Below are 57,463 nucleotides of genomic sequence, written 5' to 3' on the forward strand. Positions count from 1 at the left end.
TCTCTCCAGTAAAATAAAACCCGGGTCGCCGCAGCCCTGATATTGGCATCTCTTGCCTTTAATAAATTATTTAAAAGAATTTCGTTTGTTTGATGTAATCTCTGGTACATCCATAAAGCCTCCAACTGAAATTGCTCATAACTCTTATCCGACTTATTTAGTTCTAGAAGCCAATTTGGCAAGGCGGCTAAAACTTCCTTCTCAGGAAACTCTGTCAGTTGAATTCTGGCCCTGTATCTTGTTCTGTCTTCGTATTCTTTTAATTGATCCAGTAACTGATTGATCTTAAGACGGCTCATATCTACAGGTTTCAGTAATGCTTTGCCGGAATAAGTTATCCGCCAGATCCTGCCATGGGTTTTATCGCGATCAGGATCACGCAAAGCCCTTTCCCCATGATTGATTACCAGATTGAACCAATCTGCCAAATAAAGGGCTCCATCCGGCCCGAACTGCAGATCTACAGGTCTGAACTGAGAATCTTTGGATTGCAGGATCGGTTCCTGCTCCTTCCCTAACAGACCACTTCCTGATTCAGACAAAGAATGATTTGTGATTCCCTGAAACCCGAGAAATGTATTAAAAAGCACATTACCCTGATAATTATCCGGAAAATTTCTGCTTGAAACAATTTCCATCCCGCAAGTCTTGGGTTTAATCTTGAGTGTTAGCATATCCTTCATTTCGACATGCTTTATTGGATAATCAGTCGCTACCGTGAGTGGCGGAGCAAAATAATTCATTCCTGTAGAGGTATCTCCAATCAGATGAGTACCATTCCTGGTAAAGACATTCCCCCAGGGGTTAGCATAAGGGTAGGAAACATATGGCTCCAGTTTCATCGTGATCGGATCGTATCGCCAGGTTTCACCATAAGCAGATCGCTGCGGGCCATAAGGTGTTTCTACCTGAGTATGAAGAAAAGTGCCCATCTGCATATACAATGCACCATCCTGACCCCAGGTAAGAGCAGAAATTGAATGATGTACATCTTCTGTACCAAAACCATGAAGAATAATTTCTTTCACATCAGCTTTACCGTCGCCATTGGTATCCTTTAAGAACATCAGGTTTGGCGGCTGAGAAACATACACTCCACCATTACCCAATTCAAATCCAAGAGGCATATAGAGGCTATCTGCAAAAACGGTATGCTTATCCGCCTTCCCATCATTATTAGTATCTTCGAGAATAATAATTTTATCATTTGGCGGACTTCCGGGATAATACTGAAGATATGATGGAAGAGTTGATACCCATAAACGCCCTTTGGGATCGAAGGTGATCTTAACCGGTTTTTCAATTGGGAAATCCTTTTCAGAAGCAAAGAGTTCTACTTTAAAACCCTCCTGTACAACAAATTGCTCTTCCAATGGTGCATTCTGGGGCTTATTAACAACTATCTCCTGCTTATCGTTAATTAAATGTCTGACTTTCCTGGTATCAATCCCAGTACTGCTTTTAGTCCCGGTCCAGACGATGCTGTCAAGGCTTAAAACCAGCTGATCTAATTTCAATAATTCCGTTGGGAATGAAATAGGTCCACCTGCCGGTTGTACCCAGGGTTCTTTCCTGCTTCCATTGATATATTCTGCATTTACAGCTCTGAATTTGTAAAAGAACTGCTGATTTTTATGATCAATTGCCCATTTTAACTGCTTAAAATCAGGTTCATCTTTCCATTCTGCGAATTTGAAATTTAGCTTTTTGGCCATTAACTCACTAACTGCCCGATAACCTTTATCATTGAGATGGATCCCATTTATGGTGATTGAATCGGCAGCATTTGCCAGGGCATGGCTAGGCTTGTAAAGATCAATAAATGGAATTTCCATCTGTTTTGCAACTTCGGCCATACCCGCTGTATATAATTCCAGATTGGCATTATGCTCTTTCGGATCCGGTAGATTACCACCCAGATTTTCATGGGCAATTGGAGAAACAAGAATAATTTCAGGTGCTGAGATTGAATTGTATTTCTGTTCTTTGAGATGCAAAAGGAATCCTGAAAGGCGATGTTTAAAATTTGCAAGACTATCAGGTCCCTTAAAAGCCTCATTCAATCCGAAACATGCAAAAATAATATCTGCCTTTTGTAATGTCAGATGCTCATCCTGTGTACCGAAATTATATGGCCTTGGTTGAAGGCCAACTTCATCGGCACTCCAGCCCATATTCCGAACAGTAAGATTTAAATCAGGAAAGCTCTTATATAAAAGTGCTTCGAAATAGTTGAAATTTTGGAGGCGTTCGGCAAATGTATTTCCAATAATCACAATTCGCTGACCTTTTTTAGGTTTAAAATCTATACTCTTATAGCTGCAAGCCACAATCAGAGTGCTTGCTATAAGTGGTAAAAATATTAAAAGGAGGAATCTATAATGTTTCATCTTTACATGCTTATCAAAAATTTCTAATCTTGCCATTTAATGTCCTTAATCTTTGTTCCTTATTCCTTGATCCTTATTCCTTGTTCCTTGATCCTTGATCCTTGTTCCTTATTCAATTAAGTGCCTATCCCTCATCCAGTTAATAGCCCTCCCGAACCATTCCTCAAAAACTGGCTTCTTTAAGAAACCATGTTCCCCTTCAGAATAAACATGAAGTTCTGCATTGACCTTATACTTACGCAAAGCATAATAAAACCTCAAACTATTTTCAGGAGAAACTACAGTATCATCAGCCGTATGCACCAAAAAAGTTTGGGGAGTCGATTGGTTCACATGAAGTTCATTGGAAAAAAAGTTGATCTTTTCTGCAGAAGGTGTCTTTCCTAAAAGATTATTACGGCTGCCGGCATGACCAATTTCATCCGAAAAGCTGATAACAGGATTAACAAGTACCATAAAATTGGGTCTAAGGTCTGTCTTTTCAGGATTTTCAATGATTCTGGCATCATAATGAGTACCTGCGCTTGAAGCGAGGTGTCCACCCGCAGAGAATCCCATAATACCTATTTTTTTAAGATCAATATTCCATTTGCCTGCGTTCTGACGAACTGTTTTTAAAGCTTGCAGCGCATCCTGTAATGGCCCGATGGATTTATCTTCCATAATTACATCATCCGGAAGACGGTATTTAAGCACAAAAGCAGTGACTCCCAGTTTTGCAAAGGCCCTGGCCACATCACTCCCCTCACGTTTGGTGAGTAAACCGCCATATCCTCCTCCCGGACAAATTATGACCGCTGTTCCATTAGATTGATTTTTTGGAGGAAGAAAAATGCTTAAAGTTGGGACAGATACTTTTCTTGTTACTGTATCGACTAATGCATTTGCTGTTTTCTGCTCCTCATTGGCACTTAATTTGGAGTTGGGGATTTTTGCGGGATAAAGTGGGATGGTTTGTTGGGCGTTGGAAAGCTGAAATGTTGCAAGCAGAAACACTGTAAGTATTAGCGATTTCTTATAATTCATTATTGATCAATTAATTGTAGCTGTTTATCAATTTTAATCAAATACATTTTAGGAACAAAATATATTATCCAGAGCGAGCCGGTAAATTTCCATCCAACTCCCGACCCATCACCCATAATTTTCACCTCCTCCCACCCCATAAGCACCATCCCACTAAAATAAGCACAAGCACTATAATTAATACATTCACCAGATGCCAGCCCTTCTTTTCCAAAACTCTGGAGTTTGATACCTCCGACTTCTTGCTTTCATACTGTTCTTCATAATTCATGTCTCTTTGCTTTTCTGCCAGAAGCACTGCACTATCAATCCGGCTTATTACCCTTCTCAGCTTTCCGGAAAGTTCAATCCTTTCGGCACTGCCTTTGAACCCATGTTGGGCTGAAAAGCTGAAGGTGTCGGCAGGGAAAATAATGACTGAATATTGCTCATTGGTAGTGTCGGTCAGAAGGATCTTCCGTTTAGCTTCAAGCTTATCATTCATCAAATCCTGCATCCGAATTTCCGATTGTGCTGAGACCGAACTTTCAAATTTTTGCCTATTCAGCTTCCGGGTGCTGCATGAGCTGAAATTGATCAGGATCAGCAGCGCCAGAAGTTTAATTACAATTGCTTTCATGATCTTGTTTTTTAAGGCTGCCGGATATACCGCGCAACCTGGTAAATAGATTTGACGGGCCGCCGCTTGCGGTACACCCCGTCCCCCTCCCTGCCACCTGAAACATTCGTATTTCCCTCAACCGTAATCAACCAGGTTCCATCCCATTGATCAATAAAACCGACATGGGCAATGCGCTTTTTGTCAGAGAAGTAGATACCGAAAACGTCACCGATGGTGGGTTGCCAGTTATCTGTTGCCTGTTGCCTGCTATCAGTAGTCCGTTGCCTGTTACCTGTTGTCTGTCTGATCGGATAGGTGTATGCTATGCGTGAGTGTCTTGACCCGATAGCTATCGGGTCCTGGCTCCCTGCCTGACCGGCAGGCAGGTTGGCTCCTGGCTCATATGCCCTGCTTTCAACTTTCAGCTTTCTGCTTTCAGCTCTTGTCCATATTACTTTACTAGACTTAAACAGATCCGGGGACCAGCCCGTTCTGGGGTTATCGACATTGTCCTGCCCGTAAACCCAGCAGATAAAAGCCGCGCACCAGGGCTGACCCTTTTTCAGGTTCACATAGTGCAGATATTCTTCAACCTGCGGACCTGAATTAATCCCCTTCTCACGAATACCAATTTGGGAATCGTAGATTTTTTTGGTTGTTACCCGGCCATCGGATTGCCGGAATCTGAGGTCAGTTGTCTGAAAGACAGATTTCACTCCAGGTAAAACTCCTTCCTGATACTCTTTATGTATTGGGCCCTGAGTGATGGCCGTTGAGCCTTGAGTGGTTTGTTTCGAAAATTCCGCTTCACCCTTTCTGCTTTCATCTTTCAGCTTTATGCTTTCCCCTTGCCGGGAAACTAAATAATCCCTGCCAGCGTAGCCACAAATGAATAGAGCAGCAGCAGATAGAATCCCAAATAGATAATTACTTTTTGCCATGATTGTAAGGATTTAAAATTCCGTTCAAAATGTTCTTTGGAGTATTCAGCAAATACCGGCCAGATGATATTGATGAGCCACCAGGTCACTGCCTTAAAAGCAAGCAGTGACAGAATAGCCATGATCACCGCACTCAATGCGCCGGGATCGATTGGAGCCGACGTTATGTCGATCCACCTGGATAAGCCTGGAAAATACAGGAACAGAAAGAAGGCTGAAAAAATAAGCAGATGTTCCTTTTTTAAAATGTTTTGCGGTATACGCAAATTGATGAGCTGGTTCATAATTGTTCTTCTTTAGGTTTAACAAATTCCCTTGTACCCGGGTCTGTTTCTTGCTCCCTTTCAGGTATAAATGCTCCTGATGTATTAATCATCAGGCTTTTAAACAGTCTGATCAGCAGCTGGGTCACTTCCATGATTTGTTCCTGCCCAACTCCCCGGCTTTTAAGTTTCTTTAGTGAAAATGCGGTCCTGAGTCCCTGAAATAAATGGTTGAACTCAGCTACTGACAGAAAACGAAAAATCAAAGCTATATGCCAACCCCTCAGGCAGGTCTGTTTCTTTTGAAGGAATTGGTTAATCGCAGCCTTGCCGGCTCTGCTGTGTCCGGGAAGCTTTTCGATTAGGATCTGTGCGGCCTGGCGTTTAAACTCCGGCAGCATTTTACTATAATTTATGATTTGATTATCCATGATAATTGTTTTTAAAGTCCCGCATGTGCGGAATAAATTTGAATGAATGTTAGTTTAAAGAACCGCCGCGTATTCGCGACGGTTCTAATCAACGTGATACTTAGTCGATCACTTTCTCCAGCACAGTTTGGTTGCCGGGCAGGTCAGTGGCTGTAAAAATGATTTTACTGCCGTTAGCCGCTGCATTAACCGCTGTACAGGTGTAGATCCAGTCCAGGCCATTATCCGACTGTACCGCATCTCCCTCTTCCAGTAGACTTAAATCTGCGTTTATGATCTTAACTTTTACTCCGATAACCTGGAAGTCGTCAATCACACTTACGCTGATTTCATCGCCAATCGCCCCGGTATAGGTTGAAAGGTTTACGTCCTCATCAAACTCAGGAGCCAGTTGGTAATCCTTGAAAGCCCTGTTATAGGCACTTTGACCCAGGCGTGCTACAGCCTGATAGCCCGCCTTTAACAAGGGGTCAAGAATTGCCTTTTTGGCATACTGAGCTGCTTTTTTAAAGCGTCTTTGTATGCCCAGTTGTAAGTCTGTAGGCGGTGTACTGAATGGTTTTGGCCGGTCGGCCACAATGGTTTTATTCGCTCTCTGGCGAAAAACCAGCAGATCACCGATCAGGCCGCTCAGCCCATGGGTGATCACATTGTTTTTAGATTTTGCCATAATTGAAAAAATTTAAAATGATTAATAATAAAAATTAAGCCTCCTCATCTGTACCGGTACGCGGTGCTTGAGGTCAAACCTAAAGCGGTATTTGTTAAATTCCTAGTAATCAGGTGGTCATGATCTCATTTGAATCCATCTGGTCTCATTTGACACCATAAGACTTCTGTTAAAGGAGAAGAAATGGAGAGCTTCAGGCCCGATAGATCATGACAGATTTTACTGCATGCATTTCTATAGTTAAAATAGTATTAGAATAGTGTTAAGGTATAGTGAGAGTTTTCGGATAAAGAGAAGGAAGGAGTGAAGAGTCGAGAATGGAGAGTCCACTGTACCAGGGCAGGTTAAGAAAATATTCTAAGATGTCACCACTTTCATTTTGACAAGCAAGTAAATTAGACTGTATTACTATTAAAATTATTGTTATGAACAAAGAAATCCTAGACCATAAACGGAATTCACCATCAGTTAGCAGGCAAAAAAAGGAGAATTTAATTAAAACAAAGCTCATCCACACTATGGGTGAAATCATCAGGAAAAATGGTTATTCCGGGCTGAATATTAGCAGAATAGCTCGCATAGCACATATACCTATAAAGGTTGTCTACCGGCATTTTGGATCATTTGACAAGCTTATTGAAGCTTATGTATTACAAAAAGATTACTGCAAAGACTCTTCATCGGATACTCAAAACCATACCTCAGTTGACCTGGAAGCAGATATCTATAGCATCCTGGAAAATGAATTCGATTTATTTTTTAATAAACCTGAAATGCAACAACTCATTATAGGGGAATTATGCGGCTGTAAGGCAATGAAAAATATTTCCATTACCAGGGAGAGGGGAAACGAAAAACTCCTAAAACAAACGGATGATTATTCTGAGGGTAGTGATTTTAATCTCAGGGCGTTAAGTGCGCTATTGTCTGCCGGATTACATTACCTTATGTTACAAGGACCGGAAAAGTGTTTATATGGGGTCAATATCTGGGATCCAAATGATCGGGAAGAAGTTAAAAGAACTATTAGACTACTCATTAAAACTGCATTTCGTATGGTTAAATCAAAGAAATAAAAATGCAGTTATTTCCGAACCCCTTTAATTTCCGAATCTGCCAATGCCTTTATCATCATTGCTTTTTCCACATCTACCCTTTTGTACAGATCTTTCTTGCCCAGTTTTACAGGAATGAGGATTTCATCTTTTTTTAAGCGGTATAATGTTGATTTACTGATATGGAACATTTCCTTCATATCACAGGTGTCAAGCCATTTTTTGGGCCCGCCCCGTTCAAGCAGTGCATCCAGTGCTCGCTGTATGCGCTTTTGCCCCTTTTCAAGCTCCATTAGTTTCTGAAATATCTGCCCCTGGTCCATAATCACACCATTAACAGTTAATTCTATGAGCGTACACCACAAACTTGTGGAATAGGATGGCTTTTGCCAATATCGATTCTCCCGGAATGTCCCGTTTTAGAAGATCCGGAAAATAGTAATAGGAACGCCCTCCGAGCCCGGTGCAAGTGACCAATACCTTTTGTCGGTAATAGCATAAGCTACGAAGGCTAATTTTCAGGTTCTCTTCCGGTAGTCCCCAGTCCTGCAGGTTGAATCCAGCGACAGACTGTTCACAGGCTGACCTGTTTAGAGCCGATTGCTGGTTCCTGACAATTCGTTCAAGGAGTTCTATGATGCGTTCCAGTTCTGACATGGCATGCTATTCACTCCACAAAAATGTCTAATACCCCGCTAAAATCTTATTCACAGCATGAATAAGTTATTCAAACCGATGAATAAGTTATTCATGGGCAAAAATTGTCTCTTAAAAACAAGCGGAAATCCGTCCAGAAAAATAGAATAAATTTTTGCTTTCAGATCAGGCATTTTCATCGGTTTGTAATGGCAGATGTTGGATATGAATAATTTATTCATGCATGAATAAATTATTCACGCAGGACTAAAAAGTTGGTTTGGAGGCTACAAAAGGCATATTTAAGCCATTTGATCGTAAAGGCCTCTTTATGAGGGTATTGACAGAGAATATTTGAATGTTTAAATTCATATAAAACAAACGCTCTATGTAAAAGAAATCAATTCATTAATCATCTACCTAAATGTCCCCAACATGAAAAATTTCAACTTTGGAGAAAACCTCCGAATGCTGCGCATTTACAAAAATGTTTGTCAGGAAGGTATGGCCGCTGGGCTTAACATCTCACAAGCTTCCTATTCAAGAATCGAAACATGCCCTGATGTTCCGCAGGTTCAGGTAATAAACAAACTCGCCGATACCCTTGGTGTCGCGCCTAAAGATTTAGTATCAGCGAACTGGTACGCCAAAGCAGTGAACAGTGGTTACGGTAAAAATAAACGTTCAGTATTCTTAATCAGCAAAAATGGGCAGAAAGCCTATGGCTTCCTTCTGGCCGTCGCAGCCTGGGATTCAACTTTGGGTACAGCAGATGGTGCGAAAATAGAATCTATGGATTTCAGACTTTTTCTAGGATCTATCTTCTTTCTTGTAGCATTCTTTATTTATTATTTTACAGTGAAGCAAACAGATGTGAATCTTGAAGACGATACCCCGCTGTTGTGACTTGAAAGGACAACCATTTTGTTAGTGTGTATCGGAGAATTTATATAAACACTGTCCGACAGCGTTAGGGATAGTCCTTCGGATCCCGTACATATGAAATGATATTCATTCTTCTATCCCCCCATTGTAATCCTTACACAATGATTTTGCATCCACGCAAGTGAATTTAGCTGAATAAAAAATATTCATCAAGCATGAGGTTCTGTTCATCAAGCAAAACCCGGTGTTGGTGTAATAAATTTCCTGTACCCCAAAATAAGCATGAAATTTTTATAGGAAAGAGCAAAATTCTCTCAAAGATGAATTCCCGGAATAGTACAAACAGGTGCTCTTTACCCAATAAACTAAATAATATAGATGAGCTCTTACCGTACTCATAAACAAAACCTCCGCAGTATGCTGGAAATGCTTAAAAAAGGGAAACTGATCTCAAGAAGCCAGGTGGCTCAGCTTTTGGGCACATCAGAGCAAACTGTTACAGCCCGGATAAAAGAACTGAGGTATCTGGGTCACAAGATTCAGTATTCGCGATCATTACATAAATATATACTCATAAAAAAGAGAAGAAATTATTTAAAGAAAGGAGGCCTTACGTGGAATAAAAAAGAATAAGGCTGAGGAATCCAACCATTTCTTCGGTCCGCCCCGTTCAAGCAGCATATCCAGCGAGCGCTGCATACGTTTTTGTGCCCTTTCAAGCTCAATGAGCTTTTGAAATATCTGCTCCTGGTCCATAAAAACCCTGTTAACAGTTTCAATTCTATGGGGCTAAAATGTTGAGAACGCATTTATCCATTCAAAGAAAATAGTTCATGATGACAAAATGTGTCTGCATAACAAAAGAAATTTGCTAAAAGAAACCAGGCCGCGTATCATGGAGACCGTTTTATGGAAAGCTCCCTTCTATTTCAAACCCTTGCTTCGTACTGTTCTCCCAGCATGGAGGAAAAAGAATTGCTGAAGTCTTTTTTGAAGGAAGAAGAATTTCCGGCTGGTAAACTTTTACAGCGCCAGGGACACCCACCGAACAAGATTTGGTTCATTTCAGAAGGATTTGTCATTGGAAATTACCTGGAACAGGGCGAACAGCACACCTCTCTGTTTTGCCCCCCGGGTGAATTTGCTGTTTCCCTGCCTGCTTTCATTCAGCAGGGAATATCTCCTGAAAACCTGATTACCCGGCAGGACAGTCTCCTACTCTCACTCAGCTATGAAAATCTCAGGGAACTCCGGAATATACCCTCACTGTCCAGAGCGTACAAAGGGATCATTGCCCACTACCAGGAAGAAAGCCTGCAGCGTATGCGCTCTTTATTATATGACAGCCCCGCTGTTCGTCTGCAAAAACTGCTTGACCGATACCCCGGTCTATTAAAGTCTGCTTATCCGGAAGAAGTAGCCTCCTATCTCGGTATTAGCCGCCGTACGCTTTACAGGATGCTTTTATAAAAATCCATTTGTGCCATTTGGCACAGAATCAGGCCTGATTGCAGCCGAACTTAGATCTATGCAAACATCAGACAACATACAAACCTCATTTAAGCCATCCTCCAAACCTGGAAACATCGTTCAGGTAATTTCTTATCTGCTTATCCTATTATGGGTATATGCTGCAGCGAGCAAGCTGATCGATTATGATACAAGCAGGGCCCAAATGCTGAATCAGATATTTTCAAAAAGTATCGCAAATGTTCTTGTTTGGGCTGTGCCCTTTACTGAATTGCTTGCAGGCAGTTTACTGATCTTCCTTAAAACCAGACTGGCCGGCTTATACGCCTCGCTCCTCCTGCTCATCAGTTTTACAATATATATCGGCCTGGTAATGAATAATGTTTTTGGCCGAATTCCCTGTTCCTGCGGGGGTGTATTAAATAAAATGACCTGGGAGCAACACCTGACATTCAATCTGGCCTTTATGCTGTTAACCTCTACTGCAATTCTTTTTTCTGCTCATTTAAAGGAAGGAGGGTTTATGGGGAAGGAGTAGAATAATAAAGGTATCTGGTAAAGTATTTAATAAAAACTAACCGGAATTAAAAGAAGGACAGGCCGAAAACCTTTAATAGAGTAGGCATAATTAAAAACACTACAATAATGGAAAAATTAAAAAACAGGCTCGGCATCTTTTTCGCATTTATAGCTCTGATGCTTGCCTTTGCCTTTAAACCGGCATATGAAACACTTTATGTTCAAACCTCTCCGGGAATATTTCAAACTGAAACCGCTGCAGGCGGATCCTGTATCGTTGAGCAAAGTGAAGTATGTAAATATACCTTAAGACCTGATAGCGATCCACAGGATCCTAACAGTTACGATCCTGCACCTGGATATACTAATCAGATGTGGGTTCCCTGATATCAATTACAGGCAGGCGATCCAGCCTGCCTGTAATTATATTATAAACTAATTGCTCTATCGATCAACTCTTTCAAATACCGCCCCTCTGCATTCGGATTTGCAGCAAATACAAAACCATTCTTTAAAATCAGCAGCTTTGGACATGCCTGAATGTTGTAGAATTTAATCATCGGGTGATCAAACGCCAGGCCTTCGGTAAAAAGGTTCACCGCTCCGGAAACTGTATACTTGCCTCCTGAAAGAGCCTTCAGCCAGGTATCCTTATTCCTGTCAAGATTTATACTTATAAACTTAATCCTTTCATTGTCCTTGAAATAAGGTATAACGTGGGTCTCAATATCTTTTGCTGCCAGAATACAGCCTGAACAACCGTTGAACCAAAAATCAATAACGAGGATCTTATCCTGCAGATCAGCAAGCCTGTAATGTTTCCCTTCCGGATCAGGAAGATCAAATGGAAAGGCTGGTGCTTTTTCTGCAAATGCATGATATTGACTTTGGAGCAGATTTCGACTTGAGGGGTGTTTTACATAGCTCAATGCGTCTTTAAGTGTCATCTCAAATTCGCCATATTCCCCAGTTGGATTGCTAAGCAAAAAAGCGGTTACTACTTTGTCACGTAACAACCCGGAGAGTGAACCCTTTAATTGCTGATAAAGGTTGGTTAATGATCTTTTTCCATGTTTGAAATAAATTTCAGCGGTAGCTTTCTGGATGAGGGCGGCAAGATAATTTTTAGATTGCCAGGCAATACTGTCCTTCACCTGGTAAACCGAAGGTAATGGTAATGACTTAAAAAGCTGATGAATTTCATTTCTCAAGCTATCATTAACACTGCTGGCCGTATACCATGTATTGAAATACTTTCTTTCCATCCGATATGCATTTATATCCGCATTGAACAGTTCGTACATTTGCAAACTCATAGAACTTTTATAGGTATCAAGAAGGGAGAGTTGTCTTTGGGCAATATAATCCAGCCGCCGATATATCAGCTCAATATGTTCAATGCCAGGCTTCAATATCATAAAACGAAGGTCAGGTATTTTCTGCATTTCATTAACCCCCCTCTTCTGCAAGTTTTCAAGCTCAAGTTTGCACGTAAATTTGACCGAGCCTTTTCCGGTGAATACCTGTTTCCCGGAACCACTCAGATCATAGGATATAAAAACGCTATCCCCGGGTTCAATATAATAAGCGTCCATCAATGAAGATTTAGAATTATTAAGGTGAAAAGCTATCCTCCCCGGAGCCTCAAGCGCTGGAAGCGTGAACCGGAATATTCCTTTTTCATCAGCAGAGGTACTAATAGCTTCCCTACCTAAGTAATTAAAAGAATATTCCCTTATCAGGTATAAAGTGAGGGTATCTGTTTTAATTCCTCCTGGCAGGCTGAATTCTATATATGCACCTAATTGTTCAAAAACAGGCTTAGCACCAAATACCGCGGTAAGGGGGCTAAACAGCAAGATGATAAAGGCTACAGTAATTTTAATTCTTAATGTTCTCATATTATCTTGGATTTTGTTCTATGCCTCCCAACCTGATTTCATCATCGGCAATGGGCATGACATATCGTTTATCACCAGGACTTAAGCTATAGCTTTGGCCGTTAACAGTACGCGTTAAGGTTTTTGCAAAAAGCGGGTCCTTATTTAATCGTCTAAGATCTTCCCACCTCAGATTAGAAAATGGAAATTCCTTCTCTCGTTCTTTCAGTATAAGCAGGAGCACCTCATCCGCAGAAGCAGCCTTTAAAGGCGTAAAAGTTCCGCTTTTCCATCGCTTAACTAAAAGGCTATTCAGATCAGCAAGAGCCGGGTCTTTCATACCTTTTCGGGCCTGGCATTCAGCCCTGACCAGGTACAGCTCATTGTTAGAAACACCTGCAAAAAATGTCCCGTTAATCCCCGTATAATAACCCCTGTAAGCAATACCATTTGTGCCATTGTCTTTATAACACAGGCTTCTGCGGAGATCATTAGCCGTGTAGGACTGGTACAGAGAGGGTTCAACCAGGATCCGGCTGGTTAAAAAGATTCCATAGCTGAGTGAAGTCGCATGGAAAAGGACTTCAGTATTGCCAGCCTGAAAGGTGGGAAAAGGGAAGGTGGCTTGGGGATTAAGCGTATTAAGGTCCAGGAGCTCCTTATGGATGTTTAAAGCTTCGTTGCTGAATTGCAAGGCAGCAGTATAGTTATCCATCTGGAGGTATACCCGTGCCAGCAACCCGAGCGCAGCAGATTTGGATGGTCTGGTCTTAACTTCAGGAACCAGGGGCAGCAAATCTCTGGCCAGCAGCAAGTCCGTCAGGATTTGTTCATAGGTTACAGCCAGGTTTTTCCTCTGCGGACGCTCATTAACATCCGTTCCCAATTTCAGAGGCAGGCCAATTTCAGACGTAGCGGTAGAAGCTTTATAGGGTGCGCAGAATAACTGTGCCAGATTGTAATAGGCATTTGCCCTAAAAAAGAGCGCGCTTCCCCGGATAATATCAGTTTTCGCCCCTGGGGCCAATGCCATCGTATTTAAAACTTCCAGTACAATGTTCGCCTGTACGATCCTGGCATAGGCGTAGTTCCAGTCGTATGAAGTTTGTCCTTCAAAAATATCTTTATTCCAGATATGAGCATTCCGCTCCGTATTCGTACCGGCTGCCTGCCAGATCGCTGAACTGAGCAGGTAATGGTCTGCATTGATAATGCCCAATGACGGGTAATTGGAATTCATTACCAAATCATTATTTAGCAATGCTTCGAGATCTTTTATTGACGAAGGCACTGCATCACTTTTGTTTGATTTTACATCCAGCCATTCATCCTGTTTGCTGCAGGATAATGCACTAAGAATGTAAACGAGGAAAATTATCTTTTTCATGATCTTCTTTTTGTTTAATAAATTGCTTTAAGGCCGAAGGCCCAGGTTTGAGGATTGGGGAATACATTCCTACCGTAATAATCGGGGTCAATTCCTGAACGGGAAGCCTTCCACAGAATACCCAGGTTATTGCCGTACACGTAAAGTTGCATCTGGGCCACAGGTAGCTTCGGGAAATGTTTTTTATCCAGAGTATAGGCCACCCGGGTATCCTGCAGACGTACATGATCTCCTTTGTCAACAAGCACTTCAGAGGCGCGATAAAAATTACTTCGATTCGTGTTTGCAGGATATACCGGCGAAGGGACATCTGTAGTAACCTCATCCCCGGGTTTTTGCCAGCGGCTGAGGTAATCTTTGTGCATGCCGTTATTATTCAGCAGGTCTTGATAATTCAGGCTGATGCTGCGTCTTCGGAAATAATAGCCCAGCTTATAGGTAATATTCAGAGAAGCCGAAATACCTTTCCAGGTAAATGTATTTCGCAGGCTGCCGAATACGGTGGGCCTCGCCGGTCCATTATAAATGATATTTTCAGGAGTAGCGTTCCGAAGGATATTGAGGTAGTCTTTACTTTGCTGCCCGTCTATATAACCTATAGGATCTCCAGTTTGAGGGTCAATCCCTCCCCACCGATAACTGTATATTCCGAATAATGGTCTTCCGGGTACTGCAAATAACCCGGCAGATTCAGGCGTTCCGGCAGCGGCCACGGTACCTACAAGCTGGTTAATCAGATATTCCTTATCAAAGCTGATGATCCTGTCCCTGACCATGCTGATCAAAAAGCTGCTTTCCCAGGAAAGCAGGCCCCTCAGGTTTTGACTGTTCAAATTAATATCAATACCATTCGTTCGTATTTCTGCCGCATTACCCCTAAATGATGTAAAACCACTTGAGGGAGGTAGTGGTGCCTCCTCAATCAGGTCCAGTCCTTCTTTTCGATAAACTTCAATAGTGCCGGAGAGCAGTTTATCTTTCAGGCTAAAATCAAGGCCCAGATTTATATTACGAACCCGCTCCCAGCGAAGATCGGGGTTAGGAGGACGGGTTATAAAGGCATAGGGCAAGCCGGTTAGACTGCTGCTGAAATATTTTGCTGTGAGGTAGGCCGAGGCATTATATACGTTACCGTTATAACCATAGGCTGCCCGCAGCCTTGCCTGGGGCAGCCAGTCCAGACTGTAAAAGCTTTCGCTGCCAAGATTCCAGGCCAGGCCGGCCGACCAGAGTGGAGTGACCCGGTCATTGGTCTTTACTCCAAAGATATTAGCTCCGTCTTTTCGCCCGCTCAGAGAAAGTGTATAGCGTCTATCATAGGTATAAGCGGCATTCAAAAAATAAGAAATGTACCTGTTCTCTGTTCCGTTTATACTGCCTGCCGGACTTGCAATGGTTCCTGTTCCAGAGGGATTGCGTGGCAGGGATGCACTGTAATTCAGGTTTGCAATGGCGGTGCCTAATTCATCATCATAGCCGTAAGCCGTACGGGAATAGCCTCCGCCGCTTACACTTCGAACTTCAGCCCCTGCCATGGCGCTGAACTGGTTCATACCGAAACCTCTGTACCAGTTCAGCTGTGAGCGCAGATTATGCGCTTTAAGCTCATTCAATCCATTATCAAGGATACCTCCCAAGGGAAAGGCGTAATTAAAAGTTCCTGTAGCTGGATTGCGCTGTGCGTATTGATTAACCAGGTTTCGGGCATAATAGGTGTTTAAACTGCGGTAGTTACGGCTGTTGCTTTGCTGGTTTTCAAACTGGTAGTTGATTTCCGCGTTTAGATGCTCACTAAAGGAATACTTAAGAGATGGTTTCAGGATAATTTCATTTATAGCTGCAGTATGGTCTGCCAGTTTTATTTCTTCAAGGGGCCGGTACTGCCAGTCTAAAAAGCCAAGGGCTTCTGTGCTTTCAATATAAGACAGCCGGTAATCCTTTGGTACCGGCAGGGGATCTCCCGAATCATCAGCCAGGCGATTATAGGGCAGCATGGTATATTTAAATCCGCCGGTATTCACTGCGCCATAAGCACTGATATTCGCATTGTTCAGAGCAGTGCTCTGTGTCCAGTTAATCCCCGTACGAAGTTCCAGCTTTTTACCAAGTCGGTAAGTTTGCAGCCCGCTCAGGCTAATGCGGCTGTACCCATTTCGCATCATGCTTTCAGTATTGCCGTCATATGCCGCAGAAATGCGGTATGCAATAGATTGCCCACCACCTCGCAGGTTCAGGGCAAACTGCCTGTTTGTACTGCCCCTGTAAACATAACGGTTAAAATCATTACGTATATCAAACATTGCAAGGGCATCGAGCTTTGCACCCACATCGGCAGCGCCTAGCTTTCCGGAACGTTGCAGAGCCATAATCTCTACCGCCGGTGAAACAGGCGGTCTGCCACTGGTATTACTCAGGTCACTGTCAAAATATCCCTTAGCAAAAAGGAACTGTTCGATACCAATAAAATCTGCAGAGGGAATATAATCAGGTGAATACCTGACATCGGGTTTATTTCCCAAGCTAAGATTACCATTAAACTCCATTTGCATGGGCCTGTTATAGGCGCCTTTTTTGGAGGTAATGACAATTACACCGTTTCCGGCCTTTGCCCCCCAGATGGAGGCAGCCGCAGCATCTTTCAGCACAGTGATACTTTCAACATCATTAGGATTAATATTGGCAATATCACCTTCATAAGGAAAGTTGTCCAGTACGATCAGCGGATCGGCATTCACATTCGCATCGATGGTACTTCGTCCGCGGATACTGATGCCCAGTTTCTCATTACTTGTTAATGGGGTACGGTTAAATATCAGGCCGGGAGTGATCCCTTCAATTCGCTCAAGTATATGGGTGCTTACCCGGCGGTTGATCAGCTCATTATCCAGATGTACAAAAGAACCCGTAGCCCGCCCGGCCGGCAACTCCTGGTAACCGGTGCTAACTATTACCTCATCCAGCTGTCTTGAATCCGGCTGCAGCATGATGTTAAATTCCCTTCCGCTGCCGTCTGCCGCAATTTGTTGCGGCAGGTAACCGATAAAGCTCACGGTGAGAACTGCATCTGCGGGTACCTGCGTTAGCCTGAAACGCCCTTCCGCATCCGTTAAGCTAGCAATTTTACTGTCCTTCACTTTGACAGAAGCGCCCGGCAAGCCCTCCCCTTTCTCATCTGTTACTTTTCCGGAAAGTGTAATCAGGGACTTTGCCACAGCCGGGATATCCTGAGCAAAGCTGCTCATTAAAGGCCATAGCATGGCCAGTACAATATGTAGTATCGTTTTTTTCATGTTGTATGATTTTAAATGTTTAAGAAATAACCGCCCGTATGCGGTTGTTGGAAGGAATTAAAAAAATCATTCCGGATGCCTCTTAAACTTAGCATACATGTCCTTCGCCGATACCTCATCCCTGTACGTACCCTCATCCCCTATCGGCTTGTCCAGATGTTCCAGCAATTCATACAGGGCTGGCATCAGATCTTCCAAAGCCATAAAGTAATCGAACAGCTCTGCTTTTTCTGAATAAGTCAAACCCGAATAATTACCGCTGATGATTGTGCTGAGTGCACGGTTGAGCTGAATATTGCAGGAACGGAAGCTATAAGCAGCACAGAAGTTTTGAATACTGTGAAGGACAGTTTCGGAGGTTTTGGATGGATAGTTTAGTGCACTCATTTGATATATTTATCAATATGAGTCTCAAATAGCAAGAGCCAAAGTATTAAAATAGGATTGGACTTCACCGCTTTTGCGCAAGGTACCGCCAGGAACCCCTCCAGCCCTATTCAAGAGCCTGAGTTGACCACAAAAGACTTAAGTGAAGCCCAATCCTAGGATATAATATCCATTGCAAGATAGAAAATATCTTGCGAGGTTGGGCTTTCACTTGTCTTCCCGTGGTCATACTGGCGGTTTTTGCACGAGACTCTTAAGCGAAAATTAGTACATATTAAAAATCGCTTTAATTAACTATTCAGCTTCATTTTTTATTGCAATACGAATATAATAAAAATATTTAAAATGTGGCAATACTACCACAAATATTTTTCCAAAATCCATCCATATTAACTCCTAAGTAAGTATGAAGGAAAAGCACCAAAAATATTTTCAAGAGTTGGGAAGAAACCTGCGAAAATTAAGAAAACAAAAAGGATATAGCCAACAACAGCTAGCAAATCGCTGTGATGTTGATAGGGCCAAAATCAGTACTATTGAGACAGGGAAGGAAGATTTTGTTTTTACTACTCTTTTAGAAATTGCTGGAGCTTTAGAGATTGATCCCAAAGAAATCTTAGAGGTTAAAAACTAAGGCCACTTGTATACTGTATTAGCAAAGGGTTTAATAATTCACGCAAAAACAGAATTAACTCAATTCTACCTCTCTCCACTTTCAGGCTTTGATCGCTTTTCGTGAAGTTCATAAACTGCTGGCAGCAATTCATCAAGCCCTTCTAAAAAATCCAACAATTCCTCTTTATGGCTCTTGTCCAGAGCAGCATAATGAATCCCCTTGGTTACATGGTCAGATATCTGATTGAGTAGTTGTGAACTTTCTGGGAGAGTATAGGATGACAGAAAGTTATTTAGGTGGCGAGTGGCTTGTTCATTTTTCATGGTTTTAGGTATTTGAATTCATAGCTTATTCAATTATAAACATTGGAAAGGAAAGGAGGATAAAAGAATGAGGGAACGGTAGGTTAATTTTTATACCATTTTATTTTGATAATCAACCGGATGATGAAATTCACTTTTTAGTTGAGCATATTATCCTTTTAAATGACGAAGTAGCATATAGTATAGATGAACAGCAGTTTTCCTTGTACGAAATATTCATCCGGATGTTAATCTGCTATTTATCAAATATTTACTACAAAATTTTTTTCTTTGCAGGAAATTTTTATTCCTAGATTTAAAAATATAAATCTCCAAACTTGACTAAGAGTAAAATATTATCAATCCAGATTAAACAACGTTAACAGAGATAATGTCAGAATTAATAGGCAGTATTTAGTAACCCACATGCTCACCCATACAATAGTAACACATTATGAACCCTAACAATCAAAAATTCTCGCCGAATCAAGAAAACAGGATAGGTGATGCTTTAGAGGTAGAAAGGTATTCCTATTGCGACGAGAGTGGCATTCCTGTATTCTTAGCTAAAGAAATTTACAAAAAGGATAAAAAATTTATATTTTACCCTTATTCAGTTAACCCAACCGACGGGTCTGTTAAACCTAAAAGAATCCATAAAATTGAATTAGTAGGGTGGAACGATCTAGAGGAAGTACCTAAGGATTTTAAAGTAAATAACAGATATGGTTTAAAAACACTACGTGCGAAGGCCTTCTTTAATGCTTTATATAATAAGTTCAAGAGCGTCTATCACTACACTGTTGGCATTAATCTGAAAAATAGCTTCCAATCTGATCACATCACCCTGAACTGGTCCGACTTAAAAGTCATCCTTAATGACATATATCGTGAAAAGAATTTTTATGATAGAGAGAAGGCGATTTTGATTGCAAAAAATTTGTCAGTTATTAATAGTTCGATACCTAGACCATTGAGGTACCTTCCTGGAGGAGATTTGCAAAGATTCCTCCACAAATATAGCTCTTACGAAAAGGTGAATTCCGACGATTTAGATGCTCTTTCAGGAGTACTTGAAGTGATCCCACCAAGTATAATAAACACCACTTCAAACTTTATAAACAGTAAAGAGCAGATAAATAAAGTTTACATCGAAGATATAATTCTCAAATTTGAAAAGCTTATCTCTTCGTCTAAAGACAATGAAAAACAATGGCAAGTTTTCTTTGAAAAAAACTCATGGATACTCTCACATCTATTCCCTTATGAAGTAATCTTAAGAGAAAAAGAAGCGTACGTTGGAGGCAAGACTATTGGCAATGATAATGGGAGAATAATTGATTTTCTATTTCAAAATGGGTTCAATGATAACTACGCATTGCTAGAAACTAAAACGCATAAAAAAGAGCTTCTGAAGAAACAGGTATATCGGAAACCATCTGTATTTTCGATGTCTGATGAATTGTCTGGAGGGATTAGTCAGTGCTTAGATCAAAAAGACACTTTCTTAAAACATTATGGCAAGGAGAATCCGTCGTTTGATCCCAAGTGTATTTTAATTATAGGAATGAAAAGTTCACTAAACATTGAGCAGAAGCATTGTTTTGAATTATTAAGATCGAGCCAGAAAAACATAGAAATCGTAACTTTTGATGAGATTCTAATGAAGTTAAAAGGTTTGATTAAAGTGTTGAATTATACTGATTGACTGGAAAAAACGGAGTAAACTGACCACCTAAACCGGAGTAAACTGACCACCTTCCCCGGTTGAAATTGACCACCCCATCCCGGAGCAAATTGACCAGGGTAAACCGGAGCAAATTGACCACCCCAGAAGATAGATAGTTCGTGCTGATTTAATGGTTTCAAAAAGGAGTTTTGCGGATTAAATCCACTACTCCCGATGGCCAATAAATCAATAAGCATGAGTAAGATCAGACAGATTCTACGGTTACACAGTCAGGGCGAGAGCAACCTGGCTATTTACCGGTTGACGGGTGTTTCCCGCAATACGCTTAAAAAGTACATTAGAGACTACAATACCCTCAATCTAAACATGATTGAGATAGAGGATCTCTCAGACCACGATCTGGAAGAACTCTTTACCCAGTTCAAGCCCCATCAGCAGAAGCGAAGCGATAAGGCTCAGGATCTGTATGCCTTGTTCCCTGAGATTGACAAGCAGCTAAAGCGTAAAGGGATTACCCAGCAACTGATGTGGGAAGAGTATTATGCCCGTCATCCAGACGGACTTAAGCTTAGCCAGTTTGGTTATCACTATGCCTTGTGGAAACAGCAGGTGAGTCCTACGATGCACATGGACCATAAAGCAGGTGATAAGCTCTATGTGGATTATGCCGGGGAGAAGCTTCATCTTGTGGATCCTGATACCGGAGAACTGCAGGCGGTGGAGGTTTTTGTAGCTATTCTGGGATGTAGCCAGCTGACTTATGTAGAGGCAAGTTATAGCCAGCAAAAGGAAGATTTGATCGATAGCTGTGAACGCACGCTTCATTACATTGGCGGTGTCCCTAATGCCTTAGTGACGGATAACCTGAAGTCTGCGGTAACCAAGTCCAGTAAATACGAACCAGTTATTAATGAGTACTTCGCTGATTTTGCTGACCATTACAGTATAAGCGTACTTCCGACAAGAGCATATAAGCCCAGGGATAAGTCATTGGTTGAGGGTGCTGTCAAGATTATCTACACCCGCATATACGCTAAGCTCCGTGGCAGAACCTTCCACACCTTAACTGATCTGAATCAGGCCATCTGGGCGGCTCTGGAGGAGCATAACAACACCTTGTTGCGTGGAAGGCATTATAGCCGCAGAATGCAGTTTACCGAAGTTGAAATGCCCGTGCTGAATGCGCTGCCTCCGCTTAAATATGAACATAAGAAGCAGGTATTCGCAACCGTTATGAAGAATGGGCATGTCTGCCTTGGCCCGGATAAACACTATTACAGCGTTCCCTACCAGAACATCGGAAAGAAGGTAAAGCTCCTGTATACCAATCATCGGGTGGAAGTGTACTACAATTATGAGCGTATTGCGTCTCACGACCGTATGCGTAGTCCTTACGGATATACCACCCTGACCGAGCATCTGGCCTCTACCCATCAGTTCGTTGGTGGATGGACTCCGGAAAAGTTCCTGTCCTGGGCTGAATCTATTGATACGACAGTCAGGCAGTACATCTATGTCATTCTAAACAAGAAACAGCACGTAGAGCAGGCTTATAAATCATGTGTGGGCATACTGGCCCTGAACAAGAAATACGGGAGTCAGCGACTGATCAATGCCTGTAAACGCGGAATAGAGTACGACATGTACAACTACAAAAGTATCGAGATGATCCTTAAACGCGGACTGGATCACCCCGAAGAACAGGAAACTCTTCCTCTGATGCCCCTGCATAAAAATATTCGCGGAGAACATTATTACAACTAAACCTTAACACTAAAACAAATGAATACAGAAACGTTAGAAAAAATGCGTAAAATGAAGTTTTATGGAATGGCAAGAGCCATGAAGATGAGTCTGGAAGCCGGTAAAGATGAACCGTTCACGGCAGACGAACTCGTATCTCATCTCATTGATGCAGAATGGGACGACCGGCATAATCGGAGTATTGAACGGCACATCAGTAATGCCCGCTTCAGGTATAAAGCTGCTGTGGAGCAGATCGTTTATGACGGAGAACGAACGCTAGATCAGAATCAAGTGATGAGGCTTGCTGAATGCGATTTTATTAATCGGAAGGAGAATGTTCTGATCACCGGCAGTACCGGTATCGGAAAGTCATTCCTTGCCTCAGCTCTGGGACATCAGGCCTGTCTGATGGGTTACCGGACGATGTACTGCAATGCGACTAAACTCTTTTCTCACTTAAAGATGGCCAAAGGTGATGGGTCTTATAACAAGGAGATTGCTAAAATTGAAAGGCAGCATCTTCTGATCATTGATGACTTTGGAATACAGCCCCTTGATGGTCATAACCGCTCAGCGCTCATGGAAATTATCGAGGACAGGCATGCTAAAGCCTCTCTGATCATCACTGCACAGGTACCTGTAACGATGTGGCACGAGATAATTGGGGAACGGACTATCGCTGATGCGATCCTTGATCGCATTGTACACGGATCTCACCGGGTGGATTTGATCGGAGAATCCATGAGGAAAAGAAAGTCGTTGCTGAACTGAACAAATAAATCTATTTTTATCACACAAGATCAGCACTGAACTGAAAATCTTCGCCAGCAAAATTGGGAAGTCTACGCCAGCCTTTTAGGTGGTCAGTTTGCTCCGGTTTAGGGTGGTCAGTTTCACCGGTATTTCCAGCCAGTGAGCTGATTCCTTCGCTTGTGTCGGCCTTAGTATTGGCTGTCTCTGTTGCGAAACTTTCACCTTCAACAGATGTAGTATTTGGTACAGATTCTACTTCAGGTGATATAGGTTGTGGAGCGTTATCCATAAAAAATATTTGGTTATTACTTAACATGTATAAGCAATAACCTAAGATACTAAAAAAACCAGGAGCTACTGTTTGGGGAAATTGTTACTACCTGTGAAAATGCCGTACAATAAATGTTAATTAGAGTGGGCATTAAATCCGATTGTTTTTGACTATACTAAATTCGATCCGGAATGGCTATTAGCAGTTGATCACGATTATATTTTAACCACTGTCCGATAGAGTTAGCGCAGCGCTCTACGGATTATTCAATGGAAAAGAGTCTTCAGACTCGTTAAAATAATACCGGTAATCCGTCCGCTAAGACCGTTTGCTAAGAATGATTCAAATAATTCATATTACCCGGTATATTCCTTGCGATCAAACGATTTGGTTCAAAAGAGGGATACAGGCAAAATTGGTAATATGTCAGAAAGAGGGTTTCAGTATCTCCGGAATCTCCAAGAAGCAATTTATTTATGTTTTGCATGAAGTTCATATATAGATTGAAGTAATTCTTCGAGGGTATCTAAAAAAATCAAGCATTTGTTCTTTGCCCTTATCATCTAAGGCCGCATAATATACATGTAACTCTCCCACTTTCGAACAGACACATAAACATCGAATATCATTAATACAACTTATAAGTTTATTATATTGAATAAATTTAAAAGTATCCAACTTTAAGGTTTAAACTAAATAATTTATTACCTTTGTACCACCAATGCAAGACATAGAAACGCAAGTGGCATTATTCTTACAAGACTTCAAAGAAAAGATGAAGTTCTGGGATGTGCTCTTTCGCGATGATAGAGGTAAAAATTCACAAACGCTGATAGATTTAGAGCTTCGCCCAATCGAACGAAAAGTAGTTCTGGAAACCCTCGAAACAAAAGATTACAGCGAAGGGCCTCTGAAAGAAAAATTATACGGAGGTTCTGACATGTGGGTATTTGGCAAAACCGTTAAGAATAAAGAAGTCTACATTAAGATCGCAATGGGTATGGCCAATAACAGCGTGATCTGTATTTCATTTCATCTTGCAGAACACAAAATGCGTTATCCTTTAAAATAAAACCATATGAAAAGTCCAATTACAGGAAAAGAAATGATTTTGATCAAGGAGAAAAGATCATTTGATTTCAGGAAGGAAACATTTGACATTGTATACCATTATTACAAATGCCAGGATAGCAAAGAACAATTCACCACCACAACATTGGATGAAGTGAATATGAATCAGGTATATAACCAATATCGGGATAAACTCAATATCCCTTTCCCGGATGAAATCTTTAAAATCCGCGAGAAATATGGATTGCCAGCAAGCAAAATGTCGTCCATACTGGGATTTGGCACCAATAGTTATCGTCAATATGAATCAGGAGAAATGCCTAGTGTTTCAAATGCGCGTTTAATTCAAATGATAGACGATCCTGCGAAATTTATTGAAATGGTAGAATTATGTGATTGTCTGGATGATAAAACCAGAGCAAAATACATTCTGAGGGCTCGCGAATTGATGGAAGAAAAGAACCGCAGTATGTTCAATTTCAATTTAAAATATTATTTACTGGGTAATCATCTTGCAGATATTTATTCAGGATACAGAAACCCGAACCTTGATAAGTTTAGCGAAATGGTAGTATACTTTTCAACACAAGTTCAGCCTTACAAAACCAAAATGAACAAGCTGTTATTTTATGCTGATTTCTTAATGTTCAAACAGAGCTGCTTTTCAATTAGCGGAATGAGGTACAAGGCAATTGATATGGGTCCAGTTCCCAATAATTTTCAAAGTATATTTGAAAATTTAGCCACCAATAATATAATAGATATATTTTTTACATCGTTTCCCAAGGGATATATAGGCGAGCAATTTAAAGTAAGGAAAGACAGGCCGTTTAATGCAAGTTTATTTTCAGAAGCAGAGTTGGAAGTTTTAAATAAAGTTGCAAAAGTATTTAAATCTACAAAAACTAATGCCATGGTCGAATTGAGCCATCTGGAAGAAGCCTGGAAAAAAAATGAAAAAGATAAAAATGCAATTAGTTATGAATATGCTTTTGAGTTGACTCAAATTTAGTTTTTTATACCGTCTGAAGGAGTTTTCAAATAGAGTTCAAAGAATTCTGCAACCTTTCTAAAAGAAAATTAGTTCTTCTTAAAATTAATTAACTCAAGTTGCTAGTTAGGTATTAATATATTTAGTGTAAAAGCGAAGACCCACTGTTCGTAGTCTTTTAGATCCCCACATTTCTAATTGTGGAATATCGCCTCTTTTCTCCACCGCCTACTTATGTTTAAAAATGTGACCTTCCCAAGGCTTGGGAAGGCCACAATCAGTATTTTACATAATCACCGACAAATGAAAGAAATGATAGCTTTTACTCATCATTCCTGATTTGATCAGAGGATTCACCTTTTTCAACTCTATCCGTAGGGAACTGAGGAACTTGAGGTTGTTCTGGTGCTTCGTCTTCGTCTGGTAAGTTCATAATTGTATGTATTGTGACACTGTTTGAATGAAATTTAACGCAGTTAAAATAAGAGCTATTCCAAGACAAGCTCTACAGCGATATAAATCCACCTTCCCGTTGAACTACTCGAAAAATTCGAGTAGTTCATTCCTCTGCTGTAGTTCACCACTTTGAAAAATTTCTTTAATATGGAAAGTAATGGTATCACTTTCTACACCCAAAGCTCACCAATTCGCTTTTGTATAAGCCAAAAAGTCTCGTCTTTAAAAATGACTTCTTCTTTTACATCTCCTCCAGGGAAACTGTAGAAAATTATATCAGAATATTCGGGAGAATTATCACTATCCATGGTTTATTGCAAATAAAAATTCCTTTAAACTACCTACACCGTCTTAACCGGCATCCCTCTGTAGGGTTTCCATCGATTACCAAAATGATTTATAAGCACAACTTTATTAGCTGTTGTAAACTTTAAGCGAAGCCTTTCTACCTGATTATTAGATTAAGAGTCTTCTGACCCACCTCTGCTCCCGCTTCCATTATTTCCAACAAGCCTGCCGCCACCAAAAAAAATCCAACCTTAAATCTCAATAATTAATTTTGGTGTTATTGGACCTTCCAAAAGATTATACTCCACTGCTGCATCGTATCAGAAGCTATATCTAATCCCTATGCCAAATCTGGCAGGCTCGATCTCGTTCACGCCGTCATATAAAAACAGTGTTGGCCGCCAGTCAAAATTAAATGTAAGGGAAGTTTCTTTAAGCTTGTGTTCTAAACCAGTCATTGGCCTGAGCAAAACTGTGGATCCGTACCCATACAATTCAATCCCTGGTCCGCCCCCCACATAAAAGTTTAAGTTTGAAGCTTCTTTTACAGGGAAATGATGCTGATAGAATGCCTGAATGAGAGTTGAATTCCCTCCGAATAATACATCGCCCTGAATTGCCGCATTCTTATTAAAAAAGTGCTTTACTGAAGGTCCGACCCAGGCGGGGCCGGTACCAAAGTCGATTCCCAATCCCAGTGACGTTTTGTAGTCCTGCGCATGTATTTTAGTGCTCAGCGAAAATAAGATTACCAGAACAACTAAATTTAAAGCTGATTTCATGTTTTTTTAAATTTTAGATAAATGGCATTATCCTGAATTTCGGCTTGCTCTTCAAAGGATGTCGAATTTCAGATGATGCGGGTTTAAACCGGCTTATATCAGTAACATAAAATAGGTAGATTAATATTCCAAACAGAATACAGTTACCTAAAATCTCTTTTTAATATTCTTATGAAAAGGCAGAAACGGCTGATCCTGAACAACATGATAATGCCATTTCTCTAAAACAGCAACAAAAATTGAAATATAAACCAATATACTTTGAAGTGTAAACCTCTCTGCAGAAATATTATAATATTCATCAGCCTTATATGCCCCATATGAGGCGAACAGATAGGTTGCAAAAACAAGTAAACTAAAGAAAAAGAATAAATTTCTGGTATTGGTAGCTATTGTTAGAACGAACATACCAAAAGCCATATTTACTGTTTTAATCGGTACTGGCTCTTTGTATAAAACCGCAATTAAAAATGGAAAGGCCAATGAAACGAAAATAAAAAGGACGCTGCACAGCCAATTTGTAATTCTATAGTCAAGCATATACAATTATTCCAAGGAAATCGTGTTAGTTACATCTTTCTTATTTGCGATCAAATACATTCAGGCAAACTCAATAAATTATCAGGCTGATCACCATCATTCTCTGTTTTAATATATTTATTACCCTGAGCACTTTTGGCTACGATTACATTAACCACATGGCCATTCTTGCTGACATAAAATGACCATTTGCCGGATTCAATACCCGATATTGCCTCTTGCTGTGTAAGATGCCACTTTGTTCCATTACCATTTATACCACCTATTCTTTCGATTCTTTCGTACGCACTGCTCCTGTTAGTTTTGTTAATACATTTAATTTCATGTCTGCTTGCCATACTTGTTTTATTAAATTTTTATTTTTTTTTCTACACTCCTCAATTTCTCTTTGAATAAACTTTTTATCCGCATCAGGAATTTCTGCGAATTTTTTCTTGCCGCTAAAAAAAGTCGACACAGGGTTTACGATTATTTTCATCCACTAGAATAGCACAGTAAGACCGGGCATCACACAGGAAAATCCATTTCACATCTGCTTTTGTCGGCTTTTCTACTCTAGACGAGAATTGTAATACTAAACCTTTAAAAACCATACGTTTAATCGGAAAATTCTTTTATAAGCCGTTTTGCAATATATTCTTCATGTATTACTTCACCAGATATCAGCACCATTTCGGGTCTTTGTGTAATTGGATTCAAATAGCACATATATCCCCCACGGCAATTTCTGTAACGATACTGAATTGCCTTTAAACCAGCTATAAAACCTAATTCAAGTGTCTGATCATATACATAATGAGAACAGCTTGTTTTAAAAATGCACTGCCTTCGCCTATTTGAGGAGATTATGCTCCAGTACATTCTGATGATCAATAAAATCAACCATCTCATTTTCTGAATACGATCACCTGATTTGTAGTAGTGTACCCGGGTCTGGCTCCAAAGCCGAAACAACCATTATCAGGCTGCACAAAGGTTGTTACTCCTTCCAATCGTAAATAGATCCAACCTTGTTCAGTATACTTGTCAATTTTATTCTGTAATTGCTCTGCAACCTGGCTTGCGCTTCCAGTTTTAGGGTTGATAGATGCTACAAATGGTACTACTTTATATTCCATAATTTTGCTTGATTATTTATGTCTAGTAAAATCATTATCATAATTTCAACAATAACTTAGTAAATGTGTTCAACTATAAAGTCCTATGTCTACCGTAATTCAGAACGTTCCTCAGGCACAGTATATAGCCGTTTCTTGATTAACTGTTAATTCATCTTTTGACATGCCATAGTAAGACTTAATACGACTAAGAGTAAGATAAACTTCTTCATAGCCTAAGCGGTATGGCATTTATTACTGCACCAGTAGCATCCGTTTGATTGCTTATAGGTTTTCTTTGCCTCATTCACAGCATCTTTACAATTTGAAAAATCACCAAGCTATTTCTTATCGATGGGCATATAATAACATCCCGCTTCATGTACTTCATGGTCACCATTAGTCTGTGCCCTATTATTCAAATAGTATAAGCTCATATTTAAAAATTTAATAGGTTTCAAAATCAGATTCCCTAAAAAGAGAGATCAGTTGATCTCTCCCTTTGTTCAGGTTATCCACAGGCAGCCCATTCTTTAGTTTATTAATTGGTTATTCTTTTCTTTAGGGTTTACACCTTGAGCAAGCACCATAACCTGCCGCAGCAGCTTTCTTTTTCGAAATACTGATCTTGCTTCGGCTGAGATAACTGCAATCACCACGATGGTACTTTTCTCCTGTTTTAGTGACATACACGGTTACATCCTGCCGGAAATGATAAGGCTGTGATTTCGGAAGCTTTTAAGAGCTGGGGGGGCTGCCAAACAGGGCAAGACCCGTAAGCACGAGGATCACTAATTTGTTCATAACTGGGGATTAGGTTATTAAACTTAAAGAAAATAATTATCCCATCCAAAAAATAAATTTCATAATATATTGATTTTCAATACATTAAGTATACACAAAAAGCTTGTTTATATATAAAATACTACTATTCAACTATAGCATAAGATGGTTAGTGTAATAAATGAAAAAAGAGTTTTTTCTGCTGTAAATCTTGGGTAAATTCATAATGACCTTAAGAGTTCGTTTTAAAATTCCGAAAATAGAATCAGATCAACATATTAGGAATAACCCTGATCTTTCTTTTGATCATAAAACATAAAAACTTCTAATCTATGGCAACTGTTAGTCCCATACACTTAAATTCTCAGGCAGTGCAATTTGTCTATGAAATATCTGCCGAACATAGAGAAAGCTTGCTAAGCTTAAGCATTGAAATTATACTGACCCAGGAGGGATGGGCATACCGGGCAAACAGCCAGGTCTTTTTGAATGCAAAAGATCTTTTACCGGCAGGGAAGCCCTTACCCAATAAATTGGAACTTGGCTCAGGTGAAAGTCTGTCGGATCAATCGCTTCTCATCAGGACCAAAGTATCCCGTATAAAAACTCAAAGTGGAACTAGTAATGAGGTACCCATGGTGAAATATATAATAAGAATTGGAACAGGAACTGAGGAACTTTCTTCATTCGAAAAAGAAAGCAGCAAGGAAAACCCTTCTGTATTTAATGCAACTCTTCTATTTAAACAATTATGAACCCGCCAAGATTAAAATAATCATCAAGGCTCCATCCAACAAGTGCTGGATAAAAACAAGAAACAGATGAAAACCAAGCTATTTACCCTCGCTCTGATTTACCTGTTGCAATGGCAATACCTCAGAGCGCAATCAGTACCACCAAAATTCGAAAGTCTAAAGCTTAATTCATCACCTGCTTTTGTTATGCTGGGTACAGAGCCGGATAATATACAACGACCATCTACTCCAACACAATTTGTTGCTGGAATGAATAATGCGATGGTTGACGGAAAACTTCAACCGAATGTGGCTTTTGAGTTCAGTCCTTATTACCTGGCAAATCCTAAAAAGGATTCCAAGCAATTTAATCCTTCATATTACCTCCTCGATAAGCAAAACTTGATTAAAACGATGAAGCGCACATTCTCCGTTTCGATGGGGACCTCTTCTACAGATAAGCAGGTATTCGGAAATCTGAAACCTGGTACAGGAATCGGTTTGGGTTTAAACTTTCTTCTTCTCGACGGGAAACCATCTCCTCAGCTAAAAAAGTGGAATGATGCTTACATCAAACAAGCCTTCTACGACAAATTTGCTGCTATGGCCAGAGTATATGCCGGCAAAGATTTTGATATCAGCCTGATTATGAACCAGGCATTTTATACACTGGAAAACGACATATTACCGGCAGAGGAATTCAATACATTATCTCAAAAAGAACTGAAAAATTTTATCGAAACAGTCAGTAAAACAGTGCTATATGATTTAAAAGCAGCGGGGATCGAAAAAGATAAAGATGCGACGGTTAAATTTCTTGATAATTTAGCTACCGATGCCTTAAAAGTGGAGAGCATTGAACTGGACCTATTAAACAAACAAAGTAATCCTTTAAGCAAACAAGGTTTTATGATTGAGTTTTCTGCAGGACAGGCTTATGTATTCGAGGATAATAATTTCAGTGAGTTATCACTTGCAAAATCAGCTTTCTGGTTAACTCCCTCGTATCGCTGGGATGTTTCTAGTGAAAATAGTCAGTCGATCTCCTTGCTGGATCTGATGGCAGTAATTCGCTATACCTCTAATAATTCGGAAGCAGGTGTTGATTTAGGGAATTATCTTGATACAGGCACCAAAATGGCTTTCACTCAGAATAAATGGACCGGGAGCTTAGAATTTGTTTACCGCCATGCATCTGAAACACCCCCTAACGTGAATAAAAACTATACCTACAGACTGACAAGCGGTATTGATTACAAGATTTCAGATTTACTCACTTTCAAATTTAATTTCGGAACCGGCTTTGACGGAAATACATCCACCTATACTGATCCTAAAAAAATATTTGCGATAGGGGGCTTGAACTTCGGTTTGATGGGTTTAAAGCTTAAATAGAGTGTTTTATTTGAACTGCATATTTGAAAGCTACCCGGAGGCTTATCCTCTAAAAAAATGAACTTAATAATTCCTGAATTTATATCGTGTCTACAAAAATTATAAATTGTTACTTGTACATACAATCTATATGTATGTAATAGGAATAGCAGTGTTGGTGTAATAAACCATTGCCAGGCTTTCATAAACGTTCAACTTTTGCTAAGTTCAATCATGGAAACTTTGTTTCGGATGAGATGATGTTCTTTTCTTATTTTTTCAAAAGACCTAAGCTTATGAAAAACCTTTCTGCCTTTATCAATTTCAATTCTTATTATATTTTCAGTCTTCTATGTTCCGGACGACATTTATCGAAACCGGCTGAAAATGATATTTTTCTAATTCTAAGAGAATTAGTGATGTATTCTTCAGATACTATAATTCATCATTTTAAACTGCACTTTCTACACATCAAAACAATATATCCAGTTAAAGCAGCCTGGTCTTCAAATCCATCAACAAATGATCAATAAAATAGTAATACATTCTCAGGATCATCTGCGTTTTATTAGCGAGGATGATATCCTATTCTGTAAATCTGACAATTGCTATACTTATATTATTCTTTGTACTTCTGAAGAATTATTGATTTCTAAATCATTGTCAAAATTTTCGAAGGAATTAAACGAGAATAATTTTATACGGGTTAATCAATCTTACTTAGTTAATAAACAATATATAAGGTCCATTGATAAAAAAAAGAAGCTTTTGTATTTGACTAACATGTCTCAAATACCGTTTACAAGCACATTGAAAGACCTCCTTACAAGACTTGAGCGAGTTGCCAGTGTTATTACGTACCTAATATTATATAATTGTCTGGCCATAAATTACTTTTAAACACACATTTAGAAATTTAACCACGATGCGAATTGCTTTAGCATGCTTACTTGGTTTTGTACTATTTAAAACTGTCAATGCACAAACCTCTTTAACGGATTCTTTAATCGTCGAGAAGTTTGAATATCATTCCAGGTCAAATCCTTCTAACATTCTGTTCGTTCATACGGATAAGACGCTATATACTAATAACGAAACTATTTGGTTCAGTGCTTATCTGATGAAAAGTGGCGTTTTTTATTCCAAAGCACATACTATCTTATCAGTTGCGCTGGTCAGGGAAGATAGCAGGAAGGTTCTTTTGGAGAATCAATACCTATTGAAGGATGGGCTGAGCTTTGGGAGCATGACACTACCCGATTCCATTCCTCCGGGCAATTACCGGTTCATTGCCTCTACCAATGTATTGGACAATAAGGGACAGCCTCTGACTGTTTTTACCCAAGCGTTGACTATCAAAAGTATTACCTTGAATACCTTCAATGCAACCTTAAGTTTATTGGATAGTGCAGTGACTGATGGTGCTGTCCGTGCAAATATTACGGTAACCCTGAAAGATCCTGACCCCAAGTCGAAAATAAGACTGGGTATTAGCTATAGCGTAGCGAAGGGGGAGAAGAAAACGTTGATATTAAAACAAAATGAGAGCAGTTACACGATGACGATTCCGGCCGCACAATTAAGTCAGGCTAACCCGGTTCTGCTCATTGCTGTGAGTTATAATAAAGAAGTGCAGTACCTGAGTGTAAAGCTTCCGGAAGTAATTGTAGGGGGAATAAATGTTCGCTTTTTCCCCGAAGGTGGAAACCTTGTAAATGGAATTTCGGCTCTTATTGGGTGGGAGGCAAAAAACAGTCAGGATGTACCCATTGCATTACTGGGTATTCTCTACCGTGATAATCTCCCGCTTGATACCATCAGCACCAGCAACTGTGGTATTGGCTCATTTAAGCTAAAGCCTGATTCAGGAAGCATCTATACTTTAAAAGTATCTGCAAACACATACCTCGAAAAAGACACAATATACACCTTACCCCAAGCCATAAAGGAAGGAATTATATTACACCTCACTAATGCCGTTGTAAATGACACCTTGGAAATCAGCCTGCATAGCAAATATCCAAGAAATGTTCAGGTACTAATCCATAACTACCAAAAAGCCTTCGTCTCGGTTATGATACCAACTAATCCATCAGGGATTAAATTGAGCATTGCACTCCCTGCCTTACCAAAAGGTGTTTCTACAGTAACTGTACTAGACGAAACTGGAAGACCCCTAGCCGAACGCTTATTTTTTGCACACTATCATCAGAAAATAATAGCAGCAATACGAACCGATAAGACCACTTATAACAGGAAAGAGATGGTCAGTGTGAAAATAAAACTAACCGACCAAACCGGCAAACCTGAACAAGGCTTTATGTCTGTTGCAGCCGTTCAGGATAACCGAATTGAAAGCAGCAAACAGCAGGATATTGAAAGTTATGTCTATTTAATTCATGATCTGGGAAACTTACCAAGAGATCCGGCGGGAAGAGGTTACGATAACAAAGATTATCTGGAAGCTATTATGTTGGTAAAAGGATGGAGAAGGTTCACCTGGCAAAACCTGATTCAGACAACAAAACAAGACACTCTTGCTATACAAACCCTACAAATGAGTGGAAGAGTTAAATATAATAATAAGCTTTTAAAAAAACCAGTACAATTCAGTGTGATTAGAGATACTATATTTGAATTGTTAACTACTGATGATAATGGTGCTTTCATTATAAATGAGACCCAATTACTAACTGCAGAAGGCCGGAATGTGCTTGCATCCGTAAATCAGAAAAACAAGATCGGGTACACTATTGAGACAGACAACCCGTTTATGGAGATAAATCAGGGACTTGCTGATCAGTTTGAGATACAAAATTCTCAAGTAGCTCTGCTTATTCAAAATAGTTCTGATCAACAACTAAAAGGAATGGAAAGAATGATCGCTTTGCAGGAAGTAGTGGTTGATGGAAATAAAAATGAAAATGACAACTCTTTGTACGGTATGAAAGGGGCAGGTCCAAATGCTTGTGGAGATTATGTGTGTAGCTTTGGTATTCTGAATTGTTCTAACCATGTTGGCGGTAGGGCACCTATAAAAGGTGTAAGATATGGAAATTTCGTATATCCAGGCTGTATTTTGGAGGAATCATCAAATGAAAATAGGACAATTTTTAAATTTAATCCTGTTTTCACTTCAAGAGAGTTTTACGGAGTAAATACAGATCCGGTTAGTTTACTTGAACCACAGTTCCTTTCCACTCTTTTCTGGCAACCGGGCTTAATGACTAATAAGAAAGGGGAGGCAGAGTTCAGCTTTATAACCAGCGATATCACCGGTAAATTCAGAATAATTGTTCAGGGTGCTGGTATCACTGATACGGTATTTGGAGAAAGCTATTTTATTGTTAAGTGATAGTATTCCTTTTTTACTACCGGCGATGACCTAGTCGAACATATTTGTAACTCAATTGATCTTAAATTCCACTCATAGGACAATAACCCCATATAGATAGGATTAATTTTCAAAAGTTATTCGATAATTGGTACTATTCAAGTTAATCATTACATATATTTCTATCCTTTATTACTCTTTCGATAGGTGATAACAATAAAATTCATAGATAGACTTATCAGATCCTGAACAGTTGCCTTAATATTCTTAATGAATTCATTTGCAGCGTGTTTCTAATAATTCAAATGCGGATATTCATATAAAAATTTCAAACCATTTAATTTTTCACATTATGAAAACAAAAAATGCATTTAAAACATTGGCTATAGCAGCTGTGTTCGGATTATCCTATGTAGGTTTTACTTTCTCAAATGCAACGGAACGAATTGCCGGGGTAGAAACAACTGTAACTATGATTTCTCTCAGCACACAAGCTAAAGCATGTACAGAAGTATGGGAGGGTTGGGGAATTGGTTATTGTAATAATTTTGACAGATGTGCTTATACTATGGGACCAGGCAACTGTTACTTCTAAGCCTAAATTAAAAATAACATTCAAGTCAAAAGCCTCTCATCAAATAACTGTTTGTGATTGATAGAGGCTTTTGCATTTATTAGATTCTTCGAAAATTAAGATTTTTTTAAAAACATTAACCCCTAATAATTAAACCATGGGCAGACGTATTTTCTTCTTTCTATCTGCTATTTTCCTTATGAGCTGTACTAATAATACAGAATCAGCAATGGGTAAAATAGAAGAACAATTTAAACTAAGTTTAAAAGCTTTGACAAATAGTCAAAATATTAATTCAGATATATATATGGTTATTCCCAGAGCAGGCTGTAGTGCCTGTATATCAACAGCAGAAAAGTATATGATGGACAAACTTAAAAACCCGATAAAAAATCCGTCTGTTAAGTTCATTCTGACAGATTTTGATTCGCAAAAAATGCTAAGAGCTAGGTTTGGGAACCTATTTAAAAGTGAGCAACTCATTATTGACCCTGAGAATATCTTTAAATCAAATAAAAGCTTGAAATCTCTCTATCCTACTATCTACTTCTTTGACAAAAGTTCAAGATTAATCCAGGTTAGTGAAGTGTCCCCTGGCAAGGATGGTATAGCCGATATAGCTATATATTCAAATAATAAGCTTGTTTTAAAATAACGGTAATATGACCGCTAAATTACCTCAAAAAATTCGTTTACTAGTATCTTTCTGTATCTTCATCTTTAGTCTTCTTTTTGTAAATGTTCTGTTTAGGGATATTTTCACTGGCTCGATTTCCTTTGATTATAAAGTACTTTATTTTAATACAATAGCTTGTATTAGTGTTGTTTTATCCGTCTTAGCCTTACAAATTAACCGCCTGGAAGTTGATAAAATTGATATCCTACTATTAATCTTTGTCAGTTATTTAGTTGCAAACTATCTTTTCAAGGTAAATTCATTTAATAATTCTCTTTATGCAGTAGTTCTGTCAGCCTTATCTGCTCTATTGATTAAACGAGTTATAATAATCTACCGGAATTCCTTTCCATTCTATTTAATATTCACTACTTCATTTTTACTTGTAGGCATTATAGAGACTTTGATAGGCTTATCCCAACTATTTAATTTTACAGCTAAAACCGAACAATACATAAACGGGTCGTTTTATAATTCAGGAATTTTTGCGATTTATACGGCATCAACTTTGATGTTTTCAATAGCATACTACTTTAGCATTGATGAATCTGGTACGAAGAATCGGATAATTGAATTTCTTTGTTTGACCAATATCTTATTAGCCATAATCGCTTTACCTGCTACTCATTCGAGATCGAGCTGGATGGGGATATTATTAACCTCATCAGCTTTTTTTGCTATTAGATACAAAATATGGACACTCCCTGATAGGTTGAATAGGTATAAACATTCATTCATAATATCCCTTATAAGTATCGCAAGTATGGCATTTGTTATGTTATACTATTATAAAAAAGATTCGGCAGATGGTCGCATAGTGATATGGAAAACAAGTTTGATCGCTATTCAGGGAAATTTCTTGACAGGATTAGGGTTTGATGAGATTCAACACAAATTTGGAGATTATCAAACACTCTATTTTAATAAAAACCCAGATGATGGAGTCAAATTTTCTGATAAAATTGAATATGCATTTAATGACTTTCTACACATTTTTGTTGAAAACGGTTTGATTGGGTTACTTCTTTTTTTATTATTCTTATACATTATTTATAAGGAAGTACTCAAACAAAAGAATACCAATTCTTATTTGGCAGGTGCAATTAGCGGTTCTGTTTTCATTTTAATAAGCAGTCTGTTTTCTTATCCTTTCGAAATGATTTCTATACGTTTCCTGTTTTTTTTCTTTCTTATTATTATAATGAGTTCTATTTGTGTAAACAACAATTCATATAAATTAAACTATTCATTTACTTTATTAGCTACCATACTTATAACCGGTCTATGCACATATATTCTATGGCAACAATACAATGTGTTTTCATCAAAGAAACACTTAATAATCGCTCAGAATAGTGTTTATGACGGCGGCTTTGAGAATGCAAGATTTCATTATCAAACTGCTCTAAAATATACCCCAAGTCAAATCAGTGTTTTACCTGCTTATGGTATGACTTTACTGATGCTCAAAGAATATCATAAAAGTGCTGCCATTCTTTCATATGCAAATAAGCATCTTTCAGATCCATTTTTGTCATGCAACTTAGGCTTGGCTTATAGTAATATTAAAGAATATGATAAGGCTGAAATTGCTTTTTTAAGGGCAATATATATGTTGCCCAACAGGATGTACTCCAGATTCTTATTGGCAAATATGTATAATGAAAGTGGCTTTAGAGATAAGGCAATTGCAATGGCCAAAGAAATTTTGACAATGCCCGTAAAAGTAGAATCGGATGCAACTATGGAGATGAAATCGAAAATGCGAAGCTTACTTAATAAAGAAACCAATTAATATATCCAACTCATGAAACATATCCACTTCTCCTTACTTGTTATAGTTATCGTAAGCGTGTTCGCCTCATGCAATTCCGCAAACAAAAAAATTGAAATTCAAACTAAACAGACATTCAACGATAGTATTACTGTTATTAAGTCGGGTATTGCCAGGTTTGAACTTGATTCGATCACATCACCTCATATCCAGGCTCTTCAGTCGTATAATAACGGAGACGATAGCTTTTTAATTTATTTAAATGAAGAAACCGGCGCGCTATACATAAATGATATAGTCACTAAAAAAGTTATCAAATCAATTAATGTGATGGATGGTGCAGAGCATCACAATAAAACCTACCAGGGCTTTTATTATCATAATAAGGATTCTATTTTTATGTACTCATTTAAACCCAAGGTAACACTCATCAACGAAATGGGAGAAGTTAAACAAGAGTATATACTAACTAGCAACAGCAGTGATAAAAATGAAAGGCAATCATATTTGGGGATTTGGTCCTCTACAACAACACCTTCATCACATCTATATAGTGATACGTTGTATATTAATTCTGTAATTGTTGGTGGTAACAGAGCCAATAGAAAAGTACAAATCCTATTAAATGTCAATACAGGACAAACCAGATTAAGCAATACTTTGTTTCCTGAACAATATGAAAAATATAATTTCGGTGATATTAATTATGATATCTATTCTAACTGTGTCAATTCAAGCAAAAACATGTTGGTATATAGTTTTCCAGGCTATGAAAAAGTTATCATAAACCAATTAAACGGTAACAAAGTTTACGAAAAATCTGCACAGAGTAAGTATATTTCCTATTTTACAGAGTATAATAAAAGTGATTATTCTGACGCAATCTCCAGTCCTACTTTAGAATATTTCATGACTTCCCCTTTGTACGGGGGAGTATATTATGATAAATTCAGGGATCTGTATTATAGACTGGCTTTATTGCCGATAGAACAAAGAAATTTAAACTATGAAGAAAAGGACTCACCGTTAAAACAAATCTCAGTGATTGTATTCGATAAGGACTTTAATTATCTTGGAGAACAGAAATTAGAGCCGAATAAGTATCTTATGTTTAGTGCATTTGTATCCGAAGATGGGTTCAATATTCAAAACAGAAATAATTCAGATGAAACATTTGATTTTACAACGTTTATAGTTAAACCCAAACAAGATAAGAAGACACTCGCAAAGAAATAACGCCAATTATAATTCAAGCCTTAACTCGATGTAAATTTGAAAAGTCATAATGATACACAAAGAAATTAATGAAGCAGTTTAGCTTCTCAGTTTCTAGTTTAATAATGCTGACAGAAGAAGTTAGCTAAATATTGCATTGCATTCTTGAGATTATTCGACTTCCTGAACCAATGTCCTTCAGCATCATAACTTACAATTTTAATATTGTCATTGTTTATTTGTTCTTTTCTCAACTTATTCAATAGATCCGAATATCCTACTATAGGGTCATTCCTGCCAAGAAAATATATAGTTGGAATTGATGAATTATATTCAGAAGATGAGGATATGCCGAAAAAAGAAGCTGAAGCAAGGATATTTTTATTATCTTCTATTAAGGTATGTTCCATAAGAATATTTCCTGAACTGGTGGACAAATAATAAATAGGATGCTCCTTATAATAATCTCTTATAAAATTCTTCCATTTCGCTATATCTGTAACTGCATCAGAAAAATTAGCATTATAAAATGATTTCCCAAAACCGGCAGACATCGGATAATTGGGAGCTAAGATCACATAACCGTTATTACATAAGTTGCTCAATAAGGGATCCCATCTTGGCGAAAAATCTGAATGCAATCCTGGATGAAAAAACAATATAACCCCCTTTATCTTTACTTCATTAGGTGGAGAATATAGATAAGCTGGTGATCTTTCAGTAGTTTGTTCTATGAATTTATATGAAATATTAAGCTTAAGGCTATTTCCTGTAAGATTATTGAATGAGTTGTCTGATATATTATAACTGATTATTGATTTAGGGGTATCAAAATCTGTGAAAGTGAAAATAATATCCTTAGTATCATAGAATTCATAATTATAGATAACCCCATTATTTGTAATTTTATAAATAGTCCCTGAATTGAGGTCCATCTTTCTTAATAGATATTCACTGTTTATAACTTCAATGTAAAATAAGCTCTCACCATTATATTTAGGCATTTTTACATCGTGTGCAGATTGTAAAAGTTGTTCTGGAACCCCGGGTTTATCTTCAATATTTACCCGATAAATACTGTAATATTCAGAATCAATATTATTTGAAAAATAAATCTCCTTACCGTAAATAAATGGATTCATTTTCTCTCCTTCTGAATTTGAGGAAATCTCAATCCTTTGCTTATTATCATTTAGCTTTATACATAATAACTTATTGTCATAATTTGCTACCATAAAATTATATTCTTCAGAGTACTGCACATTATGAAGGTTTTTTACATTGCTAATCAGTATTCTTTTTGTCTGTTTCAATACATCAACAATATATATGTCATTATCATCTATTAATTGAACAATTAATAGCAACCCTTTTTTAAAGGAAAAAACTGACCTGATGTAATTGCTTCCGAAATAGCTATTAAAATTCGAATCAGTAGATCGAAATTTTTCGTTACCGTCCTGATCTGTTAAACCTGCAACTCTTCCTTTAAAAAGAAAAGGATACATAACGTTTGGAATCGAGTCATATACACTAAGCTTGCTATTTTTATATTTATAAAGTGAAAATAAATCTGATTTGTTTCCTGAAATGATTATTTCACCATTAGGATGTATTAAAAATGAAGGTTCAACTTCCATGCCTGACTCAATAAACGATATGGTCTCGGCGACACATTTTTTATTTTGAGTACTCAGATAGAAATAAAAATAACCAGATATAGCTAATATAACCAGAACAAAAGACAAAATTAAGAAGGTATACCTATACCGTTTTAGCTGCATGACGAAATACAATTATCATTATTTAACCCAATTATCATAAAACTGATCCCATTCAAGCTCATCTGTTTCCCAATCGCAAAAAAGGGATATTCCATTTACTATTTGCTTTGTGGAATCTACGAGAGAAGCTTTATTTTTAATAGTCTGTAAGGAACTAGGAATATTTTCAATTTCAAGATTTCTATATTTATGAAGTTCAGGCCTATTTATAAAAGTACCGATTGCTATAAGGTATTGAATATCTCTTGAATTTTTTAACATTCGAATGTCCTGAATCAGTTCAGCACAGTTATCTTCAAAAATCTTTTTGTCATTAATTTGGGTATCATAGTATAGAAAAGACAACTGATCAATATGTTTGACTAACTCATTCAATTCAGACATACTTGTTTTTCTTTTCCATGGCTTGGTATCCTTTGAGGTTGCTACTACTACTGATGAAATAAATGCGTCAGGAATTATCTGCCGAAGTTTTTTGTGAAATGAATTAACATTATCTGCATAGATCTCATAATCGCCCGGTCTGGTCTTATTTATCTCAGTATCCAAAAAAGGGTCACCCGGAAGTATAAACTCCAGATCTACATGTACTCCGGGTACATTGAGTGTATTGAATAATTTTTTAGTATCAACTAAAGCATTATTAACCCATAAAGAGTCATTAAGATACACTGTCTTATTTTGCACACCTCCAACCCATGGTAAAATGACAATTTCGGGATAATAAGCCTTCAGGGTTTTTACAGAATTGATGGCAGTTTCAGAAAAAGCATAATCGGGGAGGTGACCATCTTCACCATAAGGTCCGGCAAATAGATATGCATATTTGATCTTATTCTTCTTCAGTGTTTCTGCATATTCTCTAATATGTCTATTACTTAATTTTTCCTCTGTACTAGGCTTATATCCTCTTAAATAAATACTCTCGGTCCAGACAGCATTTTGCTGACCGTACAAATGTTTTAATTTATCTACTTTGGATTTGCATTGTATTAATACAATTAGAATCAATGGAAATAACAGGTTTGTCAATTTTAATTTCATAAATCATTCATCTGTCTATCTTGGTGTTACCACTAAGAAAAATTTAGTTTACTGTCATAATACTATTGCATTATTGTTGTTTATTTAGCTAAACCTAGATAGAAGAATAATAGTAAACAAATATTTTATGACATAATTACATGATTTACAATTAGTTACAAATTACAATATCGACATTAGTATAGGTGAAACCGGATTCAATATAGAGGATTTTAGAGTTGGTGTAATAAACTGGCAAATATTTTATTTCTCTGAGTGTACAATTATTTTGATACAGGCCAATATACATTCAAGGTTTTTATGGGCATCAATAACCTATTGTTACCCGTTTTGGGGTTGGAAACAGGGCTGTTAGAAACACCACTAAAAATTTTACTTATTAAAGCTTCTACAAATTTACAGACGATTTCTTCAGCCGTTCATAATTTGAAGAATGCTCATACCACATTACTATCTAGTTTCTACAGGGCGTTACGAGATTGAGATTATTTAGCCAGGTTTTACTCCAGCTTAATAGAATATAATGTTAACAACCGTTACAGTAATATAATACCATTATATAGCTGGTTTACTCTTTAGTTATTAGAACTTATTTATCAATTTGGAAAACTGATCTTCCCCATTGAAATGGAAGGCACCCCGGGATGTTTACCAAAGTCAGTTTTTCCGCCAGATACCGCTTCATTGGCGAGCAAAGCAAACAGAACGGCTTCCTTTGCATCGGGCTCAATACCAAGATCAGAAGTGAATTTAAGTTTTTTACCAAGCATCTCCTCAATAATACCAGTTAGCTGAGGATTATGCATCCCGCCTCCGCTGATATAAATTTCATAAGCTCCTTTGCCTTCAACACAAAAATTAACTGCCTTTACTATCGCTTTGGCCGTAAATGCAGCCAGAGTAGCCATAATGTCTTCATTTGAGAGTCCTTGAAGATCCGACTTTTGAATAGTATCATTCAAATAAGACAAACTAAAAAGTTCGGGACCCGTAGTTTTAAGGTAAGCCGATCTGAAAAAATCATGATCAAACAAAGCATCCAATAATTGATGATTAACTTTTCCGGATGATGCAATCGATGCATCCTGATCGAAATACTTTCCGGGATAGTAGCGCTGTACAAACTGATCCATCAGGGTATTACCCGGACCAACATCTGAAGAGAAAAATTCTGTTGAATAGGCAGATGGCAGGAAAGTGAAATTGGAGATGCCTCCGATATTGAGCATAATCCTGTTTTCATTGGGATTCGAAAAAAGCAAATAATCACCATAAACTGATAAAGGAGCTCCTTCACAACCTGCTGCGACATGTTTCTGTCTGAAATCACTGATGGTGATAATACCGGACCTCATGGCGAGATGATCCCCATCCCCAATCTGAAGTGTGGCGTTGGAATAAAGATCTGCTTTCCTTTGTTGTTTTGGGGCATGATAAATTGTCTGCCCATGACTGGCAATCAGGTCAATATCCGCTGGAGATATATCCCATTCTTTTAAACTTTCGAGAATAAGTTCGGCATAATAGTTACCTATAAAAGCGTTTAAAAGGGTTAGCTTCTCAAGATCAACAGTCCGCTTCGCAAAAACAGATTTAAGATCCTCTTTAAATGCAGGCAAATAGGCTTTACTTACAAAATTTATGAGCTTAGCTTTGGTCTCTAACCCACTTCCACAAAACTCGCACAAAGCGATATCCAGACCATCAAATGAAGTTCCGGACATCAGGCCAATAATTTTCCGGACCGGTTTATTGGCAATTTTATATAGTGACTCAATATTACTATTCATGCAAATTAAAAGCTATCGGGTAAACCACCTAACGTATTATAAAAATACATGCTTAAATCTAACTATTAAAAAATCATAGCACCAGGTAAAAGATTTTGTCTGTTGGCTTCATTAGCCCGGAAATGTATAATAATATCATATGATGCTGGTAATTACGATACAAAATGTATCGCATGTAGCTGGATCTTAGGCATGACGCAATTGCAAGAACTTTAATATGTGTTTTTTTGCGGCATTGGACAGGGCGGTAAATACAACAGATGCCATAGCATAGGCTTTCATAGCCCTGTACGCAGCCGTTGATGTAAGGACAGCCCTAACGCTCCAACGTAAATCTAAGTACCCTTCAAATTTCAATAAAGGGAATTAATATGATTGAATAAGGCTTTCCCAAGCGTCGGGAGGACAAAACGGCGGGCAGGGAGTATGGCATCTAGTGGTGGGAGCTTCGTTTTGTCTTGATTTTTTGTTCACTTTTTCATCAAGGAAAAAGTGAATAGGCCTCCGCGGCCATGAGCGGTATAAAGGGATATTTGCACGAACATGATCAGAAGGGCTGAACAGACAAATCTAACTGGACACTAGCGAATAAAAATATCCTCATGGAAACCTTGTGCAAGAACAAAGGGTGGAAAAAACAGAAATAATCTTGGAAATTTTGCACAATATAATTTTAGCCTGATCAAAACCATATTCATCTATCGAAAAAGTCTGTTGGTATAATATAACAAGATTTAACATTTTACCCTGAACATTTATAATAAAAAATATCCATTTTCGGGTATAGTAATTTGCTTATCAAGCAGTTAAATTACGGATCAAATACAAGGGGATGATAAGCAAATGAGTACTCCTGAAGCGTTTCATGGGGGCTTAATTGTAAACTTTTAAAATTAATTCCGATCCAATATGAAGCTAGTGGTTCTTGCCTCAGTCATACTTCTCCTAAGTTGTAAGCCCCTTTTCTCTCAAAATAATTATTCCATAAAAGGAAGCGTTCTTGATACCGCATCGGGTACTGGCCTGCAAAATGCAAGTATCACTGTGCTGAATTCTAAAGATTCAACCCTGGTCAGATTTACCCGGGCCGATGCAAACGGAAACTTTTCATTGAATAATCTGAGGGAAGGAAATTTCATCTTACTGCTGACTTATCCTGATTTTGCTGATTATGTTGAAAGATTTTCACTAAATCCAGACAAACCATCAAAAGATTTTGGGAAGTTAAAAATGATACTCAAAGCGCGTCTGCTTGAAGAGGTAATCGTAAAAGGTACCGCAGCGCAAATGACCATAAAAGGCGATACAACTGAATTTAATGCCGCTGCCTTTAATATAGAGGCAAATTCAAAGGTTGAAGATCTCCTCAAACAACTGCCTGGCATACAGGTGGATCAAGACGGGAAGATAACTGCACATGGGCAGGCGGTAAACAAGGTTCTGGTAGATGGTGAAGAATTCTTTGGGGATGACCCAACTCTGGTTACCAAGAATATAAGGGGTGATATGGTAGACAAAGTGCAACTCTATGATAAGAAAAGCGATCAGGCTACTTTTACCGGTATTGATGATGGAGAACGGACTAAAACAATCAATATTAAATTAAAGGAAGATAAAAAGCAGGGTTATTTTGGAAAACTTGACGCCGGAGCAGGCAATGATGATTTTTACCAGGGGCAGGGGATGTTTAATCTCTTTAAAGGAAAAAAGAAGTTTTCTGCTTATGGCACAATTGCAAATACAGCTAAAACGGGTTTGGGTTGGGAAGATAACAACAAGTTTGGTACTTCGAACATCCAGATTATTGAAGGAGGTATAATGATCTCGGGAGGGGGAGGTAGTGATCTGGATTCTTACGATGGGAGGTTTAACGGAGAGGGAATACCGTTTACACGAAGTGGCGGTGTTCATTATGATAATAAATGGAAGGATGATAAATATTCGATAAACCTTAACTATAAGGTAGGTTCTATTAACGTTACAGGAAATAAAAACTCTTTGAATCAGAACAACTTACCAAATGGCTTTATCAACACCAATACTGATCAGATCTTCGATAATTTTATGTTCAGACAAAAAGTCGATGGGACATTCCTGGTTAAACTAGACACCACCTCCGACTTGAAAATTATGCTTGATGGAACATTGAAAAACAGTGAAAGCAATAGCAATTTTCTGACTTCAAGTTTAAGAGGCACTGGTGTTTCACTTAACGGCAGTTCACGGAATCTAAGCAATAATGGAGATCAGAAGACTTTTAACGCAAGTGCTTTATGGACTAAAAAACTAAAGAAAAAAGGCCGCACATTATCACTAACCCTTGCACATCAATTTGATGAGGATGATGCAACCGGCTTTCTGAATTCGGAGAATAGTTTTTATAATAACCAGGGAGTAATTGACAGCATCCGCATCATTGACCAGTATAAGACCAACCTGATTAGAAGCTCAGGCCTTAATTCGAATCTGGCCTATACCGAGCCTCTCTCCAAGACCTTTTCAGTCATTCTCAATTATGGTTTAAACCTGAGCAATAGTATCGCAGAACGTGAGTCCTACAATAAATCAGGAACCGGAAAATATGATCTGTTTGATAATGAATTCAGCAATGACTTTGAACTCGATCAAACCTCTAATCAGGCTGGAGCTATTTTCAATTACAGGAAAGATAAAAATGTCATCAATTTTGGAACCCGCATAAACGCGGTTGATTTTAAACAAACCGACCGATATACCGGTAATGTTTACAAAAGAGATTTTCTTAACTGGTTACCTCAGGCCTCTTTCCGGCATAATTTTTCACAATGGAAACTTTTTGAGATTCGCTACAATGGTAACACGACCCAGCCTACTCTTAACCAGATTCAACCGGTTAAAGTCAATACCGATCCGCTAAATATTATTTTAGGCAACCCGGATCTGAAACCTTCCTTCCGTAGTAATTTTACTTTGTTCTACAATTCATACAAAGTTCTGACTGACAAATCAATCTATTTCAGAGGAAACTATTCCACTACGCATAATGCCATTGTGCACAATACCATTACTGATGCAGCAGGAAAGAGCACCTTCCAATCTATTAATCTGACGGATAAAAATCCGTTAAACTTAACTATCTATAGTGGTTATGGCCAGAAGTTACCAGGTACAGAGCTCAGACTTGGAATTAATATAAATACCAATGCCAATACCTATTTCAACATGATTAATAGTGTGCTCAATGAAACACGTTCCAACAGCTACAACACTCAATTGTCTGTTTCAAGGCATAAGCAGAAGAAAATTGAGTTTTACTGGGCTATTGGTCCGGAATACATAACCAATCAATCATCTTTACAAAAACAAATCAATAATAATGGTTGGGGAGCCAATTCCTGGTTCGAATTCTCGATTTATCTGCCTAATAAAGTTAAGATTCAATCCCATGCAAATTACAGGTATCAGGAAAAGATCCAGAGCTTTGCTGAAGACTTTAACCGTCTGATCTGGAATACCACCCTTACCAAAAGCTTCATGAAAGAAGAGAGCCTTAAATTCTCACTTACGGGAAATGACCTGTTAAACCAAAACACTGGTTTTAACAGAATGGCAACAAGTAATATGATTAGCCAGAATAGCTTTACAACGATTAAAAGATATTTTATGTTTTCTCTTTCATACGACCTGAATCATATGGGTGGAGGCCCTCCAAAAAAATAAGCTTATGAAACGAATTATACTGCTTTCAGCATTATTGCTGCTCATTTTATCAATTAAACCCGCTTTTGCCCAGCATGCCCGCTTTGCGACAGAAGGAATTATTGAATTTGAAAAAAGCGTGAATATGCATGCCCAGATCAAAAAGTATATTAATAAGGATAATGAAGCCTATTATATCCCGGCATTTGATCAATACAAAAAGACAAAACCTCAGTTCAGGGTATTAAAAAGTACTTTAACATTCAGCAAAGATAAAACCTTATTCAGTCCGGCCCCTGCAGATGAATCCGACCGTGGCTGGTTCAGTGATATTCCTGCAACAACCCAGAATAATATTATTTATACAGATCTTTCGGCTAATACCAGTATTGTCCAAAAGACTGTCTTTGAAGAAACCTTTCTGGTCAGAGACAGTACCCGCAAGATCAACTGGAAGATAACCTCAGAAACACGCGACATTGCGGGCTATTTATGCCGAAGGGCGAATGCCATCATCATGGATTCGATTTATGTGGTTGCATTTTATACTGATGAAATTCCTGTATCAGGAGGTCCAGAATCTTTTACTGGCTTACCGGGAATGATCCTGGGAGTTGCCTTGCCTCATGAGAATATGAGCTGGTTTGCGAAACTGGTAACAGATAAGTCCCTGCCCTCAGGAACTTTGGTAGCGCCCAAAAAGGGGAAAGCCACAGACAATAAAGGTTTACTTGACACTCTGATGAAGGTTATGAAAAATTGGGGAACTTATGCTCAGCACTCATTAAAATCTTTCTTGATGTAATCTTTCATGCAAAGAATCAATAACTATAAAAATCATTACTTAGGGCTTAGGAAACAAGCCGGGCTATTGATCATTCTCAGCCTGCTTTTCCTTAGCGGACCAGGTCAGGCTCAAAACTCCTCGCATACTGAATTAAGCAGGTTGGTTGATTCAGTAAAAACCTTTTACGAAAGCCGTTCCATTGAAAAACTCTACCTGCAGCTCAACAAACCAGAATATGTTAGTAATGATACGATCTGGTTCAAGGCTTATCTTCTTGATGCTATACTACTTAAAAACGCTCAAAAAAGTGGTTTAATGTACATTGAGATCGCTTCAGACAGCAATAAAGTAGTCAGCCGCATCATGGTCCCGCTTGTGAATGGTATTAGCTGGGGCAATATTGCATTGAATGCCAAAGAATTTCCGGAAGGATCCTATACGTTGAGAGCTTATACAAACTGGATGAGAAACTTTGGAGAAGAACATGTATACCTCCAGCACTTCAAGGTAAGTTCTGCAACAAACCAAAGTTGGCTGGTTAATTCGAACATGCAAATTTCTAAAGTGAACGGAAAAGACAACATAAATATATTTATGCAATTCCAGGATCTGAAAGGCACGGCGATGGGCTTGCGCAATATGCAGTTCAGATTAACTAATGGAAAAAGAACCTTGTTCAAAGAGGAAAAGGAAAGTTCCCTTTATGGTGAAGTGGAGCTAAGTTTTGAACTTCCCGAAAAGGCTGGTGCAGAGAGCATACGACTTATCGCTGAAAATCGGCGTAAAAATGAAATTAGTACAAAACTTCTTATTCCACTTCCAATCAGGCGTCCCGAAAATACAGATCTTCAATTTATGCCCGAAGGAGGGCATCTTGTGCCAGGACATTTGGCAAATATTGCATTCAAAGCGATTGCTGAAGATGGAAAAGGAACAGCAGTTTCCGGACTGATACTCGACCAAAATCAAAAAGAACTAACTTCCTTTAGTTCCTCATATAGAGGAATGGGAAAGTTTCGCCTAATGCCCCGACAGGGAGAATCCTACACGGCAAGAATCAAACTTCCCGATGGTAATACGAAAGACTATCCCTTACCTCTTATAAAAGATAGCGGCACAACATTAAAAGTGATCAATCGCAGAGAAAGTGATTCGCTGGAAGTTCAGATTTTATACAGCTCAGATCCGCAACTGAGTGAAGACCATTTCTTTATTACTGCACAGACAAACGGGCTGCCATATTATGGAGCTGCTGTGGTACTGAAACAGGGCTTGAACCGCATCATTATTGATAAAAATCATTTCCCTTCCGGCATTTGCCGGATCTCTTTATTAAATGGCAAACGCAATCCATTAAACGAGCGCCTGGTTTTTATTGATCATCAGGAGGAACTCAGAATAAAACTAATCAGCGATAAAACTTCTTATAAACCAAGAGACAGTATTTCATTGGCAATACTCGTTCAGGATAAACAAGGCAGGCCCGTTCAAGGTAGCTTTTCACTTTCGGTGACGGATGATAACCATGTAAAACGTGATAGCATAAACGAAAAGAATATATTGAATACTTTGCTCCTCGATGCGGACCTCAATGGGAATATTGAGGCTCCCGGATATTATTTTCTATCAGACCAGAAGGATAAAGCATGGGCTGATCTGGATAATCTCCTTCTAACCCAGGGTTGGACAGGCTTTAGCTGGCCTGAGACACTTAACCAGCAAAAACCATTGCTGTTTCCTGCTGAAAGTGAATTCAGTATCAGTGGTACAGTAACAAATATTTTTAACAAACCTGTTGCAAACAGCGAAGTCCTGCTGCTTTCAAAAAAGCCTTTTCTGTTTATGGACACCCTCAGCAATAAAGAAGGGAGGTTTACATTCAGGAATTTCCCGCTGGCGGATACTGCGGTTTACATGATACAGTCGAGAAACAAAAGAGGTAAAAGTTTCAACGTAGGTATTGAAGTCGACGAGTTTATACCCCCTGTCTTCACGGCTTCAAATGAACCTTATATACCATGGTATATCAATACTGATACGCTTTTAATAAAGAGTACCCGGAATACCATTCATGAACAACACCGCTGGGATGCTCCGGCAGGAATAAATGTACTCGAAGAGGTGGTGGTTACCGCAAAGAAGTTCATCAAAGATTCCAGGAACAGAAATGGCCCGGGGAATGCCGATTACATTCTGGATGAGCAGGATATGCTGAAAGCAAAGAAGAAAACCTTGTATGAGATGCTGGAAGAACGTTTCCCAGGGTTCAGAAGTGGCAAGGGTATGTCTGTTAAAGATTTTAACTCAACAGACACGATGAGATATGTCCTGATGCAATCTTATGTAAATCTTGTTATTGATGGGGTAAATATCAGCTCCATAGGAGCAACCGAGGAGATTTATATGGATTATCTGACCGCAGAAGATATAACCGGTATAGAAATCTTAAAAACACCAAAATATGCTTCGGTCTATGATCCATTAATCGCAAGAAAAATGATAGGCTGCATGAGATGTCCCCCGCCACCAATATTTCTTGAAATAACCACCCGTTCAGGTAATGGAGCATTTTTGAAAAAAACACCCGGCGTATATTTATATAAACCTATTCCTTACAGTTTTCCTGCAGAGTTTTACCAGCCAAAATATCCGCTGAAAAAGATTGAAAGCATTGCCGACCTTCGCTCAGCCATTCACTGGGAACCAAATATCATCACAGATGTTGAAGGAAAAGCAACGATTTCCTTTTATGCCGCGGATTTACCCGGATATTATTCAATTGTTCTGGAAGGAACAGACATGAATGGGGGAATAGGAATGGGGAGAAAAAAGATAGAAGTAAGGAAGTGATATTTATGCGTTCAAATACAGATCAATCAATCCTTCAGGAAGATCTACCTTCAGAACTCCATTCTCCTCATCAATCTCCACAATCAGATCATCATTCAGTGGAAACATGATCTCTTTGAATTTATAAGGAACAACGGCAACGAATTGTTGCGGATATTCATGAATTTCAATAATCTCACCTAATTCTCCTGCGGTTTCATCATGCACAATAAATCCCTTAAGGTCGGTGATCAGAAATTCATCATCTTCCCGCTCCGGTTTTAAATTATTTGGCAGATAGAGTTTTTTTCGAACCAGGGCCTCTGCCTTTTCGATCGTATCAATATCATCAAAATAAAAATTTCCGGTCTGGTTGTTCTGAAGCTTAAAGGTAGAAATGAAAAAGGGAACCAGTTTACCATTAATCTCTGCAAAAACAGAGTCGAGCGGCAGTTCGCTGGGATCTTCATACTCAAAATAGATCTGCACCTCACCCTTTAAACCTTTGGTTTTGGTGATATAGCCGATATAAAAACAGTCTTCGATCTTCATTGCTGTGAAAATAAAAACGTCATTGCGAATATGTCTTCGGTTTGCTCATAAATGAGTCCATGCCGATTAAACATTTGCAATGACGTTAATTAAATTTAAAGCCTAAAAAGCTGATTATGCTTTTTCTTCAGATTCAGGAGCTTCTTCTGCTGCTTCAGGAGCAGGAGTTTCAGCAACTTCTTCTGCTGCAGGTGCTTCCTCAGCAACTGAAGCTTCTTCAACTACTTCTGTTGCAGAAGCCTCTTCAGCAACAGGTGCTTCTTCAACTACTTCTGCTGCAGGAGCTGCTTCAGCAACCGGTGCTTCTTCAACTTCTTCTACTGCTGCTTCAACTTCCGTAGCTTCTGCAGTTTCTTCAGAAACTTCTTCTTCAACTACTTCAGGAGCAGGTGTATTTTTTGCAGTAATTGCAGCGGCAATTTCTTCCTTCTTCTTAGCCTCGGCTGCTAATGCTGCTTTCTTAACTTCATCTTTCGATTTAGTCAGGCTTTCTTTCTTACCCTCAATCTTGCCTTCTTTGCCTTGTAACCACTCAGCAAATTTTGTTTCTGCCTGTTCTGCAGTTAATGCGCCTTTTTTAACACCACCTTCAAGATGTTTCTTGTACATAACTCCTTTGTATGAAAGGATTGCACGACAAGTATCTGTAGGCTGAGCTCCTTTGTTTACCCAATCCAATGCTTTTTCGAAATTGATCTCGATAGTAGCAGGATTTGTGTTTGGATTGTAAGAACCTAATCTTTCGATGAATTTACCATCTCTTGGAGCACGAGCGTCTGCTACCACTACGTGATAAAAAGGTTTTCCCTTTTTACCGAATCTTTGCAATCTGATTTTAGTTGCCATTTTTCAATATTTATGTATTCAACATATTCCCGGAGTCTATTCTGCGGGGTTGCAAAGATATTAAAAAAATAACATTTAAAAAATGGAAATCCCTATTTTTGAAGCATGTCTGAAAGAAAACCCCGAATTGCAGTGGATATGGACGAAGTTATTGCCGATCCGCTATCCAAATTTATAAAACTTTATAACCGTGATTACGGTGTCCCTCTCGATCTTCAAATACTCCCCGGAAACGAAGTTTATCATCATGTTCCCGAACATGCCAAAATGAAATTGTACGAATACATCAATGAAAAGGGCTTTTTTCGTGATCTTGCCGTGTTACCAGATAGTGTTGAAGTGCTGAAACAACTTCAGGATAAATACGATATTTTCATAGTTTCTGCTGCGATGGAATTTCCTAATTCACTGCAGGATAAATTAGAATGGCTGGCAGAATATTTTCCATTTATCGGATGGCAAAATATTATTTTCTGCGGACATAAGATCGTTAATGTGGACATCCTCATCGACGACCGCATCAAGAACTTCAAAGATTTTGAGGGCAGAAAACTATTGTTCTCTTCCCCGCATAATCTGTTGTTAACTGATTATGAAAGGGTTAATAATTGGAAGGAAGTAGGAGAAAAATTGTTGTAGGGAGAGAGTTTGTTAAATAACGCTTGTTGATAAAATTAACCGGGCTTTTTTTATTGTTTTGTTTTAAGGGGATTTTAATGATTTGAAAAGCTAGGCCTGTTGCTCTTCGGCTGTTTCAGTCGCGTGCTTCGCAATAGTTTTGGCAATAAATTGTTGAATAAGATCATATTCATTCTGCCAAAAGCTACAGCGCCCGCCCGGCTGAAGATACCAATCATCAATGGCTCTGCTTTCCTGAAGATTAAAATAGCATTTTATTATTCTCATCATCAATGTCCTTTAACAAATTCATAATTATTCAGCATTTAGGCGCTAAAGCACCGGTATTTGTTCCGTTTTGGAAGCTGAAGTTTTGGGCTGAAGCCCGGAATAAAACCGGATCTTTACCCGGAGCTAAAGCACCGGGCTATTCGGCGATATGACCATACTAAGGTTCATTATTTTTTTTTCAATCATAACATCATTACGGTCGCTCAATAGGCCCCAGCTTTAGCTGGGGTTAAGGAGTTTGTCCGGTTTCGGGCTTCAGCCCAAAATTCAGCAATAGGTAAGGACAAATAGATTGGGCTTCAGCCCGATGGACAGAACATTAAATCTTCGAATGTTTTTTAACAAAAGCAGGATCCTGACCTGGAGTTAAAGCACCGGGCTATTCAGCAATATGGCAAACATGAATAGCAGCATAATCCCAGCAATCTAAACGGGATCGAAGCGGCAGCCTTTTGCCCAAATCTAATTTATTTTATAATCCAAATTCCCATGGCAAAAGCTACAGCGCAGAGCCCGACTGAAGATCCCGACAAGCATAGGCTTTGCTTTCCAAATTAACATCCTATATAAACTTATCATGTGAAGGATCTTATTTACACCAAACGAATCCTCCAGGCCCTTGTCTCAAACACAAATACGACAACTTCGGATTTTGAATATCAAATCTATTTCAAACTTTTACCTGTAACTTTTTGTTTCACTAACAATCTAATCACAAAAAACTTAGCATGATAGTAGTAACCACAAATGAACTCGAAGGAAAACGTGTCGTAAAATATATTGGTATTGTAACTGGCGAAGCCATTATTGGTGCAAACATTGTCAAAGATTTCTTCGCAGGAATCAGGGATATCGTCGGCGGAAGATCAGGATCATATGAAGAAGGGCTTCGTGAAGCAAAGGATATCGCTTTGCGTGAAATGCAGGAACAGGCATCCCGCTTAGGCGCAAATGCGGTTTTAGGTGTTGACCTTGACTATGAAACTCTGGGAAGTAATGGAAGTATGCTTATGGTTAGTTCTTCGGGAACGGCCGTAGTAGTAGAGGATAAAATTTAATTGTCAACCCTGTCAGCGTTTAAAACGCTGACAGGGTTACACTGACAGGCTTACTTCTACATAATCAATCAGTGAATGTATCACCTTAATATGAATTTCCTGCGCCCGGTCGGCATATTCTGAACGGGGAGCACGGATTTCAACATCACATAAACCTGCCATTTTACCCCCATTCTTACCCGTCAAACCAATAACCTTCATTCCTTTCTTTCGGGCAGCTTCTATTGCGTTCAAAATATTTTCAGAATTTCCGCTGGTACTGATTGCAAAAAGTACATCTCCCTCTTTTCCAATGGCTTCAAGCATCCTCGAAAACACAAAGGCATAACCATAATCATTGGCTACACAAGACAAATGACCAGGGTCTGAAATTGCAAGAGCAGGGTAAGCAGGGCGGTCGTTGCGGTATCTTCCCGAAAGTTCCTCAGCAAAATGCATTGCATCACTCATCGAACCCCCATTTCCACATGAAATCACCTTGCCACCACTTTTAATCGCATTTACAAGAATTTCGCCTGCTTTTTCAATATTGAGGAAATTCTGAGGATCTGAAATAAAGCGGTCGAGAACTTCCTTTGCTTCAATAAAGTGGCTCTTTATATTTTCCATCAGGGATTTATCAGTTTATAAATGGCTCCTTTGGTATCCTTCGGGCCAACGTCCTGGTTAGTAAGGACATACAGCTCTGCATTATTATCTTCAGCGAAACTGAGTATTTTCAAATCTCCCGACGGTTTAGCTACAAGATTGACCGTTCCACGATTCCAGGATTCGCCATTCTTTTCAAGGTAAAATACCGGCCCTGTCCAGTCGGCAAAAATATACTTATCAGAGAGTGCGGCCAGTTCTTTTCCATGATACACAAATCCACCGGTTATACTAATCCCCTCTTCATGTTCATACTCGGCTATTGGTAAGATTAATCCTTCGGTCTTACAATTCTCCTCCGGATCAAAACAATGACTTGCCTCCATAATCTTCCAGCCATAGTTTCCACCTTTTTGGATGATATTGACCTCCTCAAATTTATTCTGACCTACATCTGCTGCAAAGAGTTGCCCGGAATTTTTATCGAATGAAAACCGCCATGGATTGCGCAAACCATAGGCCCATATTTCCGGCTTTGCTTCCTTGCCGACAAATGGGTTATCATCCGGAATTCGATAGTTTTGTTCAGCATTTACATCAATTCGTAGAATTTTCCCAAGAAGGTTATTCAAATTTTGTCCGTTACCTGTTTCTCCATGCCTATCCCCGGCGCCACCACCATCCCCAACTCCAATATATAAATAACCATCGGGCCCAAACTTCAGATCACCTCCATTATGATTACTCTCGGGCTGTTGGATGCTTAATAAGATTCTCTCACTGGCCGCATCGGCAAGCATCGGATTCGATGAAACCCTATATTCAGCAATAACAGACATATGATCGCTGCCCTTCTCTGTGGAAGGGGCACTGTAATAAACATAGAATTTTTTATTGCTCGCATAGTCAGGATGAAGGGCGATTCCGAGTAAACCCCGTTCATCATAAGCGCCACTCAATTTAATAAGCTTACTTTCCAGATTCAAAAAGGGTTTTTCAACCAGTTTATTATTCTCCAGAACCCTGACTTGCCCGGTTTGCTCGCATACCAGCATTAAACCTTCCGGACTAAAAGCCGCGGCAACCGGAGAGTGTAAGCCTTCGGCTATTTTTTCAAGTTTTAGGGAAATGTGTGGCGCTAAACTCTTTTCAGTGGTACTTTTTTTTACCGGCTCACTACAGGCTGCCAGAAAAGCAATCCATGCAAAGAAGAAAAATGCTGAATTTTTCATGTCTTACAATTTAGTTTTATAGGGAGAGGATTTCAACAATCTTTAAAAGTTCAGGATTCACCTCCGGATTATGTTTTATCGCATTGCTAAATGGCGTAAAATGAATTTTACCATTTACAATCCCGATCATTTCCCGGTTTCTGCCTGCCATGAGTGATTCTACGGCAGCCACACCCAGTCTGCTGGCTAATACCCTATCCATACAGGATGGCGGACCACCCCGCTGAATATGACCAAGGATAGAAACCCTTGTATCAGTTCCGGGAAACTTTTTTTTCACCACCTTGGCTATTTCAAATGCACCTCCGGCATCATCTCCTTCTGCTACAATGATTATCTTGGAAGATTTATCTTTACGGCTTGTTTCCAGACGGTGAAGCAAGGCATTAATATCTGTTTTTGTCTCGGGAATCAAAATAGCTTCTGCACCCGTTCCAATACCACTTCTAAGAGCAATCAATCCGGAGTCGCGACCCATAACTTCCACAATAAATAATCGATCATGCGACTCTGCAGTATCCCGGATCTTATCAACCGCATCAATAACTGTATTAATCGCTGTATCATAACCGATAGTAAAATCTGTCCCGATAAGGTCATTATCGATCGTTCCGGGAAGCCCGATTACTGGTATTTTATACTCATCATAAAATATGTTCGCACCAGTAAAGGTTCCATCGCCTCCAATCGCAACAATGGCATCAATATTATGCTTTTTTAATTGTTCATATGCTTTTTTTCTACCCTCTGAAGTGCGAAATTCTTCACTTCTTGCAGTTTTGAGTATTGTCCCTCCACGTTGTATAATATTCGCTACTGATTTACGCTCCATGGTTTTATATTCACCGCTAATCATCCCATCAAAACCACGCAGAATACCCGTTACTTTAATGTCATAAAACAAGCCGGTACGCACTACCGCACGAATCGCTGCATTCATCCCGGGTGAATCACCTCCGGATGTAAAAACCCCAATATTTTTTATGTTCGCTTTATTCATTTCTATCATTTTTGCCCGAAAGCGATTTTACCACTGTCTAAAAAATTAACGTAATTACTGATATCCAGATTGTATGCCTGAGGCTGAACCAGGACTTTGCCTTCATGATCTGCTATAACATAATATGGCTGAGAGTTGGTTCCAAATCTGGATGCCTGAAAATCGCTCCACTTTTGTCCGATAGTATTTACTTTTTTGCCGCTAAAACTTGAAACATACTTTTCATTTGCTGAAAGTTCGGTCTTATCATCTACATACAAAGATATTAAAACATAATCTTCTCTAAGCCGACGGAGAACTTCCTTATCAGGCCATACACTTGCCTCCATTTTACGGCAGTTGGTACAACTCCATCCTGTGAAATCTATCAGGATTGGTTTATTCACACTTTTAGCGTATGCAAGACCCTCTTCGTAATCATAGAATGCATCAAGACCATGAGGAGCATGAAACAGTCCGGCATACTTC

Annotated in this window: 57 protein-coding genes and 1 pseudogene (1 of these 58 cut by a window edge); 26 read left to right on the forward strand and 32 right to left on the reverse strand. The window is 38.9% G+C overall.

Features of this window, described 5'->3' with window-relative positions:
* From Q8S11_RS01870 to Q8S11_RS01900, 7 genes are all read right to left on the reverse strand, one after another.
* Positions 1-2,426, reverse strand: a 2,426-nt coding sequence (locus Q8S11_RS01870; protein ID WP_305660380.1) for a PVC-type heme-binding CxxCH protein, incomplete at its 3' end; no start/stop codon positions are given.
* A gap of 72 nt (positions 2,427-2,498) precedes the next feature.
* Positions 2,499-3,416, reverse strand: a complete 918-nt coding sequence (locus Q8S11_RS01875) for an alpha/beta hydrolase (protein ID WP_305660381.1) — start codon at positions 3,414-3,416, stop codon at positions 2,499-2,501.
* A 121-nt stretch (positions 3,417-3,537) separates the two neighbouring features.
* The gene (locus Q8S11_RS01880; protein WP_305660382.1) at positions 3,538-4,035 is read right to left on the reverse strand and encodes a hypothetical protein; all 498 of its coding nucleotides are present in this window, start codon (positions 4,033-4,035) and stop codon (positions 3,538-3,540) included.
* 11 nt (positions 4,036-4,046) lie between these two features.
* The gene (locus Q8S11_RS01885) at positions 4,047-4,958 is read right to left on the reverse strand and encodes a hypothetical protein (protein ID WP_305660383.1); all 912 of its coding nucleotides are present in this window, start codon (positions 4,956-4,958) and stop codon (positions 4,047-4,049) included.
* A complete protein-coding gene (locus tag Q8S11_RS01890) occupies positions 4,877-5,242 on the reverse strand; it encodes a hypothetical protein (protein ID WP_305660384.1) in 366 nt (121 codons plus the stop codon). Before Q8S11_RS01890 ends, Q8S11_RS01885 begins: the two co-directional genes overlap by 82 nt.
* A complete protein-coding gene (locus Q8S11_RS01895; protein WP_305660385.1) occupies positions 5,239-5,652 on the reverse strand; it encodes a hypothetical protein in 414 nt (137 codons plus the stop codon). Before Q8S11_RS01895 ends, Q8S11_RS01890 begins: the two co-directional genes overlap by 4 nt.
* A 100-nt stretch (positions 5,653-5,752) precedes the next feature.
* Positions 5,753-6,322 carry a hypothetical protein gene (locus Q8S11_RS01900; RefSeq protein WP_305660386.1) on the reverse strand — a complete coding sequence of 190 codons (570 nt, stop codon included), beginning with the start codon at positions 6,320-6,322 and terminating at the stop codon, positions 5,753-5,755.
* A 425-nt stretch (positions 6,323-6,747) separates the two neighbouring features.
* On the opposite strand from Q8S11_RS01900, the gene Q8S11_RS01905 reads away from it, so the two are divergent.
* Positions 6,748-7,398, forward strand: coding sequence for a TetR/AcrR family transcriptional regulator (locus Q8S11_RS01905; RefSeq protein WP_305660387.1), 651 nt, complete (start codon positions 6,748-6,750; stop codon positions 7,396-7,398).
* 8 nt (positions 7,399-7,406) lie between these two features.
* On the opposite strand, the gene Q8S11_RS01910 is transcribed toward Q8S11_RS01905, so the two are convergent.
* On the reverse strand, positions 7,407-7,700 hold the full coding sequence (locus Q8S11_RS01910) for a helix-turn-helix domain-containing protein (RefSeq protein ID WP_305660388.1): 294 nt from the start codon (positions 7,698-7,700) through the stop codon (positions 7,407-7,409).
* A 10-nt stretch (positions 7,701-7,710) separates the two neighbouring features.
* The gene (locus Q8S11_RS01915) at positions 7,711-8,034 is read right to left on the reverse strand and encodes a hypothetical protein (RefSeq protein WP_305660389.1); all 324 of its coding nucleotides are present in this window, start codon (positions 8,032-8,034) and stop codon (positions 7,711-7,713) included.
* A gap of 414 nt (positions 8,035-8,448) precedes the next feature.
* On the opposite strand from Q8S11_RS01915, the gene Q8S11_RS01920 reads away from it, so the two are divergent.
* The gene (locus Q8S11_RS01920) at positions 8,449-8,919 is read left to right on the forward strand and encodes a helix-turn-helix domain-containing protein (RefSeq protein ID WP_305660390.1); all 471 of its coding nucleotides are present in this window, start codon (positions 8,449-8,451) and stop codon (positions 8,917-8,919) included.
* 396 nt (positions 8,920-9,315) lie between these two features.
* Entirely contained in the window at positions 9,316-9,531 is a 216-nt protein-coding gene (locus Q8S11_RS17790) for an HTH domain-containing protein (RefSeq protein ID WP_371135121.1), read from the forward strand.
* Here the strand turns inward: Q8S11_RS17790 and Q8S11_RS01925 are convergent.
* Positions 9,493-9,654, reverse strand: coding sequence for a hypothetical protein (locus tag Q8S11_RS01925; protein WP_305660391.1), 162 nt, complete (start codon positions 9,652-9,654; stop codon positions 9,493-9,495). The genes Q8S11_RS17790 and Q8S11_RS01925 overlap by 39 nt on opposite strands.
* Positions 9,655-9,858: 204 nt before the next feature.
* Here Q8S11_RS01925 and Q8S11_RS01930 point away from each other — a divergent pair, with 204 nt between their 5' ends.
* From Q8S11_RS01930 to Q8S11_RS01940, 3 genes are all read left to right on the forward strand, one after another.
* On the forward strand, positions 9,859-10,368 hold the full coding sequence (locus tag Q8S11_RS01930) for a Crp/Fnr family transcriptional regulator (protein ID WP_305660392.1): 510 nt from the start codon (positions 9,859-9,861) through the stop codon (positions 10,366-10,368).
* 58 nt (positions 10,369-10,426) lie between these two features.
* Positions 10,427-10,906, forward strand: a complete 480-nt coding sequence (locus Q8S11_RS01935) for a MauE/DoxX family redox-associated membrane protein (RefSeq protein WP_305660393.1) — start codon at positions 10,427-10,429, stop codon at positions 10,904-10,906.
* 107 nt (positions 10,907-11,013) lie between these two features.
* Entirely contained in the window at positions 11,014-11,274 is a 261-nt protein-coding gene (locus tag Q8S11_RS01940; protein WP_305660394.1) for a hypothetical protein, read from the forward strand.
* 41 nt (positions 11,275-11,315) lie between these two features.
* On the opposite strand, the gene Q8S11_RS01945 is transcribed toward Q8S11_RS01940, so the two are convergent.
* From Q8S11_RS01945 to Q8S11_RS01960, 4 genes are all read right to left on the reverse strand, one after another.
* On the reverse strand, positions 11,316-12,788 hold the full coding sequence (locus Q8S11_RS01945; protein WP_305660395.1) for a thioredoxin-like domain-containing protein: 1,473 nt from the start codon (positions 12,786-12,788) through the stop codon (positions 11,316-11,318).
* Between the two features lies 1 nt (position 12,789).
* Positions 12,790-14,154 (reverse strand): RagB/SusD family nutrient uptake outer membrane protein, encoded by a 1,365-nt coding sequence (locus tag Q8S11_RS01950; RefSeq protein WP_305660396.1) that lies wholly within the window; start codon positions 14,152-14,154, stop codon positions 12,790-12,792.
* Positions 14,155-14,168: 14 nt separating this feature from the next.
* On the reverse strand, positions 14,169-17,444 hold the full coding sequence (locus Q8S11_RS01955; protein ID WP_305660397.1) for a SusC/RagA family TonB-linked outer membrane protein: 3,276 nt from the start codon (positions 17,442-17,444) through the stop codon (positions 14,169-14,171).
* Positions 17,445-17,510: 66 nt separating this feature from the next.
* Positions 17,511-17,831, reverse strand: a complete 321-nt coding sequence (locus tag Q8S11_RS01960) for a hypothetical protein (RefSeq protein ID WP_305660398.1) — start codon at positions 17,829-17,831, stop codon at positions 17,511-17,513.
* Between the two features lie 406 nt (positions 17,832-18,237).
* Here Q8S11_RS01960 and Q8S11_RS01965 point away from each other — a divergent pair, with 406 nt between their 5' ends.
* Complete coding sequence (locus tag Q8S11_RS01965) at positions 18,238-18,465, forward strand: helix-turn-helix domain-containing protein (protein WP_305660399.1); 228 nt, start codon at positions 18,238-18,240, stop codon at positions 18,463-18,465.
* 65 nt (positions 18,466-18,530) lie between these two features.
* On the opposite strand, the gene Q8S11_RS01970 is transcribed toward Q8S11_RS01965, so the two are convergent.
* Positions 18,531-18,770, reverse strand: coding sequence for a hypothetical protein (locus tag Q8S11_RS01970; RefSeq protein WP_305660400.1), 240 nt, complete (start codon positions 18,768-18,770; stop codon positions 18,531-18,533).
* Positions 18,771-19,203: 433 nt separating this feature from the next.
* On the opposite strand from Q8S11_RS01970, the gene Q8S11_RS01975 reads away from it, so the two are divergent.
* The 3 genes from Q8S11_RS01975 (at position 19,204) to istB (ending at position 22,956) form a co-directional block, all read left to right on the forward strand.
* Positions 19,204-20,457, forward strand: coding sequence for a Shedu immune nuclease family protein (locus Q8S11_RS01975; RefSeq protein WP_305660401.1), 1,254 nt, complete (start codon positions 19,204-19,206; stop codon positions 20,455-20,457).
* 216 nt (positions 20,458-20,673) lie between these two features.
* A complete protein-coding gene (gene istA / locus Q8S11_RS01980; protein ID WP_305660402.1) occupies positions 20,674-22,203 on the forward strand; it encodes an IS21 family transposase in 1,530 nt (509 codons plus the stop codon).
* An 18-nt stretch (positions 22,204-22,221) separates the two neighbouring features.
* On the forward strand, positions 22,222-22,956 hold the full coding sequence (gene istB / locus Q8S11_RS01985; RefSeq protein WP_305660403.1) for an IS21-like element helper ATPase IstB: 735 nt from the start codon (positions 22,222-22,224) through the stop codon (positions 22,954-22,956).
* 19 nt (positions 22,957-22,975) lie between these two features.
* Here istB and Q8S11_RS01990 read toward each other — a convergent pair whose 3' ends face one another.
* Positions 22,976-23,227 carry a hypothetical protein gene (locus Q8S11_RS01990; RefSeq protein WP_305660404.1) on the reverse strand — a complete coding sequence of 84 codons (252 nt, stop codon included), beginning with the start codon at positions 23,225-23,227 and terminating at the stop codon, positions 22,976-22,978.
* Between the two features lie 724 nt (positions 23,228-23,951).
* Between Q8S11_RS01990 and Q8S11_RS01995 the strand changes: the two genes are divergently transcribed.
* Both Q8S11_RS01995 and Q8S11_RS02000 read left to right on the forward strand, forming a co-directional pair.
* Positions 23,952-24,281, forward strand: coding sequence for a hypothetical protein (locus Q8S11_RS01995; RefSeq protein WP_305660405.1), 330 nt, complete (start codon positions 23,952-23,954; stop codon positions 24,279-24,281).
* Between the two features lie 6 nt (positions 24,282-24,287).
* Positions 24,288-25,292 carry a type II TA system antitoxin MqsA family protein gene (locus Q8S11_RS02000; RefSeq protein WP_305660406.1) on the forward strand — a complete coding sequence of 335 codons (1,005 nt, stop codon included), beginning with the start codon at positions 24,288-24,290 and terminating at the stop codon, positions 25,290-25,292.
* Positions 25,293-26,335: 1,043 nt separating this feature from the next.
* Here the strand turns inward: Q8S11_RS02000 and Q8S11_RS02005 are convergent.
* From Q8S11_RS02005 to Q8S11_RS02025, 6 genes are all read right to left on the reverse strand, one after another.
* Positions 26,336-26,797, reverse strand: coding sequence for a hypothetical protein (locus Q8S11_RS02005; RefSeq protein ID WP_305660407.1), 462 nt, complete (start codon positions 26,795-26,797; stop codon positions 26,336-26,338).
* 147 nt (positions 26,798-26,944) lie between these two features.
* A complete protein-coding gene (locus tag Q8S11_RS02010) occupies positions 26,945-27,217 on the reverse strand; it encodes a hypothetical protein (protein WP_305660408.1) in 273 nt (90 codons plus the stop codon).
* A 170-nt stretch (positions 27,218-27,387) separates the two neighbouring features.
* Positions 27,388-27,675: a DUF3892 domain-containing protein gene (locus tag Q8S11_RS02015; protein ID WP_305660409.1), complete on the reverse strand. Its 288-nt coding sequence runs from the start codon at positions 27,673-27,675 to the stop codon at positions 27,388-27,390.
* 259 nt (positions 27,676-27,934) lie between these two features.
* On the reverse strand, positions 27,935-28,228 hold the full coding sequence (gene yidD, locus Q8S11_RS17795) for a membrane protein insertion efficiency factor YidD (protein ID WP_371135117.1): 294 nt from the start codon (positions 28,226-28,228) through the stop codon (positions 27,935-27,937).
* A complete protein-coding gene (locus Q8S11_RS02020) occupies positions 28,225-28,455 on the reverse strand; it encodes a hypothetical protein (protein ID WP_305660410.1) in 231 nt (76 codons plus the stop codon). The genes yidD and Q8S11_RS02020 overlap by 4 nt, the downstream gene beginning before the upstream one ends.
* Positions 28,456-28,967: 512 nt before the next feature.
* Entirely contained in the window at positions 28,968-29,123 is a 156-nt protein-coding gene (locus Q8S11_RS02025) for a hypothetical protein (protein WP_305660411.1), read from the reverse strand.
* Positions 29,124-29,549: 426 nt separating this feature from the next.
* Between Q8S11_RS02025 and Q8S11_RS02030 the strand changes: the two genes are divergently transcribed.
* From Q8S11_RS02030 to Q8S11_RS02060, 8 genes are all read left to right on the forward strand, one after another.
* On the forward strand, positions 29,550-29,972 hold the full coding sequence (locus tag Q8S11_RS02030) for a hypothetical protein (RefSeq protein ID WP_305660412.1): 423 nt from the start codon (positions 29,550-29,552) through the stop codon (positions 29,970-29,972).
* A gap of 66 nt (positions 29,973-30,038) precedes the next feature.
* Positions 30,039-31,346, forward strand: coding sequence for a hypothetical protein (locus Q8S11_RS02035; RefSeq protein WP_305660413.1), 1,308 nt, complete (start codon positions 30,039-30,041; stop codon positions 31,344-31,346).
* Between the two features lie 501 nt (positions 31,347-31,847).
* Entirely contained in the window at positions 31,848-32,225 is a 378-nt protein-coding gene (locus Q8S11_RS17800; protein WP_371135118.1) for a LytR/AlgR family response regulator transcription factor, read from the forward strand.
* Between the two features lie 25 nt (positions 32,226-32,250).
* On the forward strand, positions 32,251-34,680 hold the full coding sequence (locus Q8S11_RS02040; protein WP_305660414.1) for a hypothetical protein: 2,430 nt from the start codon (positions 32,251-32,253) through the stop codon (positions 34,678-34,680).
* Between the two features lie 331 nt (positions 34,681-35,011).
* Positions 35,012-35,254 carry a hypothetical protein gene (locus Q8S11_RS02045; protein ID WP_305660415.1) on the forward strand — a complete coding sequence of 81 codons (243 nt, stop codon included), beginning with the start codon at positions 35,012-35,014 and terminating at the stop codon, positions 35,252-35,254.
* A gap of 136 nt (positions 35,255-35,390) precedes the next feature.
* Positions 35,391-35,888 carry a hypothetical protein gene (locus Q8S11_RS02050; protein WP_305660416.1) on the forward strand — a complete coding sequence of 166 codons (498 nt, stop codon included), beginning with the start codon at positions 35,391-35,393 and terminating at the stop codon, positions 35,886-35,888.
* Between the two features lie 7 nt (positions 35,889-35,895).
* A complete protein-coding gene (locus tag Q8S11_RS02055) occupies positions 35,896-37,704 on the forward strand; it encodes an O-antigen ligase family protein (protein ID WP_305660417.1) in 1,809 nt (602 codons plus the stop codon).
* A 12-nt stretch (positions 37,705-37,716) separates the two neighbouring features.
* Positions 37,717-38,919 (forward strand): DUF4221 family protein, encoded by a 1,203-nt coding sequence (locus Q8S11_RS02060; RefSeq protein WP_305660418.1) that lies wholly within the window; start codon positions 37,717-37,719, stop codon positions 38,917-38,919.
* Positions 38,920-39,017: 98 nt separating this feature from the next.
* Here Q8S11_RS02060 and Q8S11_RS02065 read toward each other — a convergent pair whose 3' ends face one another.
* From Q8S11_RS02065 to Q8S11_RS02075, 3 genes are all read right to left on the reverse strand, one after another.
* Positions 39,018-40,538 carry a hypothetical protein gene (locus Q8S11_RS02065; protein ID WP_305660419.1) on the reverse strand — a complete coding sequence of 507 codons (1,521 nt, stop codon included), beginning with the start codon at positions 40,536-40,538 and terminating at the stop codon, positions 39,018-39,020.
* A 162-nt stretch (positions 40,539-40,700) separates the two neighbouring features.
* A complete protein-coding gene (locus Q8S11_RS02070) occupies positions 40,701-41,726 on the reverse strand; it encodes a hypothetical protein (protein ID WP_305660420.1) in 1,026 nt (341 codons plus the stop codon).
* A 596-nt stretch (positions 41,727-42,322) separates the two neighbouring features.
* Positions 42,323-43,516, reverse strand: coding sequence for an anhydro-N-acetylmuramic acid kinase (locus tag Q8S11_RS02075; protein ID WP_305660421.1), 1,194 nt, complete (start codon positions 43,514-43,516; stop codon positions 42,323-42,325).
* A gap of 909 nt (positions 43,517-44,425) precedes the next feature.
* Here Q8S11_RS02075 and Q8S11_RS02080 point away from each other — a divergent pair.
* From Q8S11_RS02080 to Q8S11_RS02090, 3 genes are read left to right on the forward strand one after another with little or no spacing between them, the layout of a single operon-like run.
* Positions 44,426-47,215: a TonB-dependent receptor gene (locus tag Q8S11_RS02080; protein ID WP_305660422.1), complete on the forward strand. Its 2,790-nt coding sequence runs from the start codon at positions 44,426-44,428 to the stop codon at positions 47,213-47,215.
* A 4-nt stretch (positions 47,216-47,219) separates the two neighbouring features.
* Entirely contained in the window at positions 47,220-47,999 is a 780-nt protein-coding gene (locus tag Q8S11_RS02085) for a GLPGLI family protein (protein ID WP_305660423.1), read from the forward strand.
* Positions 48,000-48,005: 6 nt separating this feature from the next.
* Positions 48,006-50,831, forward strand: a complete 2,826-nt coding sequence (locus Q8S11_RS02090; RefSeq protein WP_305660424.1) for a carboxypeptidase-like regulatory domain-containing protein — start codon at positions 48,006-48,008, stop codon at positions 50,829-50,831.
* Between the two features lie 3 nt (positions 50,832-50,834).
* Here Q8S11_RS02090 and rimM read toward each other — a convergent pair whose 3' ends face one another.
* Entirely contained in the window at positions 50,835-51,362 is a 528-nt protein-coding gene (gene rimM, locus Q8S11_RS02095; RefSeq protein WP_305660425.1) for a ribosome maturation factor RimM, read from the reverse strand.
* A gap of 294 nt (positions 51,363-51,656) precedes the next feature.
* Positions 51,657-52,208: pseudogene (locus tag Q8S11_RS02100) on the reverse strand (30S ribosomal protein S16); the annotation flags it as partial.
* 105 nt (positions 52,209-52,313) lie between these two features.
* On the opposite strand from Q8S11_RS02100, the gene Q8S11_RS02105 reads away from it, so the two are divergent.
* Positions 52,314-52,847 (forward strand): 5'(3')-deoxyribonucleotidase, encoded by a 534-nt coding sequence (locus Q8S11_RS02105; RefSeq protein WP_305660426.1) that lies wholly within the window; start codon positions 52,314-52,316, stop codon positions 52,845-52,847.
* Between the two features lie 90 nt (positions 52,848-52,937).
* Here the strand turns inward: Q8S11_RS02105 and Q8S11_RS02110 are convergent, their stop codons facing one another.
* Positions 52,938-53,117, reverse strand: coding sequence for a hypothetical protein (locus tag Q8S11_RS02110; RefSeq protein WP_305660427.1), 180 nt, complete (start codon positions 53,115-53,117; stop codon positions 52,938-52,940).
* Positions 53,118-53,119: 2 nt separating this feature from the next.
* On the opposite strand from Q8S11_RS02110, the gene Q8S11_RS02115 reads away from it, so the two are divergent.
* Both Q8S11_RS02115 and Q8S11_RS02120 read left to right on the forward strand, forming a co-directional pair.
* Positions 53,120-53,269, forward strand: a complete 150-nt coding sequence (locus Q8S11_RS02115) for a hypothetical protein (RefSeq protein ID WP_305660428.1) — start codon at positions 53,120-53,122, stop codon at positions 53,267-53,269.
* 576 nt (positions 53,270-53,845) lie between these two features.
* Entirely contained in the window at positions 53,846-54,175 is a 330-nt protein-coding gene (locus Q8S11_RS02120; RefSeq protein ID WP_305660429.1) for a heavy metal-binding domain-containing protein, read from the forward strand.
* A 36-nt stretch (positions 54,176-54,211) separates the two neighbouring features.
* Here Q8S11_RS02120 and lpcA read toward each other — a convergent pair whose 3' ends face one another.
* The 4 genes in view from lpcA to Q8S11_RS02140 are tightly spaced (at most 16 nt apart) and all read right to left on the reverse strand, a layout consistent with a single transcriptional unit that may run on beyond the window.
* Positions 54,212-54,784 (reverse strand): D-sedoheptulose 7-phosphate isomerase, encoded by a 573-nt coding sequence (gene lpcA, locus Q8S11_RS02125; RefSeq protein WP_305660430.1) that lies wholly within the window; start codon positions 54,782-54,784, stop codon positions 54,212-54,214.
* Entirely contained in the window at positions 54,784-55,995 is a 1,212-nt protein-coding gene (locus Q8S11_RS02130; protein ID WP_305660431.1) for a sorbosone dehydrogenase family protein, read from the reverse strand. The genes lpcA and Q8S11_RS02130 overlap by 1 nt, the downstream gene beginning before the upstream one ends.
* Before the next feature lie 16 nt (positions 55,996-56,011).
* On the reverse strand, positions 56,012-56,995 hold the full coding sequence (pfkA, locus tag Q8S11_RS02135) for a 6-phosphofructokinase (RefSeq protein ID WP_305660432.1): 984 nt from the start codon (positions 56,993-56,995) through the stop codon (positions 56,012-56,014).
* A 5-nt stretch (positions 56,996-57,000) separates the two neighbouring features.
* A protein-coding gene (locus Q8S11_RS02140) for a thioredoxin family protein (RefSeq protein ID WP_305660433.1) crosses the window boundary here: on the reverse strand, positions 57,001-57,463 show its final stretch. Its footprint extends 1,577 nt past the window's final position; 463 of the gene's 2,040 nt are visible here — the last part of the coding sequence; the start codon falls outside the window, past its right edge; it ends in the stop codon at positions 57,001-57,003.

This window comes from Daejeonella sp., from assembly GCF_030695525.1.
GTDB lineage: Bacteria > Bacteroidota > Bacteroidia > Sphingobacteriales > Sphingobacteriaceae > Daejeonella.

What these genes read in the sequence shown, in the direction of transcription:
- Q8S11_RS01875 (WP_305660381.1), bottom strand. Translation starts at nt 3,416, where the DNA reads ATGAATTATAAGAAATCGCTAATACTTACAGTGTTTCTGCTTGCAACA.
- Q8S11_RS01880 (WP_305660382.1), bottom strand. Translation starts at nt 4,035, where the DNA reads ATGAAAGCAATTGTAATTAAACTTCTGGCGCTGCTGATCCTGATCAAT.
- Q8S11_RS01885 (WP_305660383.1), bottom strand. Translation starts at nt 4,958, where the DNA reads ATGGCAAAAAGTAATTATCTATTTGGGATTCTATCTGCTGCTGCTCTA.
- Q8S11_RS01890 (WP_305660384.1), bottom strand. Translation starts at nt 5,242, where the DNA reads ATGAACCAGCTCATCAATTTGCGTATACCGCAAAACATTTTAAAAAAG.
- Q8S11_RS01895 (WP_305660385.1), bottom strand. Translation starts at nt 5,652, where the DNA reads ATGGATAATCAAATCATAAATTATAGTAAAATGCTGCCGGAGTTTAAA.
- Q8S11_RS01900 (WP_305660386.1), bottom strand. Translation starts at nt 6,322, where the DNA reads ATGGCAAAATCTAAAAACAATGTGATCACCCATGGGCTGAGCGGCCTG.
- Q8S11_RS01905 (WP_305660387.1), top strand. Translation starts at nt 6,748, where the DNA reads ATGAACAAAGAAATCCTAGACCATAAACGGAATTCACCATCAGTTAGC.
- Q8S11_RS01910 (WP_305660388.1), bottom strand. Translation starts at nt 7,700, where the DNA reads ATGGACCAGGGGCAGATATTTCAGAAACTAATGGAGCTTGAAAAGGGG.
- Q8S11_RS01915 (WP_305660389.1), bottom strand. Translation starts at nt 8,034, where the DNA reads ATGTCAGAACTGGAACGCATCATAGAACTCCTTGAACGAATTGTCAGG.
- Q8S11_RS01920 (WP_305660390.1), top strand. Translation starts at nt 8,449, where the DNA reads ATGAAAAATTTCAACTTTGGAGAAAACCTCCGAATGCTGCGCATTTAC.
- Q8S11_RS17790 (WP_371135121.1), top strand. Translation starts at nt 9,316, where the DNA reads ATGCTGGAAATGCTTAAAAAAGGGAAACTGATCTCAAGAAGCCAGGTG.
- Q8S11_RS01925 (WP_305660391.1), bottom strand. Translation starts at nt 9,654, where the DNA reads ATGGACCAGGAGCAGATATTTCAAAAGCTCATTGAGCTTGAAAGGGCA.
- Q8S11_RS01930 (WP_305660392.1), top strand. Translation starts at nt 9,859, where the DNA reads ATGGAGGAAAAAGAATTGCTGAAGTCTTTTTTGAAGGAAGAAGAATTT.
- Q8S11_RS01935 (WP_305660393.1), top strand. Translation starts at nt 10,427, where the DNA reads ATGCAAACATCAGACAACATACAAACCTCATTTAAGCCATCCTCCAAA.
- Q8S11_RS01940 (WP_305660394.1), top strand. Translation starts at nt 11,014, where the DNA reads ATGGAAAAATTAAAAAACAGGCTCGGCATCTTTTTCGCATTTATAGCT.
- Q8S11_RS01945 (WP_305660395.1), bottom strand. Translation starts at nt 12,788, where the DNA reads ATGAGAACATTAAGAATTAAAATTACTGTAGCCTTTATCATCTTGCTG.
- Q8S11_RS01950 (WP_305660396.1), bottom strand. Translation starts at nt 14,154, where the DNA reads ATGAAAAAGATAATTTTCCTCGTTTACATTCTTAGTGCATTATCCTGC.
- Q8S11_RS01955 (WP_305660397.1), bottom strand. Translation starts at nt 17,444, where the DNA reads ATGAAAAAAACGATACTACATATTGTACTGGCCATGCTATGGCCTTTA.
- Q8S11_RS01960 (WP_305660398.1), bottom strand. Translation starts at nt 17,831, where the DNA reads ATGAGTGCACTAAACTATCCATCCAAAACCTCCGAAACTGTCCTTCAC.
- Q8S11_RS01965 (WP_305660399.1), top strand. Translation starts at nt 18,238, where the DNA reads ATGAAGGAAAAGCACCAAAAATATTTTCAAGAGTTGGGAAGAAACCTG.
- Q8S11_RS01970 (WP_305660400.1), bottom strand. Translation starts at nt 18,770, where the DNA reads ATGAAAAATGAACAAGCCACTCGCCACCTAAATAACTTTCTGTCATCC.
- Q8S11_RS01975 (WP_305660401.1), top strand. Translation starts at nt 19,204, where the DNA reads ATGAACCCTAACAATCAAAAATTCTCGCCGAATCAAGAAAACAGGATA.
- istA (WP_305660402.1), top strand. Translation starts at nt 20,674, where the DNA reads ATGAGTAAGATCAGACAGATTCTACGGTTACACAGTCAGGGCGAGAGC.
- istB (WP_305660403.1), top strand. Translation starts at nt 22,222, where the DNA reads ATGAATACAGAAACGTTAGAAAAAATGCGTAAAATGAAGTTTTATGGA.
- Q8S11_RS01990 (WP_305660404.1), bottom strand. Translation starts at nt 23,227, where the DNA reads ATGGATAACGCTCCACAACCTATATCACCTGAAGTAGAATCTGTACCA.
- Q8S11_RS02000 (WP_305660406.1), top strand. Translation starts at nt 24,288, where the DNA reads ATGAAAAGTCCAATTACAGGAAAAGAAATGATTTTGATCAAGGAGAAA.
- Q8S11_RS02005 (WP_305660407.1), bottom strand. Translation starts at nt 26,797, where the DNA reads ATGAAATCAGCTTTAAATTTAGTTGTTCTGGTAATCTTATTTTCGCTG.
- Q8S11_RS02010 (WP_305660408.1), bottom strand. Translation starts at nt 27,217, where the DNA reads ATGGCTTTTGGTATGTTCGTTCTAACAATAGCTACCAATACCAGAAAT.
- Q8S11_RS02015 (WP_305660409.1), bottom strand. Translation starts at nt 27,675, where the DNA reads ATGGCAAGCAGACATGAAATTAAATGTATTAACAAAACTAACAGGAGC.
- yidD (WP_371135117.1), bottom strand. Translation starts at nt 28,228, where the DNA reads ATGAGATGGTTGATTTTATTGATCATCAGAATGTACTGGAGCATAATC.
- Q8S11_RS02020 (WP_305660410.1), bottom strand. Translation starts at nt 28,455, where the DNA reads ATGGAATATAAAGTAGTACCATTTGTAGCATCTATCAACCCTAAAACT.
- Q8S11_RS02025 (WP_305660411.1), bottom strand. Translation starts at nt 29,123, where the DNA reads ATGTCACTAAAACAGGAGAAAAGTACCATCGTGGTGATTGCAGTTATC.
- Q8S11_RS02030 (WP_305660412.1), top strand. Translation starts at nt 29,550, where the DNA reads ATGGCAACTGTTAGTCCCATACACTTAAATTCTCAGGCAGTGCAATTT.
- Q8S11_RS02035 (WP_305660413.1), top strand. Translation starts at nt 30,039, where the DNA reads ATGAAAACCAAGCTATTTACCCTCGCTCTGATTTACCTGTTGCAATGG.
- Q8S11_RS17800 (WP_371135118.1), top strand. Translation starts at nt 31,848, where the DNA reads ATGATCAATAAAATAGTAATACATTCTCAGGATCATCTGCGTTTTATT.
- Q8S11_RS02040 (WP_305660414.1), top strand. Translation starts at nt 32,251, where the DNA reads ATGCGAATTGCTTTAGCATGCTTACTTGGTTTTGTACTATTTAAAACT.
- Q8S11_RS02045 (WP_305660415.1), top strand. Translation starts at nt 35,012, where the DNA reads ATGAAAACAAAAAATGCATTTAAAACATTGGCTATAGCAGCTGTGTTC.
- Q8S11_RS02050 (WP_305660416.1), top strand. Translation starts at nt 35,391, where the DNA reads ATGGGCAGACGTATTTTCTTCTTTCTATCTGCTATTTTCCTTATGAGC.
- Q8S11_RS02055 (WP_305660417.1), top strand. Translation starts at nt 35,896, where the DNA reads ATGACCGCTAAATTACCTCAAAAAATTCGTTTACTAGTATCTTTCTGT.
- Q8S11_RS02060 (WP_305660418.1), top strand. Translation starts at nt 37,717, where the DNA reads ATGAAACATATCCACTTCTCCTTACTTGTTATAGTTATCGTAAGCGTG.
- Q8S11_RS02065 (WP_305660419.1), bottom strand. Translation starts at nt 40,538, where the DNA reads ATGGAAGTTGAACCTTCATTTTTAATACATCCTAATGGTGAAATAATC.
- Q8S11_RS02070 (WP_305660420.1), bottom strand. Translation starts at nt 41,726, where the DNA reads ATGAAATTAAAATTGACAAACCTGTTATTTCCATTGATTCTAATTGTA.
- Q8S11_RS02075 (WP_305660421.1), bottom strand. Translation starts at nt 43,516, where the DNA reads ATGAATAGTAATATTGAGTCACTATATAAAATTGCCAATAAACCGGTC.
- Q8S11_RS02080 (WP_305660422.1), top strand. Translation starts at nt 44,426, where the DNA reads ATGAAGCTAGTGGTTCTTGCCTCAGTCATACTTCTCCTAAGTTGTAAG.
- Q8S11_RS02085 (WP_305660423.1), top strand. Translation starts at nt 47,220, where the DNA reads ATGAAACGAATTATACTGCTTTCAGCATTATTGCTGCTCATTTTATCA.
- Q8S11_RS02090 (WP_305660424.1), top strand. Translation starts at nt 48,006, where the DNA reads ATGCAAAGAATCAATAACTATAAAAATCATTACTTAGGGCTTAGGAAA.
- rimM (WP_305660425.1), bottom strand. Translation starts at nt 51,362, where the DNA reads ATGAAGATCGAAGACTGTTTTTATATCGGCTATATCACCAAAACCAAA.
- Q8S11_RS02105 (WP_305660426.1), top strand. Translation starts at nt 52,314, where the DNA reads ATGTCTGAAAGAAAACCCCGAATTGCAGTGGATATGGACGAAGTTATT.
- Q8S11_RS02110 (WP_305660427.1), bottom strand. Translation starts at nt 53,117, where the DNA reads ATGATGAGAATAATAAAATGCTATTTTAATCTTCAGGAAAGCAGAGCC.
- Q8S11_RS02115 (WP_305660428.1), top strand. Translation starts at nt 53,120, where the DNA reads ATGTCCTTTAACAAATTCATAATTATTCAGCATTTAGGCGCTAAAGCA.
- Q8S11_RS02120 (WP_305660429.1), top strand. Translation starts at nt 53,846, where the DNA reads ATGATAGTAGTAACCACAAATGAACTCGAAGGAAAACGTGTCGTAAAA.
- lpcA (WP_305660430.1), bottom strand. Translation starts at nt 54,784, where the DNA reads ATGGAAAATATAAAGAGCCACTTTATTGAAGCAAAGGAAGTTCTCGAC.
- Q8S11_RS02130 (WP_305660431.1), bottom strand. Translation starts at nt 55,995, where the DNA reads ATGAAAAATTCAGCATTTTTCTTCTTTGCATGGATTGCTTTTCTGGCA.
- pfkA (WP_305660432.1), bottom strand. Translation starts at nt 56,995, where the DNA reads ATGAATAAAGCGAACATAAAAAATATTGGGGTTTTTACATCCGGAGGT.